The 55,364-nt window shown below is 57.0% G+C and carries 59 protein-coding genes, 1 tRNA gene and 1 pseudogene (2 of these 61 cut by a window edge); 25 read left to right on the top strand and 36 right to left on the bottom strand.

Translation table 11 applies throughout. The features are described 5' to 3' along the window. The 3 genes from K3757_RS07970 to prfA all read right to left on the bottom strand — a co-directional run. Positions 1 to 146, bottom strand: the beginning of a protein-coding gene (locus K3757_RS07970) for a DUF4167 domain-containing protein (RefSeq protein ID WP_260000853.1). It extends 445 nt beyond the left edge of the window; the window shows 146 of its 591 coding nt (coding positions 1-146); the start codon lies at positions 144 to 146; its stop codon lies off the left edge, out of view. 187 nt (positions 147 to 333) lie between these two features. After that, positions 334 to 1,149 carry a peptide chain release factor N(5)-glutamine methyltransferase gene (gene prmC / locus K3757_RS07965; RefSeq protein WP_260001215.1) on the bottom strand — a complete coding sequence of 272 codons (816 nt, stop codon included), beginning with the start codon at positions 1,147 to 1,149 and terminating at the stop codon, positions 334 to 336. Between the two features lie 17 nt (positions 1,150 to 1,166). Further along, on the bottom strand, positions 1,167 to 2,216 hold the full coding sequence (gene prfA, locus K3757_RS07960; RefSeq protein ID WP_260000851.1) for a peptide chain release factor 1: 1,050 nt from the start codon (positions 2,214 to 2,216) through the stop codon (positions 1,167 to 1,169). Positions 2,217 to 2,278: 62 nt separating this feature from the next. Here prfA and K3757_RS07955 point away from each other — a divergent pair, with 62 nt between their 5' ends. Beyond that, entirely contained in the window at positions 2,279 to 2,593 is a 315-nt protein-coding gene (locus tag K3757_RS07955) for a hypothetical protein (protein WP_260000849.1), read from the top strand. On the opposite strand, the gene K3757_RS07950 is transcribed toward K3757_RS07955, so the two are convergent. From K3757_RS07950 to K3757_RS07935, 4 genes are read right to left on the bottom strand one after another with little or no spacing between them, the layout of a single operon-like run. After that, the gene (locus K3757_RS07950) at positions 2,513 to 2,932 is read right to left on the bottom strand and encodes a DUF1499 domain-containing protein (RefSeq protein WP_260000847.1); all 420 of its coding nucleotides are present in this window, start codon (positions 2,930 to 2,932) and stop codon (positions 2,513 to 2,515) included. The genes K3757_RS07955 and K3757_RS07950 overlap by 81 nt on opposite strands. Positions 2,933 to 2,982: 50 nt before the next feature. Continuing rightward, positions 2,983 to 3,930 (bottom strand): agmatinase, encoded by a 948-nt coding sequence (speB, locus tag K3757_RS07945; protein WP_260000845.1) that lies wholly within the window; start codon positions 3,928 to 3,930, stop codon positions 2,983 to 2,985. Continuing rightward, a complete protein-coding gene (gene speB / locus K3757_RS07940; protein ID WP_260000842.1) occupies positions 3,927 to 4,892 on the bottom strand; it encodes an agmatinase in 966 nt (321 codons plus the stop codon). Before speB (K3757_RS07940) ends, speB (K3757_RS07945) begins: the two co-directional genes overlap by 4 nt. Next, on the bottom strand, positions 4,893 to 6,059 hold the full coding sequence (locus K3757_RS07935; RefSeq protein WP_260000841.1) for a M20 aminoacylase family protein: 1,167 nt from the start codon (positions 6,057 to 6,059) through the stop codon (positions 4,893 to 4,895). Between the two features lie 56 nt (positions 6,060 to 6,115). On the opposite strand from K3757_RS07935, the gene mazG reads away from it, so the two are divergent. Next, positions 6,116 to 6,949, top strand: a complete 834-nt coding sequence (mazG, locus tag K3757_RS07930) for a nucleoside triphosphate pyrophosphohydrolase (protein ID WP_260000838.1) — start codon at positions 6,116 to 6,118, stop codon at positions 6,947 to 6,949. Here mazG and K3757_RS07925 read toward each other — a convergent pair. Then, the gene (locus tag K3757_RS07925) at positions 6,946 to 7,851 is read right to left on the bottom strand and encodes a hypothetical protein (RefSeq protein WP_260000836.1); all 906 of its coding nucleotides are present in this window, start codon (positions 7,849 to 7,851) and stop codon (positions 6,946 to 6,948) included. The genes mazG and K3757_RS07925 overlap by 4 nt on opposite strands. A 93-nt stretch (positions 7,852 to 7,944) precedes the next feature. Here K3757_RS07925 and K3757_RS07920 point away from each other — a divergent pair, with 93 nt between their 5' ends. From K3757_RS07920 to K3757_RS07910, 3 genes are read left to right on the top strand one after another with little or no spacing between them, the layout of a single operon-like run. Then, on the top strand, positions 7,945 to 8,886 hold the full coding sequence (locus K3757_RS07920) for a nucleoside hydrolase (protein WP_260000834.1): 942 nt from the start codon (positions 7,945 to 7,947) through the stop codon (positions 8,884 to 8,886). Continuing rightward, positions 8,883 to 9,332, top strand: coding sequence for an N-acetyltransferase (locus K3757_RS07915; protein WP_260000832.1), 450 nt, complete (start codon positions 8,883 to 8,885; stop codon positions 9,330 to 9,332). The genes K3757_RS07920 and K3757_RS07915 overlap by 4 nt, the downstream gene beginning before the upstream one ends. Positions 9,333 to 9,344: 12 nt before the next feature. After that, positions 9,345 to 10,754 (top strand): YdiU family protein, encoded by a 1,410-nt coding sequence (locus K3757_RS07910; RefSeq protein WP_260000831.1) that lies wholly within the window; start codon positions 9,345 to 9,347, stop codon positions 10,752 to 10,754. On the opposite strand, the gene K3757_RS07905 is transcribed toward K3757_RS07910, so the two are convergent. Further along, positions 10,751 to 11,638, bottom strand: coding sequence for a DMT family transporter (locus K3757_RS07905; protein WP_260000829.1), 888 nt, complete (start codon positions 11,636 to 11,638; stop codon positions 10,751 to 10,753). The two genes, K3757_RS07910 and K3757_RS07905, sit on opposite strands and share 4 nt — an antisense overlap. Before the next feature lie 126 nt (positions 11,639 to 11,764). Between K3757_RS07905 and K3757_RS07900 the strand changes: the two genes are divergently transcribed. Further along, positions 11,765 to 12,634, top strand: coding sequence for a tellurite resistance TerB family protein (locus tag K3757_RS07900; RefSeq protein ID WP_260000827.1), 870 nt, complete (start codon positions 11,765 to 11,767; stop codon positions 12,632 to 12,634). A 77-nt stretch (positions 12,635 to 12,711) separates the two neighbouring features. Here the strand turns inward: K3757_RS07900 and K3757_RS07895 are convergent, their stop codons facing one another. After that, positions 12,712 to 14,043 carry a DEAD/DEAH box helicase gene (locus K3757_RS07895; protein ID WP_260000825.1) on the bottom strand — a complete coding sequence of 444 codons (1,332 nt, stop codon included), beginning with the start codon at positions 14,041 to 14,043 and terminating at the stop codon, positions 12,712 to 12,714. A gap of 292 nt (positions 14,044 to 14,335) precedes the next feature. On the opposite strand from K3757_RS07895, the gene K3757_RS07890 reads away from it, so the two are divergent. After that, positions 14,336 to 15,055, top strand: a complete 720-nt coding sequence (locus tag K3757_RS07890; RefSeq protein ID WP_260000823.1) for an NYN domain-containing protein — start codon at positions 14,336 to 14,338, stop codon at positions 15,053 to 15,055. Positions 15,056 to 15,058: 3 nt separating this feature from the next. On the opposite strand, the gene K3757_RS07885 is transcribed toward K3757_RS07890, so the two are convergent. Continuing rightward, positions 15,059 to 16,156, bottom strand: coding sequence for an AbrB family transcriptional regulator (locus K3757_RS07885; RefSeq protein WP_260001214.1), 1,098 nt, complete (start codon positions 16,154 to 16,156; stop codon positions 15,059 to 15,061). Between the two features lie 30 nt (positions 16,157 to 16,186). Here K3757_RS07885 and K3757_RS07880 point away from each other — a divergent pair, with 30 nt between their 5' ends. Beyond that, a complete protein-coding gene (locus K3757_RS07880) occupies positions 16,187 to 17,077 on the top strand; it encodes a DMT family transporter (RefSeq protein WP_260000822.1) in 891 nt (296 codons plus the stop codon). A 53-nt stretch (positions 17,078 to 17,130) separates the two neighbouring features. Beyond that, positions 17,131 to 18,405 carry a phosphopyruvate hydratase gene (gene eno / locus K3757_RS07875; protein WP_260000819.1) on the top strand — a complete coding sequence of 425 codons (1,275 nt, stop codon included), beginning with the start codon at positions 17,131 to 17,133 and terminating at the stop codon, positions 18,403 to 18,405. A gap of 167 nt (positions 18,406 to 18,572) precedes the next feature. On the opposite strand, the gene K3757_RS07870 is transcribed toward eno, so the two are convergent. Continuing rightward, on the bottom strand, positions 18,573 to 18,899 hold the full coding sequence (locus tag K3757_RS07870) for an RcnB family protein (protein ID WP_260000817.1): 327 nt from the start codon (positions 18,897 to 18,899) through the stop codon (positions 18,573 to 18,575). Positions 18,900 to 19,128: 229 nt separating this feature from the next. Then, positions 19,129 to 19,557, bottom strand: a complete 429-nt coding sequence (locus K3757_RS07865) for a PRC-barrel domain-containing protein (protein WP_260000816.1) — start codon at positions 19,555 to 19,557, stop codon at positions 19,129 to 19,131. A 218-nt stretch (positions 19,558 to 19,775) separates the two neighbouring features. Here K3757_RS07865 and K3757_RS07860 point away from each other — a divergent pair, with 218 nt between their 5' ends. From K3757_RS07860 to K3757_RS07850, 3 genes are read left to right on the top strand one after another with little or no spacing between them, the layout of a single operon-like run. After that, on the top strand, positions 19,776 to 20,288 hold the full coding sequence (locus K3757_RS07860; protein ID WP_260000815.1) for a GNAT family N-acetyltransferase: 513 nt from the start codon (positions 19,776 to 19,778) through the stop codon (positions 20,286 to 20,288). Further along, the gene (locus K3757_RS07855) at positions 20,285 to 20,698 is read left to right on the top strand and encodes a cupin domain-containing protein (RefSeq protein ID WP_260000814.1); all 414 of its coding nucleotides are present in this window, start codon (positions 20,285 to 20,287) and stop codon (positions 20,696 to 20,698) included. Before K3757_RS07860 ends, K3757_RS07855 begins: the two co-directional genes overlap by 4 nt. After that, positions 20,695 to 21,036 carry a hypothetical protein gene (locus tag K3757_RS07850; protein WP_260000813.1) on the top strand — a complete coding sequence of 114 codons (342 nt, stop codon included), beginning with the start codon at positions 20,695 to 20,697 and terminating at the stop codon, positions 21,034 to 21,036. The genes K3757_RS07855 and K3757_RS07850 overlap by 4 nt, the downstream gene beginning before the upstream one ends. 25 nt (positions 21,037 to 21,061) lie before the next feature. Here the strand turns inward: K3757_RS07850 and K3757_RS07845 are convergent, their stop codons facing one another. Then, the gene (locus tag K3757_RS07845; RefSeq protein WP_260000812.1) at positions 21,062 to 22,174 is read right to left on the bottom strand and encodes an anhydro-N-acetylmuramic acid kinase; all 1,113 of its coding nucleotides are present in this window, start codon (positions 22,172 to 22,174) and stop codon (positions 21,062 to 21,064) included. Positions 22,175 to 22,243: 69 nt separating this feature from the next. On the opposite strand from K3757_RS07845, the gene tyrS reads away from it, so the two are divergent. The 4 genes from tyrS to K3757_RS07825 all read left to right on the top strand — a co-directional run bounded on the left by tyrS (position 22,244) and on the right by K3757_RS07825 (position 26,040). After that, a complete protein-coding gene (tyrS, locus tag K3757_RS07840; RefSeq protein ID WP_260000811.1) occupies positions 22,244 to 23,494 on the top strand; it encodes a tyrosine--tRNA ligase in 1,251 nt (416 codons plus the stop codon). A gap of 56 nt (positions 23,495 to 23,550) precedes the next feature. Beyond that, positions 23,551 to 24,375 carry a GNAT family N-acetyltransferase gene (locus K3757_RS07835; protein WP_260000810.1) on the top strand — a complete coding sequence of 275 codons (825 nt, stop codon included), beginning with the start codon at positions 23,551 to 23,553 and terminating at the stop codon, positions 24,373 to 24,375. 35 nt (positions 24,376 to 24,410) lie between these two features. Next, positions 24,411 to 25,166 carry a 3-hydroxyacyl-CoA dehydrogenase gene (locus K3757_RS07830; RefSeq protein WP_260000809.1) on the top strand — a complete coding sequence of 252 codons (756 nt, stop codon included), beginning with the start codon at positions 24,411 to 24,413 and terminating at the stop codon, positions 25,164 to 25,166. A 388-nt stretch (positions 25,167 to 25,554) separates the two neighbouring features. Then, positions 25,555 to 26,040 carry an Hsp20/alpha crystallin family protein gene (locus K3757_RS07825; RefSeq protein WP_260000808.1) on the top strand — a complete coding sequence of 162 codons (486 nt, stop codon included), beginning with the start codon at positions 25,555 to 25,557 and terminating at the stop codon, positions 26,038 to 26,040. A 401-nt stretch (positions 26,041 to 26,441) separates the two neighbouring features. Here K3757_RS07825 and K3757_RS07820 read toward each other — a convergent pair whose 3' ends face one another. The 3 genes from K3757_RS07820 to K3757_RS07810 form a co-directional block, all read right to left on the bottom strand. Further along, positions 26,442 to 27,158 (bottom strand): LrgB family protein, encoded by a 717-nt coding sequence (locus K3757_RS07820; RefSeq protein ID WP_260000807.1) that lies wholly within the window; start codon positions 27,156 to 27,158, stop codon positions 26,442 to 26,444. Next, complete coding sequence (locus K3757_RS07815; RefSeq protein WP_260000806.1) at positions 27,155 to 27,508, bottom strand: CidA/LrgA family protein; 354 nt, start codon at positions 27,506 to 27,508, stop codon at positions 27,155 to 27,157. The genes K3757_RS07820 and K3757_RS07815 overlap by 4 nt, the downstream gene beginning before the upstream one ends. A 591-nt stretch (positions 27,509 to 28,099) precedes the next feature. Further along, a complete protein-coding gene (locus K3757_RS07810) occupies positions 28,100 to 29,497 on the bottom strand; it encodes a phenylacetate--CoA ligase family protein (RefSeq protein ID WP_260000805.1) in 1,398 nt (465 codons plus the stop codon). A 468-nt stretch (positions 29,498 to 29,965) separates the two neighbouring features. Here K3757_RS07810 and K3757_RS07805 point away from each other — a divergent pair, with 468 nt between their 5' ends. Then, positions 29,966 to 30,355, top strand: a complete 390-nt coding sequence (locus tag K3757_RS07805; RefSeq protein ID WP_260000804.1) for a hypothetical protein — start codon at positions 29,966 to 29,968, stop codon at positions 30,353 to 30,355. A gap of 92 nt (positions 30,356 to 30,447) precedes the next feature. Here K3757_RS07805 and K3757_RS07800 read toward each other — a convergent pair whose 3' ends face one another. From K3757_RS07800 to K3757_RS07755, 11 genes and pseudogenes are all read right to left on the bottom strand, one after another. After that, positions 30,448 to 31,761 (bottom strand): sorbosone dehydrogenase family protein, encoded by a 1,314-nt coding sequence (locus K3757_RS07800; RefSeq protein ID WP_260000803.1) that lies wholly within the window; start codon positions 31,759 to 31,761, stop codon positions 30,448 to 30,450. A gap of 398 nt (positions 31,762 to 32,159) precedes the next feature. Continuing rightward, positions 32,160 to 32,447, bottom strand: a pseudogene (locus tag K3757_RS19105) (transposase); the annotation flags it as partial. Positions 32,448 to 32,657: 210 nt separating this feature from the next. Further along, entirely contained in the window at positions 32,658 to 33,569 is a 912-nt protein-coding gene (locus tag K3757_RS07795) for an MBL fold metallo-hydrolase (RefSeq protein WP_260000802.1), read from the bottom strand. Further along, positions 33,566 to 33,802: a thioredoxin family protein gene (locus K3757_RS07790; protein ID WP_260000801.1), complete on the bottom strand. Its 237-nt coding sequence runs from the start codon at positions 33,800 to 33,802 to the stop codon at positions 33,566 to 33,568. The genes K3757_RS07795 and K3757_RS07790 overlap by 4 nt, the downstream gene beginning before the upstream one ends. A 41-nt stretch (positions 33,803 to 33,843) precedes the next feature. Further along, positions 33,844 to 34,902, bottom strand: a complete 1,059-nt coding sequence (locus tag K3757_RS07785) for a permease (protein WP_260000800.1) — start codon at positions 34,900 to 34,902, stop codon at positions 33,844 to 33,846. Further along, positions 34,899 to 35,180, bottom strand: a complete 282-nt coding sequence (locus K3757_RS07780; protein WP_260000799.1) for an ArsR family transcriptional regulator — start codon at positions 35,178 to 35,180, stop codon at positions 34,899 to 34,901. The genes K3757_RS07785 and K3757_RS07780 overlap by 4 nt, the downstream gene beginning before the upstream one ends. 444 nt (positions 35,181 to 35,624) lie before the next feature. Next, positions 35,625 to 38,204 carry an HWE histidine kinase domain-containing protein gene (locus K3757_RS07775; protein ID WP_260000798.1) on the bottom strand — a complete coding sequence of 860 codons (2,580 nt, stop codon included), beginning with the start codon at positions 38,202 to 38,204 and terminating at the stop codon, positions 35,625 to 35,627. After that, entirely contained in the window at positions 38,201 to 38,761 is a 561-nt protein-coding gene (locus tag K3757_RS07770; RefSeq protein ID WP_260000796.1) for a biliverdin-producing heme oxygenase, read from the bottom strand. Before K3757_RS07770 ends, K3757_RS07775 begins: the two co-directional genes overlap by 4 nt. Positions 38,762 to 39,135: 374 nt before the next feature. Next, on the bottom strand, positions 39,136 to 40,944 hold the full coding sequence (locus K3757_RS07765; protein ID WP_260000794.1) for an ABC-F family ATP-binding cassette domain-containing protein: 1,809 nt from the start codon (positions 40,942 to 40,944) through the stop codon (positions 39,136 to 39,138). A 45-nt stretch (positions 40,945 to 40,989) separates the two neighbouring features. Beyond that, positions 40,990 to 41,736 (bottom strand): GNAT family N-acetyltransferase, encoded by a 747-nt coding sequence (locus K3757_RS07760; protein ID WP_260000792.1) that lies wholly within the window; start codon positions 41,734 to 41,736, stop codon positions 40,990 to 40,992. 31 nt (positions 41,737 to 41,767) lie between these two features. Next, positions 41,768 to 42,232, bottom strand: a complete 465-nt coding sequence (locus tag K3757_RS07755) for an outer membrane protein assembly factor BamE (protein ID WP_260000790.1) — start codon at positions 42,230 to 42,232, stop codon at positions 41,768 to 41,770. 88 nt (positions 42,233 to 42,320) lie between these two features. Between K3757_RS07755 and K3757_RS07750 the strand changes: the two genes are divergently transcribed. The 8 genes from K3757_RS07750 to K3757_RS07715 all read left to right on the top strand — a co-directional run bounded on the left by K3757_RS07750 (position 42,321) and on the right by K3757_RS07715 (position 48,323). Next, complete coding sequence (locus K3757_RS07750) at positions 42,321 to 42,875, top strand: DUF177 domain-containing protein (RefSeq protein WP_260000788.1); 555 nt, start codon at positions 42,321 to 42,323, stop codon at positions 42,873 to 42,875. A 204-nt stretch (positions 42,876 to 43,079) separates the two neighbouring features. Continuing rightward, a complete protein-coding gene (rpmF, locus tag K3757_RS07745) occupies positions 43,080 to 43,286 on the top strand; it encodes a 50S ribosomal protein L32 (RefSeq protein ID WP_260000786.1) in 207 nt (68 codons plus the stop codon). Between the two features lie 44 nt (positions 43,287 to 43,330). Then, a complete protein-coding gene (gene plsX, locus K3757_RS07740) occupies positions 43,331 to 44,407 on the top strand; it encodes a phosphate acyltransferase PlsX (protein ID WP_260000784.1) in 1,077 nt (358 codons plus the stop codon). Further along, positions 44,404 to 45,375 (top strand): beta-ketoacyl-ACP synthase III, encoded by a 972-nt coding sequence (locus K3757_RS07735; protein WP_260000782.1) that lies wholly within the window; start codon positions 44,404 to 44,406, stop codon positions 45,373 to 45,375. The genes plsX and K3757_RS07735 overlap by 4 nt, the downstream gene beginning before the upstream one ends. A gap of 92 nt (positions 45,376 to 45,467) precedes the next feature. Further along, complete coding sequence (gene ihfA / locus K3757_RS07730) at positions 45,468 to 45,770, top strand: integration host factor subunit alpha (protein WP_260000780.1); 303 nt, start codon at positions 45,468 to 45,470, stop codon at positions 45,768 to 45,770. A gap of 4 nt (positions 45,771 to 45,774) precedes the next feature. Then, positions 45,775 to 47,022, top strand: a complete 1,248-nt coding sequence (locus K3757_RS07725) for a MerR family transcriptional regulator (RefSeq protein WP_260000778.1) — start codon at positions 45,775 to 45,777, stop codon at positions 47,020 to 47,022. 68 nt (positions 47,023 to 47,090) lie between these two features. Then, a tRNA-Pro gene (locus K3757_RS07720) sits at positions 47,091 to 47,167 on the top strand. Positions 47,168 to 47,246: 79 nt separating this feature from the next. After that, the gene (locus tag K3757_RS07715) at positions 47,247 to 48,323 is read left to right on the top strand and encodes a 2'-deoxycytidine 5'-triphosphate deaminase (RefSeq protein ID WP_260000775.1); all 1,077 of its coding nucleotides are present in this window, start codon (positions 47,247 to 47,249) and stop codon (positions 48,321 to 48,323) included. 90 nt (positions 48,324 to 48,413) lie between these two features. Here the strand turns inward: K3757_RS07715 and K3757_RS07710 are convergent, their stop codons facing one another. The 8 genes from K3757_RS07710 to K3757_RS07675 all read right to left on the bottom strand — a co-directional run. After that, positions 48,414 to 48,689: a hypothetical protein gene (locus K3757_RS07710; protein WP_260000773.1), complete on the bottom strand. Its 276-nt coding sequence runs from the start codon at positions 48,687 to 48,689 to the stop codon at positions 48,414 to 48,416. 61 nt (positions 48,690 to 48,750) lie between these two features. Then, on the bottom strand, positions 48,751 to 49,407 hold the full coding sequence (scpB, locus tag K3757_RS07705; protein ID WP_260000771.1) for an SMC-Scp complex subunit ScpB: 657 nt from the start codon (positions 49,405 to 49,407) through the stop codon (positions 48,751 to 48,753). Positions 49,408 to 49,411: 4 nt separating this feature from the next. After that, positions 49,412 to 50,194, bottom strand: coding sequence for a ScpA family protein (locus tag K3757_RS07700; RefSeq protein WP_260000769.1), 783 nt, complete (start codon positions 50,192 to 50,194; stop codon positions 49,412 to 49,414). Next, complete coding sequence (nagZ, locus tag K3757_RS07695) at positions 50,187 to 51,206, bottom strand: beta-N-acetylhexosaminidase (protein WP_260000767.1); 1,020 nt, start codon at positions 51,204 to 51,206, stop codon at positions 50,187 to 50,189. Before nagZ ends, K3757_RS07700 begins: the two co-directional genes overlap by 8 nt. Further along, on the bottom strand, positions 51,203 to 52,156 hold the full coding sequence (locus tag K3757_RS07690; RefSeq protein ID WP_260000765.1) for an SPOR domain-containing protein: 954 nt from the start codon (positions 52,154 to 52,156) through the stop codon (positions 51,203 to 51,205). The genes nagZ and K3757_RS07690 overlap by 4 nt, the downstream gene beginning before the upstream one ends. Before the next feature lie 73 nt (positions 52,157 to 52,229). Continuing rightward, on the bottom strand, positions 52,230 to 53,975 hold the full coding sequence (argS, locus tag K3757_RS07685; protein ID WP_260000763.1) for an arginine--tRNA ligase: 1,746 nt from the start codon (positions 53,973 to 53,975) through the stop codon (positions 52,230 to 52,232). A 58-nt stretch (positions 53,976 to 54,033) separates the two neighbouring features. Then, positions 54,034 to 54,639, bottom strand: coding sequence for an SDR family NAD(P)-dependent oxidoreductase (locus K3757_RS07680; protein WP_260000761.1), 606 nt, complete (start codon positions 54,637 to 54,639; stop codon positions 54,034 to 54,036). A gap of 3 nt (positions 54,640 to 54,642) precedes the next feature. Then, positions 54,643 to 55,364: the 3' portion of a deoxyguanosinetriphosphate triphosphohydrolase gene (locus K3757_RS07675; protein ID WP_260000759.1), read on the bottom strand. The gene runs 457 nt beyond the window's last position; 722 of the gene's 1,179 nt are visible here — the last part of the coding sequence; its start codon lies off the right edge, out of view; its stop codon occupies positions 54,643 to 54,645.

Here is a 55,364-nt window from a genome sequence, read left to right as displayed (position 1 = left end):
TTCTCGATCACCTGACTGGGAGTGCCGCGCACTTTCCCCTCGGGGCCAGAACTGTCGAACACACGGTTGACTACGTTGCCACCCTGATTCCCGGAGTTCCGGTTGCGGTTCTTGTTGTTACGCGAGCGCGATCTTTGAGGTTTCATAGGGGAAGTCAGCCTTTGGTGCTGTTATTCGGTCAAACCGTTGGCGCGCAAAGCGCACCCTGTCGGTACGGAGAGATGTTGGGCTTAACGCCGCGCGGGACTGCAAGGAGCATTCACCGCTGCAACAATCAACCCATACCCTTCTCTGGCCCCTAGGAGCAAGAGTGAAAAAGCACCAAATACGGTACTATGCAGGGTTTTGGGCGCAAACAACACGGTCCCGCCCATCCAGATCAGGAAGAATCACCACATCGGCCCAACCTGCCGCGATAAAGATTGCCTTCACGTCGGCCCCCTGTAGCCAGCCAATTTCCACCATAACCCGGCCCTGAGAGGTTAAATATCCCTGCGCGCGCTCGGCGATCAGGCGGTAAACGCTCAGCCCGTCCGCGCCATCCGTCAGGGCCATCGCCGGTTCATAGAGCGCAAGTTCAGGAGCGATATCGCGCATCTCTGCCTGTGCAAGGTATGGTGGATTGCTAACGATCAGATCGTAGCGCCCCTCAACTGCGGAAAACCAATCCGATTGCAGGACCTCGGCGCGACCGGCAACACCGTGCAACACAGCATTGGCACTGGCCTGAAGGCAGGCATTTTCTGACAGATCAACGCCGACCCCTGTGGCGGTTTGCCGTTCGGCAAGCAGCGTAACAAGAATACAGCCCGATCCTGTACCAAGGTCCAACACCCGCTCAAACGGGGCCGCCAAGGCCGCCTCGATCAAGCTTTCGGTTTCGGGGCGCGGGTCCAGCACCTCGCGGCTGATCTTGAAGCGGCGCCCGTAAAAGGCCCGCTCTCCTATCAGGTGGGATACCGGCACACGCACAACACGCAAAGAAATGAGCTGCTCATAGCGCTCAGATATTTCAGGCGCGATTTCTTCGGGGGCAATCAGCGTAATTCGCGTGGCATCCACCGATGCAGCGTGGGCCAACAGCAGCCGCGCATCGCGCGCGGGATCAGGCACACCAGCCGCCCGCAGCCGCGCCGTGGCTGTGGCCATTGCCACAGCAGCTGTGGTCACTGCCCCATCTCCGCCAGCATTTTGGCCTGCGCATCCGCTGTCAGCGCATCCACGATTTCGTCCAGATCGCCCTGCATCACGGTATCTAGTTTATATAGCGTCAGGTTGATGCGGTGATCCGTCATCCGCCCCTGCGGAAAGTTGTAGGTTCTGATCCGTTCTGAACGGTCACCGCTGCCTACTTGCGCCGCGCGACTGTCGGAGCGTTCGCTATCTATCCGCTGCCGTTCTGCATCATAGAGCCGCGTCTTTAGCACTTGCATCGCGATCTCGCGGTTGCGGTGCTGGGATTTCTCTGAGCTGGTGACGACAATGCCAGTGGGAATGTGGGTGATACGCACGGCGGAATCCGTGGTATTGACGTGCTGCCCACCCGCGCCCGAACTGCGGTAGGTATCAATGCGGATGTCATTGGGCGCGATCTGGATATCGACATCCTCGGCCTCTGGCAAAACCGCGACTGTCGCGGCGGATGTATGCACGCGGCCTTGGCTCTCGGTGCTGGGCACGCGCTGCACACGGTGCACGCCGCTTTCGTATTTCAGGCGGGCAAAGACGTTTTCGCCGGTGATATGCGCCACGACTTCCTTGATGCCGCCAAGTTCAGTGGTCTGTTGTTCGATGATCTCAAGCTTCCAGCCGCGCGCCTCGGCATAGCGGTGGTACATGCGCAGCAGGTCACCGGCAAACAACGCAGCCTCGTCGCCGCCTGTGCCTGGACGGATTTCCAACATCGCCGGCCGCGCATCGGCTGCATCCTTGGGCAAAAGCGCCAATTGCAGCTTTGCTTCTGCGGCGGGCAAAGCCTGCTCGATCTCTGCTATCTCTTCGCGGGCCAATTCTTTCATATCGGGATCGCCCAACATCTCGCGGGCACCTTCGAGATTTTCGAGCATTGTGCGGTAATCAGCGATCTCTTCCACCACCGGGCGCAAATCGCTATACTCTTTGGCCAGCTTGGAAATATCTCCGCCCGCAGTGGACATCGCCGCTTCGAGGTATTCGAAACGGGCTGTAATCTGGGCAAGGCGGTCCATGGGTATCATGGAGTTGGAAGTGACCGATCAAACCGCTTTGGTCAAGGGCTGCGCTATGCTATATTGGGCTCATGATCCGCTTTGCCCTTATCTTTGCGCTCACCCCGTTTGCCGCCCATGGCGATATCCTTACGCCGCAGGGCCGCACGATTGATTGCTATTGCACCGACAGTGACGGCGCCCGCATAGAGCTGGGCGAAACGATTTGCTTACAGGTCGACGGACGTATGTTTATGGCACAGTGCCAAATGTCACTGAACGTGCCGATGTGGCGCGAAACGCAGGAAGGCTGCGCAAGCTCGGGGTTAGGCCCCCTCCTCACCCCGTTTGGCGCGGACACGCTGCAACAGCCCGTCCAGACGTTTGCCATTCACCCCAAGGTCTGATTTCCCGAACCGAAGACGGGCATAAAGCTTGATCTGGTTGCCGTCCTGTTCGATCGTTGTGTAATCGGGAAACCCCATCATTTTAGAGCGTGTTATGTACGTCAGGCGGCCCTCGCCGACACTGCCGGCCAAAAGCTCTGTGCGGGGAAGCGCAAGCATACCCTGATGCAGATCAGACAATAGACCGGGCGTGGATGGCACCACCCGCGCGGACCAACCTTCGCCATCCGTGTTCTCGGCTTCGCCAATGGGGCGGTGCCAGCGTGAAGCATCCGAAGGGGTCAAGCGAATAAACGCGAGCCCCGCCACAATAGCCAAAAGCAAAATCACCCAAATCATCCTGCGCACCTTTTTAAAAATTCCAATGACTATCCTACCTGCGGACATCTTTACCTGTATGCAACTCCGGGCAGCACACACAACATCTCATACAGCAAATTCGCTGCCGTCAACGCCGTGTTACCTGACGTATCATAGGGCGGCGATACTTCTACCAGATCACAACCGACGATATTAAGACCTTTGAGGCCGCGGATCAGTTCCAATGCCTGCGGCGTGGTCAGGCCGCCAATCTCTGGCGTGCCGGTGCCGGGCGCATAGGCCGGATCAAGGCTGTCGATGTCGTAAGTGACATAAGTAGGCGTTTCGCCGATGTCGCGGCGTATTTCGCCGGACAGTTGCGCCAGACTGCGGTGCCATAGCTCTTCTGCGGGCCATTGCTGGAACCCCCACCCAACGGCTTCGGAGAAATCCGTGCTGTCATAGCCAGTGCCGCGGATGCCGATCTGATAGGTTTTCTCAGGGCGGATCAGTCCTTCTTCGTAGGCGCGGCGGAAAACCGTTCCGTGGGTTTCTTTTTCGCCGAACATCTCGTCGTTGACATCTGCATGGGCATCGACATGGATCAGCGCAACCGGCCCGTGGCGCTTGGCGATTGCGCGCAGGATCGGCAGGGTAATGGAATGGTCACCGCCCATCGCAACAGGCATCGCATCAGACATGAGAATCTGATCGTAACTATCTTGAATAATTTGCAAACTTTTACTCAAGGAGAACGTGTTGATCCCCAAATCACCGATGTCAGCAACCTGCAAACTGTCAAAAGGTGCCGCCCCCGTGGCAAGGTTGTAGGGCCGCAACATCGCGCTTTCGGCGCGAATTTGTTTCGGGCCGAACCGCGTGCCAGACCGCCATGATGTGCCGATGTCCATCGGGATACCCAGTACCGCCACATCCAGCCCCTTCAGATCATTGACCGAAGGCAGCCGCATAAAGGTGTTGGGGCCCGAAAACCGCGCCAGTTCATTGCCGCCTATTGGTTGGTTCTTTGAGCTCATGATTTACGCATCCTCGCGCCCAGAAGGCAGCATATTTCCGTTGCCACATGTGCGCCTGCTATGGCGGTGGCACCTGTCGTGTCAAACGGCGGAGATACCTCAACGATGTCACCGCCACGAATATTAATGCCCGCCAGATCGCGCAGCATTGCCGCTGCTTGCCAGCTGGTCAGCCCACCCCAAACAGGCGTTCCCGTGCCCGGCGCGAAAGCCGGATCAAGCGCATCGATATCGAAGGTCAGATAGACCGGATTGTCACCCAACACGCCCTTGATCTTTTCGACAGCAGCCGCTGTCCCGCGCTCGTGCACTTCACGCGCGTCAATCGTGGTCACACCCATCGTGTCTTCGTTATAGGTCCGGATACCCACCTGAACAGAGGTCGCAGGGTCCACATAGCCCAGCTTGATTGCCTTGTAGAACATCGTGCCGTGGTCGATGCGTTCCATATCGTCATCGGCCCATGTATCGCTATGGGCATCAAAATGCAGCAGACTCATCGGGCCGAATTTCTCGGCATAGGCCCTGAGGATCGGGAAGCTGATATAGTGATCCCCGCCCAACGCGACGCTGGCGACACCGGCGTCTAGTATCCCTTTGATATGGCGCGTCAGAGTCGCCGGAAACTCAGACACCCGCGCATAGTCAAAGGCAAGATCGCCATAGTCGACAATGGCCCGCTCGCTTAGCACGTCAAAGTCCCAGCCATAGGGCGGATCGTAGGGCTGCAAGCTGCTGGCCTCGCGTATCGCGCGCGGCCCCAACCGCGTGCCTGTACGGTTGGTCACAGCCTGATCGAACGGCACGCCCGTGATCGCTATATCCACGCCGCTCAGATCCTTTGTATAGCGTCGGCGCAAGAAGGAAGTTGCGCCGCCAAAGGCGTTCTCAAAGCTTGGTCCCTTCAGATCATCGCGTGTAAAAGCCTGATCTACCTGAGTTTTCGCATCCTCCAGCGCCATTCACTTTACTCCCGGCTGCATCTGTTCGACCAGCTGCACAAAGAAGGACGCCCCGATCGGAGCGACCTCATCGTTGAAATTGTATTTGGGATGATGCAGCCCTGCGCCCTCACCCGCACCAAGGAACAGATAGGCCCCCGGACGCTCTTCCAGCATGTAAGAGAAATCCTCGGCGCCGGCGACTTTGGCGAAATTCGCATCCACCTTGGCGTCCCCCACCACAGCGCGCGCAACGGAGGCGGCAAATTCTGTTTGGTCGGGCGCATTCAGCGTGGCGGGATAGCCGGTTTCATAGTCCAGCTCCGCCTCCACGCCATAGCTTGCTGCCTGTCCGGCCACGATCTCTTTCAGGCGACGGTGGATGATATCCTGTGTTTCCTTGTCAAACGTGCGTACGGTGCCGTTGATCATCGCGCTATCGGGGATGATGTTACTGGCACTGCCAGTGTGGATTTGCGTGACAGAGATCACTTTTTCCTGCGCTGAATGTGTGTTGCGGCTGACGATTGTCTGGATCGCCTGCACAATGCCACAGGCGGCAACCACCGGATCGGCAGTCTCGTGTGGCATCGCGCCATGGCCACCACGGCCCTTGATCTGAATGGTAAAGCTGTCCACTGCCGCCATGATCGGCCCGGGCGTGGTGTAAAACGCACCGAATTCCTGCCCCGGAATATTATGGATGCCATAAACTTCGGCGATGTCGAAACGATCCATCATCCCTTCCTGACACATCACCTGCGCGCCGCCGCCCTCTTCCTCGGCCGGTTGAAAGATCAATGCGACGCGGCCCGCAAAATTGCGTGTCTCAGCCAGGTAGCGCGCGGCCCCCAGCAGCATTGTCGTATGGCCGTCGTGTCCGCAGGCGTGCATCTTGCCCGGATGGGTAGAGGCATATTCAACCCCTGTCTGTTCGTCGATGGGCAGCGCATCAAAGTCAGCGCGCAGACCAACCGTCCGGCCAGCGCCTGTACCATTGATGATCGCGACGATCCCGGTCTGGGCGATGCCCTCGTGGATTTCATCCACACCGAATTCCTGCAAACGCTCTTTGATAAATGCCGCTGTTTTGGGACAGTCAAAGCTGAGCTCGGGGATCGTGTGCAGATGCTGCCGCCATGCGGTCATGTCTTCTGCGAAATCGGCAATCCGGTTGATGATCGGCATGGGTGGACTCCTGTCTATGGTTGTCCTTATCTGACACCACGCAGAGAGGACCCGCAATGCCCCCAGAGCCGAATAATGACCTGATAAATGACGAAAACGCAGGCATTGAACGCCTTCTTGAAATCATGCGCCGCTTGCGTGACCCCAAGACGGGCTGCCCATGGGACATCGAGCAGGATTTCGATACCATTGCGCCCTACACAATTGAGGAAGCCTATGAGGTCGCCGACGCGATCGAGCGGCGCGATTGGGCCGAACTTGAGGGAGAATTGGGCGATCTGCTGCTGCAATCAGTCTATCACACCGCAATGGGCGAAGAACGCGGCCTGTTTTCCTTTCAATCGGTTGTGCGCAACATTTCTAACAAGATGGTCGCGCGCCATCCGCATGTTTTCGGGGACGAACGCCGCGAAAAGTCGGCTGAACAGCAAACTGCCGACTGGGAAGCGATCAAAGCGGCAGAGCGTGCTGGCAAGGCACAAAAAGGGGCGCTGGATGGCGTGGCAGTCGCCCTGCCAGCCCTGCTACGGGCGCATAAACTGCAAAAGCGAGCAGCACGTGTTGGATTTGACTGGCCCGACACCGGCGATGTGATCGCCAAGATTAGCGAAGAAGCCGCCGAGCTTGTCGAGGCCCGCGATGAGCTGTCACCCGAAGAGCAGTTTGAGGAATTCGGCGATCTGATGTTTGTTATGGCCAATCTGGGCCGTCATCTGGGGATTGAACCCGAAGCCGCCCTGCGCGCTGCCAACGCCAAGTTCACCCGCCGCTTTGAAGGCGTTGAGGCAAAGCTGCGGGAATTAGGAAAAACGCCGAAAGAGAGCGATCTGGCTGAGATGGACGCGCTTTGGGACGCCGTCAAGATCGACGAAAAAGCCGTCAAATCCTAACGTAGCATCAGCACCGCCGGCATCGCAGCGATCTCTTCAAGATGCTCGGCATAGCGCCCCTCAAGGATCCGCGTCTGCCGCTTGGTGAATTCCGACACGCCGCGCGATTCCTTGTCATGGCGGTGCTCTGCGATAATCTGCTGCCACGCATCACGCTCCAGCTTTTCGCCGCTGTGATACCGCTCCTGCAACGCAACAAGCGCAGCATCCGTGGCAGAATGGTTCATCCGCCGCGCAGGTTCACGCAGCGGGACGGTCGCCAGTTCTGGCACCAGCATCCCCAAAATATCGACGCTCCGCCCGCGTTTGCCGTAATCAATCACCACAAGTTCCTGCACTTTGAGGTGTTTGAAGATCAGCCGTACCAGATCGGGCCAGCCGCGGTCCATGTGCAACATATTGTGACGCCCCTCCGCAAACGGGGGCGATTTGTTATCTTCGGCGCGTTTCCGGTAGGCTGAGACATAAAGCCCGGTATATTCGCGCACCACCAGCACCGCGCGCAAGACCGGTGCCTGAGCCGCAGCTGCCAGCGTTTGCAGACGCACTTCTGCAGCCGGATAGAACTGCCCTGCCGGAAAGTGGATCATCCGGCCGGGAATGTTCTCCTCAGACAAGATCATCGCATGGCTGTCTGTAGAGGAAAATCGTTGCAGCTCTGCCGTGGCGCTTGGCAAAAACTTCGTCTCCCACTGCCCCAGATTCCGTGGATCAGGGAGCTTAAGCCGCAAATCGCCCTGCGGGATATCATCACGGCCCGGATAGGCAATGTCGTAGCCCGCGTGTGCCAGTAGATCCCGGTTCTCTGCCAGCATCATCTGAAAGGACGATGTGCCAGTGCGGTGCGCGCCAAGATGCACGTAGAGGGGCTTACCTTGCTTCATGCTGACAGGCTTATCCAATCAGCGCCCCCTTGCGCAAGCGTCTGCTCACCGCTGGACAAGCCGCTTGCGCCTTGCGAGTGTGCGCAAAACACCGCTCCAAGGAATATCCCCATGCCACCGCGCAAAATTATCATTGATACAGACCCCGGACAGGACGACGCCGTGGCGATTCTACTGGCGCTCGCTAGCCCTGAAGAGATCGACCTTCTGGGTATTACTTGCGTTGCAGGCAATGTGCCTCTTGATCTGACCTCCAAAAACGCACGGATTGTGTGTGAATTGGCCGGCCGCACGGATGTCGCCATCTATGAAGGCTGCGACCGCCCATTGGGGCGCGAACTGGTCACCGCCGAGCATGTGCACGGCAAAACCGGCCTTGATGGCCCCACGCTACCAGATCCAACCATGCCCTTGGCCGAAGGTCACGCTGTGGACTTCATCATTGACCAGCTGCGCACTTATGCGCCTGGCACCGTAACCCTGTGCCCGCTTGGTCCACTGACCAACATTGCGACCGCGCTGCAAAAAGCGCCCGACATTGCCACGCGCATAGCCAAGATCGTGCTGATGGGTGGTGGCTATTTTGAAGGGGGCAACATTACACCCGCTGCTGAATTTAACATCTACGTTGACCCACAAGCTGCTGATATTGTGTTCAAATGTGGCGCACCTATTGTTGTGATGCCGCTGGATGTGACACATAAGGCGCTGGTCACGCAATCGCGCAACGATGCCTTCCGCGCGCTTGGCACGCCTGTGGGTGTCGCGGTGGCCGAGATGACCGATTTCTTTGAACGTTTCGACAAGGAGAAATACGGGTCCACCGGTGCCCCGCTGCATGACCCTTGCGTGACGGCCTACATGATCCAGCCCGATCTTTTCAAAGGTCGGCATATCAACGTCGAGGTCGAAACGACTTCGGAACTAACGATGGGGATGACCGTGGCCGATTGGTGGCGCGTTTCAGGCCGCGAGCCCAACGCAACCTTTATGGGCGATCTAGACGCTGACGGTTTTTTCACCCTGCTGACCGAAAGGTTGGCCCGCCTGTGAGCGCGGCGCTGACCCTCGCTGGCCCTGATCATCTGGACAAGGTCCTGCCATTGGTGGCTGCGTTCCATCAAGAAGCTGGCATAAAATCGACAGAAGAGTCGCGCAAGGCAGGTGTTCTCCCACTGCTTTCAGGCGTTCCGCATGGCTGCGCCTATCTGATAGGCCCGCCCCGTGCGCCTATTGGCTACATCGTCATTACCTTTGGCTGGTCTGTCGAATTCGGCGGTCTGGATGGCATTGTGGACGAACTGTATATCCGGTCCGGTGTGCGTGGACGCGGGATTGCCTCCGAGGCGCTGATCGCCCTGCCGCGCGCATTGGCGGGTGCAGGCCTGCGCGCAATCCACCTGGAAGTTGATAAAGACAACGCCGCGGCATTGAAACTTTATCGCCGCGCGGGATTTTCGCCGCGCGAGAACTATATGTTCATGTCCAAACGCCTTTGAGAAAGCCACGCCATGCACATTCCTTTCGACAACAGCTATGCTTCCCTCCCCGATGCCTTCTATACAAAGCTGTCACCGACATCTGTTAAGGCTCCCAAGCTTTTGGCATTTAACAGGGATTTGGCAAAGCTCTTAAGAATAGAGATAGATGATATCGCTGAAGTCACGCAAGCATTCAGCGGTAACTCTGTACCCCAGGGCGCGGAACCGCTGGCCCAGCTTTATGCAGGGCATCAATTCGGAAACTATAACCAGCAGCTGGGCGATGGTCGGGCGATCCTTCTTGGAGAAGTTTTAGATACCAATAACTTGCGCCGTGATATTCAACTAAAGGGTTCAGGCCGCACGCCCTATTCACGCGGCGGAGACGGCCGCGCTTGGTTGGGGCCGGTGCTGCGTGAATACGTGATTTCAGAGGCGATGCACGCACTTGGCATCCCCACCACCCGTGCATTGGCTGCCGTTGCCACAGGCGAGGATATCCTGCGTGAAGAAGGCATGTTGCCCGGTGCCGTGCTTACCCGTGTCGCCTCTAGCCACCTAAGGGTTGGCACCTTCGAGGTGTTTGCCCATCGCGGCCAGACGGCCGAGCTACAAACTTTGACAGATTACGCCATCGCCCGCCATTATCCGCAGGCGTCAGGGCCGATGGACCTGCTTCGCCATGTCTGTGCCAAACAGGCGGAACTGGTGGCGGCATGGATGTCGGTGGGATTCATCCACGGGGTCATGAACACTGACAATTGCAGCATCGCAGGCGAAACGATTGATTACGGCCCCTGTGCGTTCATGGATGAATTCCACATGGGCCGCGTGTTTTCGTCGATTGACCGGCAGGCCCGCTATGCCTACGGCAACCAGCCCAACATGCTGATGTTCAACATGGCTCAGCTTGCAACCGCGTTGATACAGTTGTTCGAGGACAAGGATGCAGCGCTTGAGGAAGCCACAGCGATTATCCACGCTATGCCAGAGCAAATCGAGGAAGCGTGGTTGAAACGCTTCGCAGCCAAGATCGGGATAGCGACGCCCAACCCCGAAGATGCCGAGCTGATCCAGTCCTTGCTGGATCTTATGCAAAAAGACGGGGCTGATTTCACCAACACCTTCCGCGCCCTGTCGGGCGATAGCGCGCAGGACCAGTTCACCGACCGCGCTGCCTTTCAGGCATGGTCTCATCAGCATGTCGCACGCATCAGCGCAGAGCATGATCCGCAAGCAGTCATGAACGCGGCCAACCCTGCCGTGATCCCGCGCAATCACCGGATGGAGCAGATGATTAAAGCAGCCGTGACAGGCGATCTGGCCCCGTTCGAACGGTTGATGACGGCACTTGCCACGCCCTACACACTGACCGATCTGGATTTAGCCACGCCTCCGGCGCTGTCGGAAATTGTACCGGCAACTTTTTGCGGGACCTAAGCAGCGCGCGGACGGCGATTGATCAGGGTGATGCCAACGGCAACCAAGAAAAGCGCGCCCCAGATTGAGGGCGCGACCTGCTCACCCAGCAGCAACCACCCCATCAAGACAGATGCCACAGGCGAGATAAAGCTGAACGATGCCACCGAATTGGCCGGATATTGCTTCATCAGCCAGAACCACGCCAGAAACCCAAGGCTTGCCACTGCGATGATCTGAAAGGCCATCCCCCACAAGTGGATCGCTTGCACATCCCGCAAAAGCGGCCCGAACAGCGGTGCCAGCAGCAAGAGAATGGGCGCAGAGACAAGAACTTGCGAGATCAACTGTTGCGCTGGCGGCACCTCGGACAGGGGCGTCACCCGCACCAACAGGGCAATCCCGCCCCAACAAAGGGCTGAAAACAACGCCAGCAGATCGCCGGTCCAGCTGACCTCTCCGCCGGTACGGTCCGAAAGCGCCAGAATGACACCGCCGAATGCCAGCACCAAACCCAATGCCTTACGACGCGTGAGCTGCTCATCCGGCAGCAATACAGTACTGGCCAATGCCAGCCACAACGGCATTGAATAGAAAATCACAGAAGACCGGCTCACCGTGGTGAGGTCCAGTGCAGTGTAAAGGCATATGAATTCGATCGCGAATAAAACGCCTGACAAAATGGCCCAAGGCAGCACAGAGCGCGGCATCCGAAAAGAGACGCCGCGCAAGTACATCCATAGTAACAGAACAAGAACGGCACCCGCCGACCGCACGCCAGCCGCGAATACGGGGCTGAACCCGCCACCTGTGACTTTGATCACCACCTGATTGAATGCCAGATGCACAGCAAAGGCTGTCAGGGCCACCGCGCCAAAGGCGTCCATATGGGATTTACGTTGCATCCTGCCAACAGCGCCGACAGGCGAAGAATTGTCAATGCGTACCGCTACGGTCTTTTCCCCGCACACCGCACCCCGAAAATATGCAAGGGTGAGACACGAATGATTCACTGAAGGGAGGTCTCACAGATGAGCCTTATGAAAACATTGGCGAAAGTGGCCGTAGGCGTTGCTGTTGCAAAAGGCGCAAGCGCCATGATGAAAAACGGCCAGCGTGGCAGTACAAGCCAAGCTGGTGGTCTGGGCGGACTTCTGGGTGGCCTGACCGGTGGCAGCGCTGGTGGTGCCGGCGGCTTGGGCGGCATGCTTGGTGGCCTCACAGGTGGTAGTGCCGGTGGTGCGGGCGGTTTGCAGGATATGCTGGGCGGCCTTTTGGGCGGCGGTGCCGCAGGCGGCAGCACAGGTAGCGGCGGCTTGGGCGGCCTGCTCGAGAGCCTCGGCGGCGCGCAAGGCGGTGCCGGCTCTCAGGGTGGTTTGGGCGGATTGCTGGGCGGTCTGGCCGGGGCCGCAGGTGCCGGTGGTCTGCTGGGCGGTCTGGGTGGTGCTGTGGCCAAGGCCCCTGCACAAAACGACCAGAGCTTTGGCGCTGTGCTGAACTCACAGTTTGACCAAACACCAGAGGCGCCAATCGAGCCGTCTCAAGATCAGGAAGCCGCTGCCGCGCTGATGCTGTCTGCAATGATTCAAGCCGCCAAATCAGATGGCACGTTCGACGATGCAGAAAAGGAAAAGCTGCTGGGCCAGTTGGGGGATGTTGACGCAGAAGAAGCCGCATTCGTTCAGGCACAGTTGAGCGCACCTATCGACATCGACGGTCTGGTTGCGAACACGCCTGACGGCATGGGCCAGCAAGTTTATGCGATGAGCGTTGTTGCCATTGATCTGGATACACAGGACGAAGCGCAATACCTGCACAAGCTGGCCAGCGCGTTCGGTCTCCAGCCTGCTAAGGTGAATGATATCCATGCACAGCTCGGTGTCGCGTCACTTTACACCTAAGACAACGCGCGCAAACCATTCACGCAAAACAAAAAAGGCGCCCCTTGGGGCGCCTTTTCCAATTCTAGATGGTGTTATCAAGCAGCAGAACTGCCGCCACCACCACCGCTGCGCCGTCTACGACGTGCGCCGCCGGGCTTTGCCCCTGCAGCAGGCTTGGCACCGCCGCCACCAGCCCCCTGAGGACGACCCCCACCTTGCGGGCGCCCGCCGCCACCGCCGCCACGACCGCGTCCACCGCGCCCCTGCTGCTTTGGTTTGGCGGGGATTTCATGGCTTTCCCACACGCGGCCGGAAGCCACCGGAATTCGGATGCCCATCGTCTTCTGGATATCAATCAGTTCACCCATTTCATCGGGTGCGCAAAAAGCGATCGCAGCGCCGTCTTTGCCGGCACGTGCTGTCCGGCCAATGCGGTGAACGTAGTTGTCCGGCACATTTGGCAGCTCATAGTTATAAACGTGCTTCACGTCAGGGATATCAAGGCCGCGCGCCGCCACATCGGTGGCCACAAGCACGGTGATTTCACCCTTTTTGAACGCCTCAATGGCGCGATCGCGCTGACCTTGGGATTTGTTGCCGTGGATCGAGGCGGCGTTAAAGCCCGCCTTGACCAGATCCTTCATCAGCTTTTCACAGCCATGCTTGGTGCGGCCGAAAACCAGCGCGCGTTCGTCCATATGTTTGGACAGCAGCTCTACCAGCAGGTTCTTTTTCTCTGCTTTAGCGATGAAGTGCACCTCTTGTGTCACCTTGTCCGCCGCCTTGCCCGGAGGCGAGACTTCGATACGGATCGGGCTTTGCAGATAGCTGTTGGCAATCTCGTTCATCAACTTTGGCATGGTCGCCGAGAAAAGGAACGTCTGGCGCTCTTTCGGGAGCACTTGGGAAATCTTGCGCAGATCATGGATAAAGCCCATGTCCAGCATCTGGTCGGCCTCATCAAGCACCAGAAAGCGCGCTTCGTCCAAGCGCACTGCGCGACGGTCCATCAGGTCAAGCAGACGGCCGGGTGTCGCCACCAGAATGTCTACGCCCGGGTGCAGGCGTTTGATCTGCGTGTTGATGTTCTGTCCACCAACAACCATCGCCACCTTGATCGCAGTGCCTTCGGAAAAGCTGCGCAGGTTGACGCTGATCTGGGTGGCCAGCTCACGTGTGGGGGCAAGCACAAGACCGCGCACGGACTTAGGGTTCGGGCGCCCTTCCATTTGCAGCATCTGTGCTATCAGCGGAATGCCAAATGCAGCTGTTTTACCAGTACCCGTTTGGGCAAGACCCATCACATCACGGCCATTCAACCCGTGTGGGATCGCCTGTTTCTGGATCGGTGTAGGCTCGTTGAGACCCATCGCCGCAAGCCGCTTTGTCAGCGTCTTTGGCAGGTCCATCATGTCGAAATCGCTCATCTATATCTCTTTTTCCGCGCTGCGGGCCCTGCCCGCGCGCTTATCATCGTGGTGCGCATGACCGGATCACAGGTGCGGGCCAAATGCCCAGCCCCTGTCCGGATGCGTCTGCCCCACGCGTGATTTTGGGAACAAAGGGCGACCTTGCGTATGCGGATCAAATCCACAGCCTGCTCACGCGGCAGAAGGCTCGCCTTGAGCATCACATGGGGCTTTGCGCTGGATAAGTCAACGGCCATGGCCAACTGCGACGCGGCGTCCTATGTAAACTGTAACACCGAAAGGACCCCCGATGCCCCTACGCGAAGACCGAGATCGCCCACTGCTTGCTGTTTTGATTGACGCCGATAATGTGCCAGCGAAACATGCAGCCAACATCATGCGCGAGGTTGCCACGATCGGTGAACCTGCCCTGCGCCGCGTCTATGGTGACTGGTCCAATCCCCACATCAAAGGCTGGAAAGAACCCATTCACGAACTTGGGCTTGTCGCGCATCAGGAAACCTCGAACTCTACCGGCAAGAACGCCACAGACATCGGCCTTGTTATTCACGCGATGGATATTCTTCATTCAGGGAAATTCGACGCCTTCGTCATCGTATCGTCAGACAGTGATTTTACAGCGCTGGTCAATCGCCTGCGCGAAGATGGCCTCACAGTTATCGGGATCGGCGAGGAAAAGACCAACCCGGCCCTGCGCAACGTCTACAATCGGTTTATTTTTGTCGAAAACCTGAAAGACCAAAACGAGTCAGGCGAAGCCTCAGCACCGTCGAATGCCAAAGTTGACATGAACCGCGCCTACCAGTTGGTGCGCAACGCGATTGACCGCTGCGATACGGAGGAAGAGTGGGTTTCGCTTGCCGCTATTGGCTTGGCGTTGCGCGCGGCCCATCCCGATTTTGATACACGCACCTATGGCCACGCAAAGCTTAGTGGGCTGGTGAAAGCAATGCCGCGTCTGGAGTTCACGAATAGGGATCATGATCCCCGCGTGAGGGTACGCGACTAAGGCCTAGCGGCGCGCGGAACGGTCGCGCGCCATCACTGGCAGAAGCACGCTGAGCACCATCAGACGGGTAATGTGGCACGCAGCCACAAACCCCGGCGCAACACCAAGAACCACGCCCATGGCGATCATTGTCTCTAGCCCTCCTGGCGCAAAGGCCAGCAGCACATGGCTGGCGGGCATCCCTAGCGCAGCGGCAACCGCCACAGCCGCAATGCCCGCGACCACCACCGCAACCGCCGATATTGCCAGCCCTGCGGCCAAGTTGCGCAGCAAATCATCGGCCGTTATACCAGAGAACCGCGTACCGATAAGCGCCCCCAGCGCCACATAGGCAGGAAGCGCCAGCCATAGCGGCATCACCCCTTCGGATACACCGCCAAGCTGCCATGCCCCGGTGACCAGCATCGCGCCGATCAGTAGTGGCGCAGGCACCCGCCAGCGGTTCAGCAGCCGCGATGCAATCACAGCCAGACCGGCCAGAATGACCAGCACCCACAGCGGCCAAGCTGTGCCTTGGGGTGTGACCGCCCCGCTCAGATCCACGCCCATGGCCAACGCAACAAACGGCACCACCAGTGTCAGCAGCAGCAGCCGCACTGATTGCGTAACAGAAATGCGCACCACGTCACGCCCGCTGCTTTCAGCCATTGCGATCACAAAGCTCAGATGCCCGGGCGCGCCAGCCAGAAGCGCCGTATCACGGGCAAAGCCAAAGCCGCGCTCCAGCACCGCACGACAGGTGAGCATTGTGACCCACGTCAGCAGTGAAATAACACCAAAAGCCAGCGGCCAGCGCACCATCGTCGCCAGTGCCTCGGCGCTGAATCCCGCGCCGACCGTTAACCCGAGCACCACAAAACAGACATCACGAAACCGCGGATCAATCTCAACCCGCAGTCCGCCAAGCCCTGCAAGACTTACCGCCATGGCAGGACCGGTCAGCATGTAGACGGGGACGTTCAGCCAATAGGCCAGCACCGCCCCAGCCGCCGCAACGACAAGCGTGATCAGGGTTCGCCCGATCGGCGAGCTGTCGAAAAAGCTGTTCATCATCAAATCGCTATCACCCTGCCCCTTGCACAGCCAGCCTGAAAGGCGCATCACCAACGCGAAACTTGGGGATGAGGTTGCATGGATAATCTGCGCGGAGCAGTCCTGATGGTGCTAGCCATGCTTGGCTTTGCGATTGAGGACAGTTTTATCAAATTGATGGGCGACGCCTTGCCAGTGGGTCAAATCCTGACCCTGCTGGGAATTGGTGGCGCTGCGGTTTTTGCGGTCATCGTGATCGCGCAGGGGCTTCCGTTGTTTGAGCGCGCGATGCTGGCCGGTCCCGTGGTGCTACGCGGCGCCGGAGAGATCATCGGCACCATCTGTTTCATTTCTGCCATCGTCTTCACGCCGCTCTCTACTGCATCGGCCATTCTTCAGGCGACACCGCTTGTCGTCACACTGGGTGCCGCGCTGTTTCTAGGTGAAACTGTCGGCTGGCGCAGATGGGCGGCGATCAGCGTTGGCTTTATGGGTGTTTTGATGATCATCCGCCCGGGGCTTGAGGGTTTCTCTCCCTTGTCGCTATTCGCCGTTGGCGGGGTCTTGGGCCTTGCATTACGCGACATTGCGACACGCAAAACCTCGGCCAACCTCACCACAATGCAGCTTAGCTTTTTGGGGTTCCTCGTTTTGGTCCCTGCTGGTCTGGTTCTGCTTTTTGTGACAGGCCAACAATTTGCACCGCTCAATGGGCGACTGGTGCTTCTTATGATTGCCTCGATCAGCATCGGGGTATTTGCCTATTACGGCATTGTCGCGGCCATGCGCGTGGGCGAGGTCAGCTTTGTCAGCCCCTTCCGGTATTCGCGCCTGATCTTCGCAATGATCATTGGTGTGGGCTTCTTTAACGAACGGCCAGACAGCTTCACCCTGTTGGGCGGTGCGATTATTGTCGGCTCGGGCATCTATACAGTTCTACGTGAGCGCAAACAGCGACGCAAAGCGGCGGCAAAGCCTTCCCAAGCCTGAACGCGCGGGGTAAGACGGGCGCAAATTCACTGATAGCCTCAAGGAATGCCCATATGAGCACCATCATCGACATCCACGCCCGCGAAATTCTTGATAGCCGGGGCAACCCGACTGTTGAAGTAGACGTGATCCTTGAGGATGGCACAATGGGCCGTGCGGCCGTGCCGTCGGGTGCGTCCACCGGCGCGCATGAAGCTGTTGAAAAGCGCGATGGCGATGCTGCGCGCTACTTTGGCAAGGGTGTCCTTGAAGCCTGTGCAGCCGTGAATGGCGAAATCGCCGAAGCGCTTGTTGGTATGGACGCGACAGAACAGGTCGAACTTGATGAGGCCATGATCGAGCTTGACGGCACGCCTAACAAATCGCGCCTTGGTGCCAACGCTATTCTTGGCGTATCGCTGGCCGCAGCCAAGGCAGCAGCCGATTTCTGCACACAACCACTTTACCGCTATGTGGGCGGCACCTCTGCCCGCGTCTTGCCTGTACCGATGATGAACATCATTAACGGTGGCGAACATGCAGACAACCCAATCGACATTCAGGAATTCATGATCATGCCCGTTGCGGCAGAGAACATCCGTGATGCTATTCGCATGGGGGCCGAAGTATTCCATACCCTGAAAAAAGAACTTTCCGCTGCTGGGCTTGCGACAGGCGTGGGCGACGAAGGCGGCTTTGCCCCCAACATCGGCTCCACGCGTGACGCGCTTGATTTCATTATGAAATCCATCGAGAAAGCTGGCTACAAACCCGGTGAGGAGATCTACCTCGCGCTCGATTGTGCGGCGACAGAGTACTACAAGGACGGCTCTTATGTGTTTGCTGGCGAAGGCAAAACACTGACATCCGAAGAAAACGTCGCGTACCTCAAGGCGCTGGTAGATGATTACCCCATCATCAGCATCGAAGATGGCATGTCAGAGGATGACTGGGACGGTTGGATCGCCCTGACGGCGGCACTTGGCGACCGTGTTCAGCTGGTCGGGGATGATCTGTTCGTCACAAACCCTGCGCGCCTTGCCGATGGCATCAGCCGCAAGGCAGCCAACTCTATGCTGGTAAAAGTGAACCAGATCGGCAGCTTGACTGAGACACTTAAGGCTGTGGACATGGCGCACCGCGCGGGCTTCACCAATGTGATGTCACACCGCTCCGGTGAAACCGAAGACGCGACCATTGCCGATCTCGCTGTGGCGACAAACTGTGGCCAGATCAAAACCGGCAGCCTTGCGCGCTCTGACAGACTGGCGAAATACAACCAGCTGATCCGCATCGAAGAAGCCTTGGGTGAAAGCGCGCAGTATGCAGGCCGCAGCATCCTGAAGTAATTCTGCGCCCTGCCTTTAAGGCACTTGGGCAGGTTAGGATTTGACAAAATGAACGCCCCCGCAAGATTTTGCGCGGGCGTTTTTTGTGAGGCTCCACGGCAAACCGTTACGCCTGGATCATTGCCAGACGATCCACTGCATAGTGGCAGCAAAGCCGTTGTCGCGGATCAATTCATCAGCGCCTTTATGACAAGCGTTGCGGCTGTCGCGAGGTAAATATCGTCGCGGTCTACGACGTAAATCTCGTTGCGGCCCGGACGCGGCAGCCCTCTTTCACGCCAATTACTTATGATCACAACATCTTTCTTGTTAAATCGATGGCCAACCGAGTGATGCTTTTGGTGTCCACGTCCTCGTTCCGATTTTACCTGATGCCCTAAAGCGAGGCCGCGGTTGTTGCCGTTCTTATCAGCCATTGCCTGTGTAGCAAAAAGGGGTGTCATTGGCACAGCAAGTGCTGCGATGAGAAGGCTCGATTTGATTAGATTTTGCATTGTAACTCTCTGTGCAGTTGCGGCTTCATATATCTTTAACGTTGGTTGGCAGAATAACCGTCGCTGCTGATGCTGATTTATGTTGAAGGTATAAATCGCAAAGGGGGGCGGTGGTTCCGAAGCCCTGAAAAATCAGGGCAAAACGTTATCAGTCACGCACTGTATAGTTACGTTCCGGAACCATAGGCCGCTTGCTTTTCCAGCCTTTCGCTGTCGGCCGCGGACTGAATCAATCCCAGATGCCACTGTCAACTTCGGGTAGTTTTTCCAGCTCTTCCTTGGTCAGGTTGGTCACATAGTTGTAGGTGTTATCGTCACCTTTGGCGAAGCGGACATTTTCGAGCGGCAGGATCACATCGCGATCACCAACACCTAAAAAGCCTCCTATCCCAACCAGAACTGCGATCATCTGACCGTTTTTATCCAGTAAAACATCAGATATTTCTCCGATTTTGTTCCAGTTTGCGTCAATCTCAGTGTAACCCTCGCCATTCGCCCAAACCGTGTCATCGGGCGTAAGCTCCAGCCGGTAAACAGAGCCGTCTTCGATCCGGCCCGAAGAAGTCAGGTTTTCGGCAAGCGAGGTTTGATCAGCAGTCTCAGCGTTATTTGTACCGGCTGCGACCAACGCGGCAAGTGTCCGGACATCCGATTTCATTGCCTCAGCTCCTCATTGTTTCATGATACAAACGCCCCACCTAGCCGCAGAGTTCGCCTAAATCTCATGTTTTCACCGCACTTGCGTCTTTGAGTTATCCGCGCGCATCTAGCCGCCACTCACCGGAACGCCCTCATCCCCTTGCATCCGAACGCAAAATGCAATTTGCCGGTGCATGAGATGACAGACAAAGACGTATCACCGCCCCGGAGCACCGCATGACCGACATCCTGATCCGCCCAGCAACCTCGCCAGATGACATGTCAGCCATCCGACAGCTTTGCTGGGATTACCGTGGCCACCTTTCACAGGTATCCGACATAGATGCGCAGCTGACCGAGACCTTCTACCCTGTTCCGAAATATGCCGCGCTGATGGAGACGCTGGAGACGTTGCATGCCCGTCCGCAAGGCATCATCCTTCTGGCCCTGCTGGACGGCGAAACAGTTGGCTGCGGCATGAGCCATGCCCTTTTCCCTGACACCTCAGAGATCAAGCGCCTTTATGTGGCTCCACACGCGCGCGGACACGGCCTTGCGCGCCAACTTGTGTCCGCGCTTGTTGACCAAGCCCGTGCAGATGGCTTTAGTCGGGTTGTTCTGGACACATCGGTCAACTTGGGCCCTGCCCGCGCGCTTTACGCGTCGATGGGTTTTTCCGATCGTGGCCCCTATCAAGACATCCCCGCAGAGGCCTTGCCGCATCTGCTATTCTTTGAGGCTAAGCTATGACAGCGGATCAGATCATCAACCGGCTCAACCTTGTTCCACATCCAGAAGGTGGGCATTACCGCCAGACATGGGTGGCGCAAAATGATGGTCGGCCAACAGGCACCTGCATCTACTTTTTGCTGAAATCAGGAGAGCGCAGCGATTGGCACCGTGTGGATGCGACCGAAATCTGGCTGTATCACGCAGGGGCGCCCTTGATCCTTGGCATGGCAGAGACAAAGGCCGGTCCGGCCCGTGATCACCTGCTTACGCCGGATTTGGCCAAAGGCGAACCACAAATCATCGTGCCCGAACATCACTGGCAACGCGCCCACAGCACGGGCGACTTTACACTGGTAAGTTGCACCGTTTCCCCCGGATTCACATTCGAGGGGTTCACCCTTGACCCGACCTTGGAGATCCCCACATGAACCGCAAACGCACAATTGCCGTCGCTGGTGTCGCTATTCTCGCGGTTCTCGCGCTGATCGAAAGGGCCACCAACAGTGTTGAAGTGGTGCCGGCAAATGTGGTTTCGGTCGCCCCCGTAATCCCCGACAAAGGACCGGACCTATGGCGCGTGACGTTAGAGTTGTCCGACCGGAACACATATACAGCCGAGCCGGTGGGCATTCGCCCGACCTATGGCAAGGGCGATCCAATCTGTGTCCGCGTTCACAAACGCAGCTGGGCCAAGACGAAATATCAACCTATGGCGGGCCAAAGCTGTTGGGATGGCGCAATAACGCCGCTGCGCGCACCGGATTAAACATGTCTTGCGCGTCAGCGCTCCGTTAGATCACGCTTGGCACGCTGACTGACCCGCCGCCTACAGCTGCGCGCACACCCGTTGTGCCTGAACAACTGGTTGGTAGTCCCCGCGCCACGCGCACCGCGAGATAGGCAAAGGCCTGTGCCTCCAGCATATCACCGTCCAGTCCGACCTTCTCTACCGGCACCACTGGACAATCCAGCGACACCGCAAGCATCTGCATCAGCACAGGGTTCTGCCGCCCGCCTCCGGTGACCAACACCCGTGATGGCGGGCTTGGGCAATGCTGCATCGCTTCGGCCACGCCTGCTGCGCACATCGCGGTCAGTGTGGCCGCAGCGTCAGCATCCGACAACTCGCGCACCAGCGCGACCATCTCGGCAAAATCGTTCCGGTCCAGGGATTTGGGAGGGATGCGCGCAAAGTATGGCTCTGCCAGAAAAAGCTCAAGCGCGCCTGTTTCTACTGTGCCGCCGCGCGCAACTGCGCCATCCTTGTCAAAGGGCAGCCCCAGCCGTTCTTGCATCAAATCGTTGACCGGCGCGTTGGCAGGTCCCGTATCAAACGCGAGCAAAGCACCTTCGTGGTGCGGTTCCGCCACGGCGGGGTTTACCCACGTCAGGTTGCCAACACCGCCCAGATTAAGAAAAGCCACAGGCTCTTTCGCGCCAAAGTAGCGCGCGCAGGCGTGGTGAAAGAATGGCGCCAAAGGCGCGCCCTCGCCACCCAGTTCAACATCGGCAGTGCGGAAATCCCAGACCACCGGCACGCCAAGTCGCTCGGCTAACATCGCGCCGTCACCCACCTGCAACGTCCCCTGCGCACGCGGCGCATGAGCCAGTGTTTGACCGTGAAAACCGATCAGATCGACATCCGTATAGTCCCCCAGAATTTCCAGGTGCGCGGCCTCGATCACTTTTGCAGCAGCATCAACATTCGGCCCGTGCCACTGGCCAAAGCCAGCCGCGATCACCGACCGCTCTTGCGGTGAATAACTCCGGTAGGAACTGCGCCCGAATGCAGTGATACTGTGCCCGTCTGTGCGCAGTACCGCCACATCGACCCCGTCAAGCGAAGTGCCCGACATCGCCCCTGCCGCCGTCACAACGCCTGTCTTTGCGATGGCTTTGCTCATTTTCTTGCCTTTTCCTTTGGCCTTGCCCGCCCTATAGATGCCCTGCAATCAAACCCGAGGGCAAGCGCCATGACATACCATCCCAAATCCGAATTCATCACCGTCATGATGGAGCGTGGCTATCTTGCCGATTGCACAGACTATCAAGGTCTGGATGAGGCGCTGCTCAAAGGCGCCCAGCCTGCTTATATCGGTTACGACGCGACAGCAAAATCGCTGCATGTCGGGCATCTGCTGAACATCATGATGCTGCGCTGGCTGCAAAAATCAGGGAATAAACCGATCACCTTGATGGGCGGCGGCACAACCAAGGTCGGTGACCCTTCCTTCCGTGCGGACGAACGCCCCCTGCTGTCACCTGAACAGATCGATGACAACATCGAGGGCATGAAGCAAGTATTCGCGAAATACCTGACTTACGGTGATGGCCCCTCAGATGCCATCATGCTAAACAACGCTGAATGGCTGGATCATCTGAACTATCTTGATTTCCTGCGCGACATCGGGCGACATTTCAGTATCAACCGGATGCTGTCCTTTGAATCCGTCAAGTCGCGTCTGGATCGCGAGCAATCGCTCAGCTTCCTTGAATTCAACTACATGATCCTGCAAGCCTATGACTTCATGGAGCTTCACCGCCGCTACGGCTGCATCCTGCAAATGGGTGGTAGCGATCAGTGGGGTAATATCGTCAACGGGATCGACCTTACCCGCCGCGTGATCGATGGAGAGGTCTACGGCCTTACCTCGCCGCTCCTGACAACGTCAGACGGCAAGAAAATGGGCAAATCCCAAGGTGGCGCAATCTGGCTGAACGGCGATATGCTGTCACCCTACGAATTCTGGCAGTTCTGGCGCAACACCACCGATGCTGACGTGGGCCGCTTCTTGAAGCTCTACACAGAGCTGCCCGTGGATGAATGTGACCGTCTTGGCGCGCTGGAAGGCGCTGAGATCAACGAAGCCAAGATCCGTCTGGCAAACGAAGTCACAAGTCTTTTGCACGGCGCTGAAGCCGCCGCAGCAGCAGAAGCCACAGCGCGTGAAGTTTTTGAGAAAGGTGGCGTAGGAGATGACCTGCCGACGCTCACGTTGTCTGCCGCCGACGTGGGTGACGGGATTTCGGTCGTTCAACTGCTGGTCAAATCCGGCCTTGCCGGGTCCGGCAAAGAAGCCAAGCGCCTGATTTCCGAGAACGGCGCACGTCTGGACGACGCACCTCTGACAGATGCGGGCATGATACTGGACGCCGCTGCGCTTGCATCGCCCGTCAAGCTATCGGCAGGTAAGAAACGCCACGCGCTTGTCCAACTGGGCTAATCAACAAGGTTAAGGGGGTTAAGCCCCCCTTAACCATCCCCTGCCCATGATCGGGCATGTTTGACACCAGCCCGCCTCTCTCCGATCATCCCCTGATGCAAGACCGCGCCTTTGCCGACGCTCTTCGTCTGTGCGGGAAAGTACCTGTTGTGCTGCCTTCCGGCCTGATGCTGTTAAGCCGCCGCTTGATGGGTATGCCGGTTCTTATGCTACCGCGTGCAGCGCCGCCGCGTGATTTAGGCACCCAACTGGCGCAAGCAGGCCTGCACAGACACCCCGTGATCCTGTCGCCTGAAACGCAGTGCAAGATGCCTCGGGCCCTCCCCCTAAGCCCTGTGCGCAGTTTGCTAGAGGTTAATCTGTCACAGCCATCACCCGTCCGCCGTGCGGCGCTGCACCAGAAGTGGCGTCATCAACTGGGTCAGGCCGAGGCCGGAGCGCTACGCATCTTGCACCGCCCCCTAGCCCCGGATCATCATCTGTTGGAGATTGAAGCCAAGCAAGCACGCGCGCGCCGCTACCAGAACTGGCCAAGCCCCCTCACAGCCGCCTTTGCGCAGGCTGCACCTGAACAGACCCATCTGTTCACCGCGCTGCTTCGCGGTCATCCGGTGGCACATATGTTGTTCCTGACCCACGGCATCCGCGCGACATACCATATCGGACATAATTCCGATGCAGGACGCGCGGCGCAGGCACATAACCTGCTGCTGTGGCAGGCAATGCAGACGCTTTCGCGCTGCGGCATAACCCGTCTTGACCTTGGCCCCGAAACGACACCCCAAATTGACCGTTTCAAGCATCGTGCGGGTGCCCGCCCCCGATCAACAGGCGGCACATGGCTGCGCTGGACACCTCTTGCACGCCGCCGACAGCCGTGATTATCTGAACGCATGTTCAAATAGGGAGCGTTGCCATGCAAATGTCCACAACCGCCGCGATCGTCACCGGAGGCGCATCCGGTCTGGGCGAAGCCACCGCCCGCCACTTTGCCGCCCAAGGCGCAAAAGTCACCCTTCTCGACCGTGATACAGAGCGCGGTAAAGCGGTCGCAGCAGAAATTGGCGGACATTTCGTCGAAACAGACGTGACGGATGAGGCATCCGTAGAGGCAGCGATCGCTCGGGCCCAAGAGCTGATGGGCGCGCTGAATGTCGCGGTGAATTGCGCGGGAATCGCGCTGGGGATAAAGACCACGGGCCGCGACGGGCCGCACCCCCTATCCGCCTTTCAAAAGACCATCGATATTAACCTGACCGGCAGCTTCAATATTGCCCGCCTTGCCGCCACCGCCATGGCAAAGAATGAACCTGAGGCCGATGGTGCGCGCGGTGTCATCATCAACACCGCCTCTATCGCTGCCTTTGACGGGCAAAAAGGACAGGTCGCCTATGCCGCGTCCAAGGGCGGTATTGTCGGCATGACCCTGCCCATGGCGCGCGATCTGGCGCAATCGGGCATCCGGGTGATGACCATCGCACCAGGAATTTTCGGCACACCCATGCTCAAGGGATTACCGCAAGAAGTCCAAGACAGCCTTGCCGCCGAAGTGCCGAACCCTGCCCGCTTGGGTGATCCGAACGAATACGCCCGCATGGCCGCGTTCATTGTCGAAATGGGGTATCTGAACGGCGAAGTCATTCGCTTGGACGGCGCTTTACGTATGCGGTAACAGAATTCATCTTACAAATTTGTCCCAGACCGTACCTAGAGTGCGGTCTGGGATAAGGTCAGCGGCGCGGACCTTTCCGGCTTTCGTTGCACTTGCGAAATTGGATTGGTTTGTAAAACAGATCCAAAACCAATTGCGGGTTCCAGACATTGCTCTGCGCGAGCAACCAGCCCTGTTGCTGTGTTGTAAGCGGGCTTTCAAAACGCTTGAAGAAGGGGCTTTTCTCTGGGCTGCCGCGAGGGGGCTCCGGCCCCAATGCCGACGCCTTGGGCTAGCCATGCAAGTCTTGTTGCTGCCAATTCTCCGTGAAATTGATTTACGTCACTGCGGGAGTCCCATTTTGCATGAAAGTTCCAATTACTAAGGCATTCAAATTGGAGGAATAGAGATGGCAAACAGTGATTGGTTACCTACAGCTTGGCTCGGCAAAAAGGTCGATGCCGATGGCCCGTTTGGCGCGCTTCGCAAACAGATCGACACTTTGATGGATGATTTCGACACTGGCATAGGGTCGAAAACTGATGGCTTTTATGTGCGTTCAAATCTCAGCGAAACCGACAAGGAAATCTGCATCACCGCTGAACTGCCCGGCATCGAGATGAAAGACATCGATGTCGAAATCACCGGCAACCGGATTTCTATCAAGGGCGAGAAAAAGTCAGAGAACGAAGAGAAAGGCGGAGATGAAGGGCGCGAATTCCACCGTATTGAACGCCGCTCCGGTTCATTCCACCGCTCTATGACGCTACCCTTTGATATTGACCCCGATAAGGTGCAGGCATCGGTGAAAGCGGGCGTTCTTGCCGTCACAATCCCCAAGCCGCCAGAGGCTGTGACCAAGGCCAAAAAGGTCGAAATTAAATCCGGCGACTGAAGTTGCAGATTTGAATGATGTGATGCCGGGCAGGTGCCGAGCGTCTGCCCGAACCGAGCGAGTTGGAACGGAGTGATCATCCCCTCAAAGCGATGGGTGTGGCCTGAGGACGTGTTTGAAGCTACCGTCCGTGTCGTAGGAATAGTGCTTGGAGACACGTCTTCTTCGCGCTTGCGGCGCAAGGTGACCAAGTACGAAATCCTATGATTAAATAGTCAAAGCGCTGCGCGATACACGAATGACAGTAAAGCGAAAGCTGCGGCGCTGCGACGAAACGATGGACGAGTTCCCCCTTTGGGCCGGAAGCGCTCCTGATAAGTGCGGCTCTCCAGATAGCAGCGGCTTGCCAATCACCCTGACGCCAAGCCCCCACTCCTATCAGGTACCTCGTTGAAGCGCTGTCAAACCAGCCAGCGCACCAACAGCGGTACGATCAGGCTTGTCAGCAAAGCGTTTAGTGCCATGGCGATGCCAGCATAGGCGCCCGCCACAGGGTGTACCTGAAATGCGCGGGCCGTTCCAATGCCATGTGCGGCAACACCGACGGCAAAACCGCGGGCCTGCCAATCGGTAATCCGCAGCAAATTCATCAAAGGCGTTACTGTCACTGCCCCGATGATGCCCGTCAGAATGACCAACACCGCAGTCAGCGCGGGAACCCCTCCAATTGCTTCAGAGATGCCGAGAGCCACTGGCGCGGTCGTAGATTTTGGCGCCAACGATAGCAGGACCTCCATCGGCAGACCAAAGGCACGCGCCAGCAAAATGGCCGATCCTGCCGCGACGATTGAGCCTGCAAGCAAAGCAAGCACAATCGGCACGACCGAGGACCGGATTGTGTCTCGATTGTCCCAGAGCGGTACAGCCAAGGCCACGGTCGCGGGACCGAGCAGGAAATGGATGAATTGGGCACCCTCGAAATAGGTCGTGTAGTCTGTCTGGGTCAGCCAGAGCAGCGGTGCAATCAACAGGACAGACAAAAGCACCGGATTGGCCCAGGGAGGGTTACTTAATTGCCGCGCGCCCCCATCTGCGACCAGATAGGCGATTATCGTTGCGGTAAGCCAGATCAGCGGTGTGGATGTCAAATAGCTCCAAAGGGTTGCAACGTCTGTCATTTTGCCCAGCGTTCCGTTGCGCGCCGAACGCCAATGAACGTTCCGACAGCAGCCAGCATAGAGAGCACCGTCGACAAGGTCAGTATAACCAGCAGTGCAAACCCGTCTTCCGAAAAAACCTGGAAGCTACCAATCACGCCAACACCTGCCGGCACGAACAGGAAAGACAGGTTCGCCAAAATGACAGCGGTTGTCGGCCTGAGCTGTTCTGCGAGGGAAGGCAATGCGGCAAGGATCAGCACAAGCAGGATCAGACCCAGAACCGGGCCCGGCATTGCCAAGCCAAAGCCCTGCACTGTAATTTCTCCCAGCAATTGGCAGCTTAAAAGGAGGCCGAGTGTCTGGAGCATTGGTTTTCTCTCTTTAAATGGTAGTCCAACGCATTCTGGCACCAAACACTTTTCAGAACCAATAGAATAATCTGCTCTGAGGCAGTGCGAGAATGACGCGGCTTCGCAAGATTTACCCGACACCATCATTCCCACGGTTGCAGCGGCCTCGAACTACATCGCTGAAAGTCATTCCGAATGACTGCATTGAAGAAGCTGCGCGGCGGATCAGATGGGAGGACCAAGGACAGCTTTGAGCGGCTCGCGTTGATAAGCCCAAGCGCTTAGGTTTCGTTGGCCTCCAAAATAGCCAAGGTCCCGGTGGTTCTCGGCAAACTCAAGCCCGACCCTTAATCGCGCGGATGTATTTGGGCGTCAGCGATCGTTTCTGACCAACGATGCCTCCCTTGTTTCAAACAGGGGCACGCGCGCGAATGGCAGGTGAGTTAAACCCGACGTTGACAGATACCCCCATCATGAAATGCTCCGGGTTCTGCTTGGAGACCAAAGTGCCGGACGCTGGGATTTACACAAAGCTCGGCTTCGGAGAAGTAAACAGCCCCATGGAGCACGGAGGCGTGGGTTACAAACCTACTGTTATCGAACGCCAGATCAGGTCACTTCTTGTGAAGCGGCACTTTGCAAAGGCACAACTTCATGGAACTTCCCGCTGGCGGTGAATTCGGGCAAAGCGTGGCTTTCTCTGACCGCAACGTTCTCCAGACCGTTATTGCGAAACACCTGTTTCACCGCCTCGGTAACTTCTTGAAATACGGACCCTGCCGACGCCTCGTCGGACAGTTGTATTCGCACTTCGAATTCCCTTTCGCCGGTCTGGACCAGCTGAATCCGCTGGGCATGGTCGTGCTCGAGATTGAAGACGAGCGGTGACAGTACCACCTCCCCCACACGAACGAGCGTCGCCTGACGCCCCTCGACTTGAAAACTGCGGAACGGCGACCCACAGGGGCAGGAATCCTCGTAGAAACGAACACAGTCACCCAGATCGTATCGGATAAAGGGTTGAACCTCGTTGGCCAACACCGTCAGCAGCACAGTATCGGACAAGCTGCCATCTGGCACCGGCTGCATCGCCTCATCGACCGCTTCAAGGATCACCCAGTCTTCATTCAGATGCTTGCGTCTGTGGCTGCATTCGAATGATAGCGCCAGACACTCTGTGGATCCGTAAGGGTCGGAGATGCCGTATTTCAGCGAAGGAAAAGCCCGCCCGACACGCGCGCGCAGATCATCCGTGAGCGTCTCTCCCCCACAGGTGAAAAGCGCAGGCTCGATTTGCAGCCGCCCTGCCTCCTTTTCTCTGACGAGGATAGCCAGCATGCTGGGATAGGTCACGATCCAGGCAACGTTCGACATCGCATTGAGTTTTTCAACAAGCCGATGAACTGGCTGTTCTGCCTCGATGAAGGTCAAACCCAACCCCCTCGCCAGAGCCGGATAGAGCCTTTGCACCAATTTGTTGAATCCGTTTCCGGCGAAATGACCGTTCCCACCAGTGATCGTCACCCTCACGCCGAGCTTGCGGACATCCCGAATGAGCTTCCAATGGTACCGTTCGAAGCGCGCCATCATGATGCCATAGGCATATTCCACGAAAGATGAGGACAGGACGATGACCGCGGGTTCACCAGACGTCCCGGAGGTCTGAAAAACGGCAACACCTTCGAGAGGCACACCGACCTTGCTGATGTCCTGGAGATGTTTACGGGCTCTTTCGAGGGGAAGACTACGGATTGTCAGCCAGTCGTCGAATTCCCGCATCAGATCGGGCTTGTGAGTCACCGGCAAGTCGCGCAGTTCGATCTCGCCTGATGGTGGCAAATCCGCGTAGAGCCTGCGAAACAGGGGGGAATCGCACCGTGCCTTTTCCACGAGCCGCCGTAGATTGCGGAGTTGATTAGCTTCAATGCGCTTCCGTCCGCCCCAGTCTGTCCAGAGCCCACCAACCAAATAGCACAATGCATTACGAAGGCTGAAACGCATATCCATTGGCGATGCTCTTTCTAAGATTCCGACGTCGAAAAATTCGTTAATTGGAAACTACACAAAGCAGCCCCGCGTCCATTGACCTTTGTCAGATCGCGATATCGCGCTGGCTAAAGTCGTGCGGCGCGCAGGGCCGTATTGCCCACTATGCCGAACAGCAGCTTTGTCCGCGATGCAGTCATGCAGCTAGTAGATGATTGCCCTGCCGCAGCGATTGCCCCGTTAGGCAAGCCTCACCGCAGCATTTCGCTGTAGGTGCGCAAATGGCTGTTTTGGCAAGTTGAGTGCTTTCAACGACGGTCGTTTCCGGTTTTGCTAAAAAGGTATGAATGTTGACCGGTTCTGAGGATGCGCATTCGGCTGTTGGCGTCGATTTCATAGTTTTCGATTGTACCTTTGACCGGAAACAGAGTCGTCCTTAGGCTGCAGTTGAGCTGAAATTCAACATTTGGCTGCGAGGAGGACGTTGAAATGAATACGCCGATCTTGGTTGGGATATGTGCTGCCCTTTCCCTTGGGGCAGCGGAGGCGTCCGCAGATCAACAAGTCATTTCACCGAGCTCTTCGGTTGATAACAACACGCCGACATCGATTTCCTGTGCTCAGGAACGTGGAGCGCCGCTTGGCAAATGCAGCTACCGCATCAAACGGGATGAGAATGGACAAACCACGGTGACAGTAGTCTTCGCGAATGGTTTCAAAAGGGGGCTCTTCTTCATGGATGGTAGGTTTCTGAAGGCAAGCGTGACGATGTCCGGTGTCGGCACTGATACGGATTGGAGCCTGAAAGACGGAACCCATATTATCCGTGTTGACGGTCAGCGCTATGAGGTCCCCGACATCTTGATTGCGGGCGATTGATTTAAGCACCATATCACGGTGTCGTTTCGTAAGTTTAATTCAACAAGTCACCCGCGCCACTTTCGTAGCGCGGGTGTTTTTTTTCTGAAAGCCTACTTCATGCTTTCTGCTGTTACTTTGTAGATGGTGCCCGAATCCGTAGCAACGTAAAGGGCGTTATCCGGTCCCATGACAAGTCCACGGAATCTGTCGGAAAATCCGAGAGGCATCCGCGTGATGCCGTTGATACCCAAGCCGTCAGGCGTAAGGCTGATCAGGTCAATTCTCGAACCTTCTGGTGTGTCACCGAACGAGATACCCATGATGCCGACGGCCAGGCGGCCTTCGTAGATGCCCCAATTCTCACCTTTGAGGAAGGCGGCAGAACCGGTGCCTTGAGAAAACCCATTGTTGTTCCATGACGCTGGCATCAGGTCTTCGAATCGCGTGTCACTCATCGGCGTGTAGGCCGCACGAATCGCCGGGTCTACTGCTTCCTGCTGGTTCGGCTCGTAGCCACAGTATTGATCCGGACACTCACCTCGGCCACCTGTGTTCTGTGCTGGGTCCCATCCGGCATTACCACCGTTTACCAGTGCAGTGATTTCGTCGTTATGCCATGGACCATGTTCTGCGGTGAAAGCCCTGCCGTCGCTTGGGCGGAAATCGATACCTTGAACGTTTCTGTGCCCATAAGTGTAGATTCGCTTGTCAAAACCTTCGGGGGGATTGTTGTCTGAGTGAGCATTTCCGTCCCCATCGATCCGCAGGACTTTGCCACAAAGAAGTGATCCATCTTGTGGACAAATACCTCTGTGACGATCGCCCCCGGTTACCCAGAGATAGCCGTCAGGCCCGATGCGGATTCTGCCGCCGTTGTGGGCCCCTGGTCCACCAAAAGGCTGATCGGAATCGAACGGCTTATATTGAATATCTTTAACAATATCAGTTCTGTCAGACACGCTCTTAAGGTCATCGCTGACCTTGAACTTCATGACGATGTTGCCGTCGCACCTTTCGAAATTGGTCTTGCAGCCATCGCCGTGATATTTGGATGAGGTCGAGTAGACATATAGGGTGCGGTTATTCTCGAAATCGCTATCTGGTACGACGCCAAGCATCCCGGCTTGTCCTTCGCAGAACAGGTCACTCCCGGCATCCGCGAAGCCCTCTGTCTCCTTCATTCCATACAGCGCATTCACGGCGCCGTCCGGCATTCTTACAGAAAGACCATCGCATTTTTCCGTGAAAAACATTGTGCCGTCCGGCAAAAAGGCCATGTCCCAAGGGGCGTCCAGGCCGTCCAAGACTTGCGTTGCAGTGATTTTAGGTACGTCCATCGCGCCTTGATGTCCGTCTGACCACCCGGCGGATGCCGTAGTCATCACGCTTAGTGCCACGACAGCAGGTAAGATCTGCATATTCATAGTATCCTCCCATTTCATTCTCGATTTTCGCCTTATGCGTGTCCTATGGTCGGACTAATGCAGCTTAAGCGTCAAGGAAAAGCTTACTTGTTTCGAAAAAGATCATCGCAGAACGTACGATGGATATGGTCAAATGGGGGGATGAAGTCATGGTCGAATTGATAACGGTTCGGCGGGTGTTGAACAGAATTCACCGTCTGCCGTGAAGCCATTCTACGATATCTGGATCGAAAATCGACCAAACACTAACGGCCAATTTAGTCCTTATTCCTTCGAACATTGCATATCCTTTCCGACGGCCCTTTGAAGCAGGAGCCGGATCTGCTCAACGACCGGAATCGGTTGTCATATCGCCATTGATTTCTCTCGAAGCTTTCCTGACTTGGTAGTCCATTGGGTCACGATCTCTTTGACGGATTCCCGATGGTTCCATCGCCATACGTTTCATTTAGGTATCGCTGAAGGTGCTGCCGACCGAGATTGTGATATACGCCGACCAACGCTCGTTGAATCTGGCAGAACACGGCTTCGGCCATGGTGACATGGGCACCAGTCTCGGGGTTCGCATATTCGTCATTGCTATGGATGACGCTTTGATGGGATGCCATCGTCATTCCAATACCGGGGTAACTTTTGCCGCCGTCCGTCATCCGCGTCGTGCCGCTGTTGGCAAGCGCATGCAGAAAGGGTCTGCTTGCCGACCTTTGTAGAAACTGCCCCTAGCGGTCCGGAACAGCCATTCATTAGGCAAGCTACGAATGACCGCATCCTGTCCTCACATCATACATCCCCGACTACACGTTCGGCGACCGCGGTTGCTGTTTGCGCTTTCCGAATAACATTTGACCTATAGAAAGACTGTGGTTTTAGAAATCAATAGATCAGTGGCATCTACGCTATTCCCACTCCATCTGTTGGTAAGCGGTCTGGGCGTTTCGGCCGGCAAGGGCCTCGAATTGTTCAAGATACCCGAATGCCGACTGGTCAACTTTTGGCGCATCCATGATGTCCCTGTCCGTATCGATCAGTGTTCCAATCTTGCTCCGGAGGTTCATCAAGTAGTCATAGGTATCGGCCCGTGCCTGCTGCATCGTTGTCGCTTGGCCATGGCCTGGAACCACATTTGCTGCACCGGTCGATTCAATCGCCTCGAATGCTGCGGGCCAATGTGCGATGGAACTTTGATCACCAATCCCGAGGATGCGTTCGACATAAACGATATCACCCGTGAACACCGTGTCGTATGACGGCACCCAGACAAAGCTGTCGCCTGGCGTGTGTGCTGGGCCAGGATGCTTGATTTCGATTGTCAGATCGCCGAATTCAAGGATGTATTCGTCGGCAAAGGTGACATCGGCATAGGACGGTTCGGTGCCTTCAAGCGCGTCGCCAAGCAGACTACTCAGAGCCGTCAACTGAAGCGAGCCTCGGGTGCGCTGATCATCAACTGCGGCTTCAGAGGCGATCACCGTGGCACCTTGCGCTTGCCAATAGCTGTTCCCGAGCCAGCGGTGATCCTGCCCACCGGAGTTGATGACATAGATCACAGGCTGGTCAGTTACTGTTCTGATCGCCGCCTGAAGGGCTTCTGCGCCTTTCCACGACCCGCCCGGATCAATCAGAACAGCGCCCTGCGACGTCAAGACAAGACCAAAGGTTGCATTGTTGGCGAGGTTCTCAGGGTTGCGCTGCTCTTTCTCTCCCACGATGGCCCAAACATTATTGGTCACAGGCTGGACCTCAAGCGCCTGTGCATGTGCAAACGCGGGAACGGCAAAGGCAGCAGCGGTGAAGATAAAGCGGATCATGCTTTGAGCCACCCTTCCAGCTTGGCCGCTTCCGGTAGACCGCCAGTATGGACAAGCTTGCCATCCACCGCCAAGCCGGGCGTCGACATCACGCCAGCCAGTGCGATGGATTTCGCATCAGCGACTTTTTCGAGGTCAACTTGAACACCCAGTTTATCGGCTGCGTCTCTGACCATTTTTTCAATTGCGTCACAACGTTTGCATCCGGGGCCGTAAACCTTGACAGTTTTCATGGAAATCTCCTTCGAATTGACGGCATGCTCTCTGAGCGCTGTCACATGATTATGTTGAACAGGAAGCCGGTGGCGAGAATCCCCGCGGCAACCACGGCGAGGAAGATGGCAATCAGGCGGTAGGTTAGCACTTGCTTCAGGATGATCATCTCAGGCAATGAAAGCGCAATGACCGACATCATGAAGGCCAGTGTCGTGCCAAGGGCTGCACCTTTGCCCAGCAGAGCTTCGACAATGGGAATGACGCCCGCTGCATTGGTGTACATAGGCACGCCCAAAACCACGGCGGCAGGTACCGACCACCAGGCTTCACCCCCCATGATCCGCAGCATCATCTCTTCGGGGACATAACCGTGGATCGCAGCGCCGATGCCGATACCGATCAACACCCATATCCAGACTTTACCGACAATTTCACGCACTTGCTCAATCCCGATTTTGATCCGGTCGACCAAAGTAAGCTTTTCTTCAGGTAGATCGCCCACCGGCCCTGCGTTTAAATCACGCACCCAGTCCTGTAGATACCTCTCCAGCCCCATGCGGCCCAGAACGAAGCCCGCAACCGTGGCGATGGCGAAGCCAAAGACAAGGTAAAGCGTAGCGATCTGCCAACCGACGAGGCCATAAAGCAGCCCCAGACCGACCGGCCCCACCATCGGCCCCGCGATGAGAAATGAAAAAGTCACCCCCAGTGGAATGCCCGCCGACACAAACCCGATAAACAGCGGTACGGACGAGCAGGAACAGAACGGTGTGAAAACGCCCAGAAGTGCTGCCAACGGGTAACCTACGATCTCTCGTTTGCCAGCGAGGATCGCACGTGTCTTTTCGGGGCTGAACCAACTGCGCAAGACGCCCGTGACAAAGACAACCGCCGACAGCAACAACAGAACTTTGGGCACGTCGTAAACAAAGAAGGCGATGGCCTCGCCCGTATGGCTGTGGCGCGCAACCGGGACCAGTGACGTGATCCATTCCGAAAACGGAATAAGCTGGTTGTAGACCACCCACCAGATTACGGCGACGACAGCCGTGCCTGCATACCAGACCCAATCCGGCAACTGGTGCGGCAGATGCTGCTCTTGTGAATTGGCGGTCATGCGACTTCCTTTTCAGACTGCTTTTTAGATGTCAGCACAGCACCGATGACCGCGTCGATTTCAGGTTCAGCTTTCGGATTGCAGCGATAGCGCCGCCATTGCGCATCCCGACGATCCAGCACCAGCCTCGTCTTGCGCAGCACCTTCATGTGCTTCGATATACCGATCTGGCTCGCGTCGAGGTGCGCCATAAGTTCACGCACGCGATGTGCCTGCCCGTTCCCCACAAGGGCGAGTAGCGGGCGGCGGTCTGACGGTGCGTTAAACATGACATGCATAGAAAAATGCATATGCGCTGAAACGTGTCTGCGCATTGATCTGCATCAAGGGCCTTACATCCGACGCAGACAGCCCTGCTCAGATTGTGCGAAAGCTGCCGTTCATCAAAACCGCAGCGAACACCGGCAATCCGCGCAGGCTGAAATCGCAGTTAAAGCAAAGCGGTCATTGGTTTCGCAGTGCCCTAAGTCGGTTTGATTCTGCACAGCCGACTTAGACACCAAAGATTTCTGCGACTTTAACAAATCGCGTTCTGGGGCGGATTTCAGCCCCTCGCAGTGTTTTGCATGGACGCCCGCCGTGCGAGACAAAAACGCCTTCGCTGCAGTGAAATCAATGACCGCTTTTCAAAGCCAGATGATGGGCAGCGATCTATTAAGAACAAGCTGCTACCTCACGGCTTTCGCAAGACTGTGATCAACAGTGGTCAGCGGCCGCTGGCTCTAATTATCCGGACTTGAGAGAGCGGAACTGATCGCTTTGACAATACTTTCGGCAGTGAAAGGTTTTTTAGCGATGACCGCCGGAGGATAGCTCGCCGTTATACTCTCGGCGTCTCCATAACCAGTCGCAAGCACAAAAGGGATACTGCGGTCAGCCAAAACTTGCGCGATAGGAAGAGATGTCTGATCACCCAAATTCACATCAAGCAGTGCAAATGTGATTGTGTTGGCCTCAAGAACAGCGAGCGCATCAGCGACAGAGCCTGACATGTGAACATCGTCCGCTCCATTATCTTTGAGAATATCGGAAGCATCCAGCGCGATCAGCATATTGTCCTCAACTATCAAGACGTCGCCACTCAGTTTTATGGAACGCTTTTCCTTGTTGTCCGCGACGCTCATCGTTTTGTCTGCAACAACCTCTTGAGTATCAGAGACGGCAGTGGATGGGATCATGATGTCTGCTTCAAATCCGGTCACAAGGTAACGCGTTTTGACCGTGCCCTTAAGCTCGTAAGGTATCGTTTTTTCTATGATTGTGGTTCCAAAGCCCTGACGTGACGGCGCCTGTACAGGTGGGCCACCAATCTCGCGCCATTCGATCTGCAACGCTCCGTCGTCCTGAATGCGAAGGTTGAGCAAGATTTTCCCGGAATGGTCCGTCAACGCGCCGTACTTGGCGGCGTTTGTCACCATTTCGTGGATCACCAATGCCATGGTTGAGAATGCCTCAGGCATCAGCTTGGGAGCATCCCCCGTGATCGAAATGCGATCCTTTGCGTCCGTCAGAAATGCGTTCACCTCGACTTCGATCAGCTGTCTTAATGAACTCGGTGACCACTCTTGCCGCGTGAGTTGATCGTGCGCCCGCGCCAGCGCCTGCACACGTCCGTCCAGCACCTTGGTATAAGTTGCAACGTCTTTCGCACCAGTACGGCTTTGAGAGACCAACCCCTGGATCAGATTAAGAATATTCCGGACACGGTGATTAAGCTCAGCGATCAAAAGCTCTTGTTTGTCAGCCGCTTTCTGGCGGGTTTCATTCGACTCGTCAGTCAGTTTCAACACGATCTCGATCAGCGACAGCCGCAACGACTCGCCTGTCTGGACCTCACTACCGGTCCAGTGCGCTGACGTGTTCCTGACCAGTTCCGACCATGTATCGAAACTTTTCCGAGGTGTTAGGCGTGTCCCGTTCGGGCCTACTTCGACCGGTTTGTTCGGGTTACCTGCCCATTTAACCGACTGGGCAACTTCACGTCGGAAAAATACGATGTAGTCCCGTGGCGTACGAGAGATCGGAACCGCCAGGACACCTGCAATATCAGCAGAGAAATCCGAAGCCTCCGGATACAGGGCGGGAAGCCTGTGCGTAGCAAAGACCTGACCTGTCGGAGCCGTATTCAGGAATCTAACGAGCTTCTTGAACTCTATCTCGTCAGGCGCGTCCCCAAGACACGCATAGCGCCCGTCCGAGTAAACCGCGACGCCATCGTTTGCTATGAGGCCACGCAACTCATCCGCGATAATCTCAAACCCATTGATGAGATTTGTCCCACCGGACAGTTGGATCATGAGATTGTCGTGCAACTTTCGCGCTTCGCTGCTCTGAACGCGCGACGCGATGTCGATCTTCTGAACCAGCTCATACGAGAAGAACTGCGCGAACAACTCGATTGCAGTGCGCCGCTCAAAATCGATGTGGCGCGGCGTTTCATGGTGGCAGGCGAACAAACCCCAAAGCTTTCCATCTTTGATGATCGAAACTGACATAGACGCTGAAACGCCCATATTTCGCAGGTATTCCAGATGGATGGGCGACACCGCGCGCATGACAGACATCGACAAGTCCATTGGTATGCCCTGCACATTCGTAGGCGGCACGATCGGTGACACCACCCCGTCGACATCAGAAATAAGTCGTAGCGTGCTGCGCAGATACAGGGCGCGCGCTTGCTTCGGGATGTCACTGGCGGGATAGCGAAGCCCAAGAAAGGGTTCCATGCTCGACTTACGCTTTTCCGCGATGACCTCACCGGTGCCGTCTTCGTCAAATTGGTATACCATTACACGGTCAAAGCCGGACATAACTTGAACGGCCATCGCTGCCTGATCACACGCAGCCTTGATGTCTTTTGCGCGTCTTACCCGCGCGACCAAGGGCTGAACCAAACTCATTTCGTCGCGATTTTCAGTGTCAATCTTGGGTTCAAATTCGAAAACGTATGTTTGATCCAACGTGTGCACCGACACGTCGAACAACCGGCCATCGCCCAAAACGTCATATCCAAACAGCCGAGATGAACTTGTCTCTACGTTCAGAATTTGCAGTTTGGTACGTAGATCGTGAACTGTCCGTTCGGGCAGCAAATCAATCAACCGTCCACCGATCGCATCTTCTGCCGAAAAATGCAGAATGTCCTGCACATTTTGGGAGACGTGTTTAACCATGAAATCCGAAGACGTTGCAATCAGACATCCATACCCTTGCACACCGCCCAGCAAGTGGATTGGTTCTCGGTCACAATTGGTAAGATCAACCGCTTCGTCTGGTCTGATATAATTTTGTTCTTCAGTCATGAGAGGGTGTCCTCGGCTGTGACTATCTTGGCGAATGCCGCCGCAAAAAGCTGGAATTGTATTTTTGTGTCTTCTACGATGATATCAGCACGTTCGCTACCTGATGGCACGGCCGAGAGCGCACGACATGTTTCGGACCAAAGTTTCGGATCGCTTGTCTGACCAAAATAGGTATTCGCGCGTTGGACACATGGATGCGTCGATGCGCTCCATCGTTTGTATAGTATTTTGGAACCCAGCCTCGACCCCGCCACCATATAGTCGATTGATAAGGGGTCCAGCGCGGATGGGATCGGCAGGTCAATCTCCGATTGATTGCAGGATACAATGTTAAGATCCATGGCAAGGCCGTCGATCATGCTTGAAAGTGGCGCCGTCGAAAGCCCCTGATCCAGCGACCGTGACTGCATCACCAAAAAGCAGCAATGGTGTATCTGCAAAAACACTCTGAAATCATGCAATTGCGCAATATCAAGCGTCGTGATCATTCGATCCAACAAATCGTGATCTGTACGCGTTCGTTCCCGAAGCGCATGTCGAAAATCTGTTTTCATCATGACCCGACTTCCCAATAGCGAAGACCTATTGAGGTAATTATTAAAATTTGGCGCAAAGCTACTAAAGCGAAAGTTCTTTGTCATTAATATATGACATAAGTACCGCCTCTTTTTGGATAAGAAGCCTTTTGGCTAACCAAAGGTGCCCTATCCCGAGAGGCTCAATTCCAGCCAATTCGTGATCCCTGAGGTTGCTCCCTGCCAGAAGCGGCAGCTCAATACTCAGCAAAGCTGAAGTAGGTGCAGCTTGCAGCACCGGTTGATTTGGGCTCAAAGCAGATTGTCGCTGCTGGGTGATAGACTTCTTCGCTCCGACCTCACATTTGGATCACAGCCATGACTAAAAACCAGAGTTTCTTAGGCTGGGACGTGCCTCAGCTGCCTGCTTTTTCTTCGAGCAACAGCCATTCTTCCTCGGCATCGGCCAGTTTTTCGTGACGCTGCACCAGCGCATCGCTGGCTTTCTGGAACTTGGCTGGCTGTTCGGTGAAAAGCGCAGGATCGCCCAACAATTCCTCAAGCTTGGCAATTTCTGCCGTTATCCGCTCTATCTCGGCGGGCAAGGCTTCCAAACGGTGCTTTTCGGTAAAGCTGAGACCTGTTTGCGTCTTGGTCTTTTGCTGGGCCTTTGGCGCTGAGCCCTTGGACTTCACAACACTTTCAGAGAAGTCTTCCATTCCGCGCTGCGCGATATAATCGCTCCAGCCGCCCGCATAAACGGTCGCTTTTCCGTCACCTTCCATGGCGATGGTGGTCGCCGCCACACGGTCAAGGAAGTCACGGTCGTGGCTCACCAGTATGACCGTGCCGTCATAGCTGCCCAACAGCTCTTGCATCAGGTCCAGCGTTTCCACATCCAGATCATTTGTCGGTTCATCGAGCACCAGCAGATTGCTTTCGCGCGCCATTAGCTTGGCCAGCAACAGCCGCGCCTTTTCCCCGCCAGACAGGGAGCGGACAGGTGCGCGCGCTTGCGCTTCGTCGAACAGGAATTCTTTAAGGTAGCCAACAACGTGTTTGGGGTTGCCGCGGACCAAGATTTGGTCAGCCTTGCCGCTCACCCGCATCTCGGGGTCGCCCGTCAGGCTGTCCCACAGGGTCATGTCGCCGTCCAGTTGCGCGCGCGCCTGATCAAATAGAGCCAGCGCCAGATTGGTCCCGATTTTGACCTCGCCGCTGTCGGGCTGTTCTTTGCCGATCAGCATATTCAGCAGGGTCGTTTTACCGACGCCGTTCGGGCCAACCAGCGCGATGCGATCCCCACGGTTCACTGTCAGTGAGAAATCATGCAAAATGACTTTATTGCCGAAAACCTTTGTAATGCCGACCGCTTCCATGACCTTACGGCCGGATTTGGGGCCCGCTTCCAGCGCCATAGCCGCTGTCCCTTGGCGTTTGATCTGACCTGCCCGTTCGGCACGCAGCTCTTGCAGCGCGCGTACGCGGCCCTGGTTGCGCTTACGCCGCGCAGAAATGCCTTCGACCGCCCAACGCGCCTCGGATTTGATCTTCCGGTTCAGCTTGTGGCGCTGCATGTCCTCTTCTTCCCAGATCTGGTCACGCCATGCTTCAAATCCCTGAAAGCCGATCTCTTGCCGACGCACGGCACCGCGATCAATCCAAAGGGTTGCACGTGTGAGCGCATTCAAAAACGCACGGTCGTGGGAAATAATGACATAGGCCGCGCGGGTGGACTTCAGCTCGTCCTCCAGCCATGCGATAGCCTCGATGTCCAAATGGTTCGTCGGTTCATCCAGCAGCATCAATTCAGGCTCAAGCGCCATCAAACGCGCAAGGGCTGCGCGCCGCCGCTCGCCTCCGGATGCTGTGGCCACAGGGCGCTCCGGATCAAACTTGAGCCCCTCGCCCGCACGCTCGACCTTGTAAAGTTCACCGGGTTCAAGCCCGTGTGAGGCAAAATCACCCAATGTCTCAAAACCCGTCAGATCAGGGTCCTGCTCCATGTAGCCAACGCTGACGCCGGGTCCTGCGGTCACTTCGCCGCTATCCGCCTCGACCAGCCCCGCCATGACTTTCATCAAGGTGGACTTGCCCGAACCGTTGCGCCCGACCAGCGCCAGACGGTCGCCGGATTGAACCACCAGCGACAGGTCATCAAATACAGGATCGCCGCCAAATGTGAGGGCGATATCGGAGAGTTGGAGAAGGGGTGCACGTGCCATGCACGCCGCCTACTGTGTGGCCGCGAAAACGTCAATCAGACAATATCAGATCAACGCCCTAAGCAGCGTTTTCCGCGCGGGTGGAATGGCCTCGATCTCAAGGCCCGTGAACACATGCAGCGTGCCCATCGTGTGATCTACAACCGCGTGGTCGCTGACCCACCCGCCCATCATAAGGTAGGTCCGCAACAACGGGGGCATCGCCGCATTGGCACGTTTGATATCTGGGGCGTGATCCAGTCGGGCGGCATAGCGGAACACGTCCGGCGCTTTCACGGCGGGTGCCCAACGCTTTGGCGCAAGATAACGTGCCTTTAGCAGGGCAAAAGCATCCAGATAGTCGGCCGGATCCGTGCCCGCAAATGAAGAACAGCCAAAAAGCAGGCGCACCCCAGTGGCGTCCACATAAGACGTCAACGCCGCCCACGCGATGCGCAGAATGTCAGGATCATGGAAAGCGGGGTCGATGCAGAACCTGCCCAATTCAAGCATCGGACCGTCAAACGCTGTCAGCTTGGCTAAATCGTAATACTGCGCGGCATAACTCTCATCGATCTGCGCACCGGTCAGAAGGGACATGCGAAACGTGGCCACCGCCTTGCCGCTGTCTTGGGCCAGCACCAGCACATGTTGCGCGCTGTCGTCAAAACGGTCTGAAGCCCCGCCTACCGCACCGAAAGCGCGCGCGCGCAACGCCAGTGAGGCGGTCAGATCCGCAGCACTCTGCGCAGGGCGCACAGTGTAGCGCCCTTTTTGCAAAGGCATCATTATCGCTGTTGAACCTACCGGCATTCAGTCCACCAAACGGGACAAGAGGCTGGGATCAGCCGCTCAGACCTGCGGGATTGAACCGTCCGATGTTACCCAAAAGCTGTCGCAGGAAGCCGCTGTCACGCACACCCGGTGTGGTCACGCGCCGCGCCAAAGGCACAACTTGCCCGCGCTCAAGCCCGAAGCGTTCGATGTTGGTAACCACACCTGCTTCGTTGAAGCTGATGGCAAGCACCTGCCGGTCTATTTCTTTGGGGGCCAACGCGCCGATTGTGCGGCGCTGGCTGCGAACGTAATAAAATCCGCTTTCATTCACCACACCGGCAGTCGAAGGGGTGCCAATGCTTTCCTCGACTGATGCGCGCGTATCGACACCGACCACAATCTGGTCAAGGTCTTCTGCAGGCGGCATATATCCGTGGTTCTGGTATTGAGGCGTACAGGCTGCAAGCCCGCCAGCCAGAGCGACACCGAGCAGCAAGCGCCGCACAATCACCGTGTTGTCGAAGATACCCATGGTACTGCCCCTTGCCCTTAACCTGTCCGGCTTTTATCTCGCATATACCAAATGCGCCCCATGGTTCAAGAAACGAAAGCACAAGCTCATGTCTCCCACATCCCCAAGTGCAACCAGTTTGCGCGTTGCCAACCTGTCACAAACCACGCCAACCCCCTTCTCCTTACGTCCAGATGCGGCCTCTCTGGCAGCTTTGGCACAAATGATGGAACTGAGCGGATTGCGCAAATTGTCCTTTGAGGGTGCCCTACACCCGTTGGGTGATCGTGACTGGCAATTGCGCGGACGTCTGGGCGCCACTGTAACGCAGCCTTGCGTGGTCACGCTTGAGCCGGTCACGACCCGGATTGATACGGATGTTCTGCGCACCTTCGTACGCGATTACGTCGATATCGATGCACCAGAAGTCGAGATGCCCGAAGATGACAGCGTAGAGCCGTTGGGCGCGTGGATAGACCCCGCAATCGTCATGCAAGAAGAGCTGGCCCTAGCCCTGCCCCAGTATCCGCGCAAAGTCGAAACAGAATCCGCACCTATCCGGGTCACGGAACCCGGCAAAAAACCAATGACCGATGAAGAAGCGCGCCCCTTTGCCGGATTGGCCGCCCTCAAGCAGCAGCTGGAGGACGACAAAGACAGCTGATCCAGCGCGCGCGCCTTGCAAGTGGCAAAAACCGGCTTGCAAAGGACCCTTTTCACAGTATTTTGCGCCGCTCGAATGAAATAGCGTTGGACAAGCGACCGCCACTTGCCTAAACGCACCACACGCCCGTATGGGAGTTGATCCGAAACACGGCCCGCCGCAGCCGATCTGCGCATTATGGCCCCGAATACAAAGGCACCAGACATGGCTGTCCAGCAGAATAAAGTATCCAAATCGCGCCGCAACAACCGCCGCTCCCACGATTCGTTGACAGCAGCGAATCCTAACGAGTGCACCAACTGCGGTGAGCTGAAGCGCCCACACCATGTTTGCGCCTCCTGCGGCCACTATGCCGACAAAGAAGTTGTGGCTCAGTTCGACGAGATTGATCTCGAAGACGACGCGGCGTAAGCTGCACGCCTGAACAATTGGCAATTCAAAGGCATTCGCAGCAAATGACGGCCCCGACCGATCAGACAACCGCGAACGCCCGCACCCTCATCTCGGTCGATGCGATGGGGGGTGATCAGGGGCCGGCAGCTGTGGTTGCCGGTTGCCTTAAGTCGGCCACCGAAAATCCTGACATTTCCTTTGTTTTACACGGCCCCGAAGCGGAATTGCGTGCCTTGGTTGCAAAGCATCCCGCCCTTGAGGGCCGGACAGTGATCCGCGATGCCGTTGGCGTTGTTACAATGGAAGACAAGCCAAGCCATGTTGTGCGCTCTGGCAAGGATACGTCGATGTGGTCAGCCATCGAATCCGTGCGCACCGGCGAAGCCAGCGTGGCCGTCTCTTGTGGGAACACAGGCGCGCTGATGGCGCTGTCGATGATCCGCTTGCGCAAGCTACCCGGTGTGAACCGGCCTGCTATCGCCGTGCTATATCCCTCGTCCAACGCGCAAGGGTTCAATGTGATGCTGGATGTCGGGGCAGATATTCGTGCGGATGCGGATGACTTGCTGCGCTTTGCGCTTATGGGAATGTCCTATGCGCGCAACGGCCTCAACCTGCCAACCCCCCGTATCGGGCTGCTGAACGTCGGCACCGAAGAACATAAAGGTCGGACAGAGCTGAAAGAAGCGCATGATCTGATTCGTGACCATCAGTCCGAAGCAGGGTACGAATTTGTCGGTTTTGTCGAAGGCGGCGATATTTCAGGTGATCGGGCTGATGTTGTTGTCACCGATGGATTTACCGGCAACATCGCCATCAAGACAGGTGAAGGTACCGCCAGCCTGATCGGTGTCCGTCTGCGCGAAGCTTTCAAATATTCAATCCTGTCTCGGCTTGCCTCGCTTTTGGCCTATACCTCTTTGATGCGTCTGCGCGAAAAGATTGATCCGCGCCGCGTGAACGGCGGAGTGTTTCTGGGCCTGAACGGTACTGTGGTGAAGTCTCATGGTTCTGCTGACGCGACAGGCATAGCAGCAGCTATCAGATTGGCCGCGCAACTGGTCGAGAACGGCTTTAACGACAAGTTGGCGGCACGGGTTGCTGCCGCACTGCCAACAGAGGAGCCCTCCCCCGAATGATGATGCGCGCTGTTGTAAAAGGTATCGGGCATTATCTGCCTGAACGGATTGTCGAGAACGCCGAGTTCGAGGCCACGCTGGACACAAATGATGAATGGATTCGCTCCCGCTCAGGTATCGAGCGGCGCCATTTCGCAGGCGAAGGCGAGACAACATCGACCATGGCCACCGCAGCCGCGAAGAAAGCTCTTGCGATGGCAGGCCTTGAGGCTGACGATATCGACGCGGTCATTGTCGCAACCTCTACTGCCGACCTGACCTTCCCCTCTGCCGCGACAATGGTTCAGGCGCAGCTGGGTATGAAATCCGGATTTGCCTTTGATATCCAAGCAGTATGCGCCGGATTTATCTTTGCGTTGAGCAATGCAAACGCCCTGATACTGTCAGGTCAAGCGCGCCGTGTATTGGTGATCGGCGCAGAAACATTCAGCCGCATCATGGATTGGACAGACCGCAGCACATGCGTCCTGTTCGGCGATGGCGCGGGTGCATTGGTACTGGAAGCCGATGAAGGCAACGGCACGTCCGACGACCGTGGCATTCTTTCTACCGACCTGAACTCGGACGGCACCCACCGCGATCTTCTTTATGTAGACGGGGGCAGTTCTACTGGCACCACAGGCTATCTGCGGATGCAGGGCAATCAGGTGTTCCGTCACGCCGTCGAGAAGCTGAGCAAGACCGCAACCACTGCCATGGAAACCGCAGGTATCAGCAGCGAGGATGTCGATTGGATCGTGCCCCATCAGGCCAATATCCGCATCATTCAGGGGACCGCCAAGAAACTGGGCCTGAGCATGGACAAAGTCGTGGTCACGGTTCAGGACCACGGCAATACGTCAGCGGCCTCCATTCCACTGGCGCTTTCTGTCGGCGTCGAGCGCGGCCAGATCAAACCCGGCGATTTGGTGGTAACAGAAGCCATCGGTGGTGGCCTTGCATGGGGCGCAGTTGTTCTGCGCTGGTAAGGACGCGCGCGGCGGGTGATCGCGCAATTAAGCCTAAGATATTGACTTGAGAGCGTAAGCTGGCCAAAGTCTTAGGAAAACTGGGGAACAACATGACAAGCAATACATTGACGCGGATGGATCTTAGCGAAGCTGTTTTTCGTGAGGTGGGCCTGTCGCGCAACGAAAGTGCGCAATTGGTCGAAACAGTTCTGGAAGAAATGTCCGACGCGCTGGTGCGCGGCGAACAGGTCAAAATCTCTTCCTTCGGCACATTCTCTGTACGCGATAAATCAGCACGTATCGGTCGCAACCCAAAAACCGGCGAAGAGGTCCCGATCAACCCACGCCGCGTTCTGACGTTCCGCCCATCACATCTGATGAAAGATCGTGTCGCTGACGGGAACAAGTCCTGAACTGATGCCCAAATCGCCTGACGCTTTCCGTACAATCTCTGAGGTTGCAGAGTGGCTTGGGATTCAAGCCCACGTGCTGCGCTTTTGGGAGAGCAAATTCACCCAAGTAAAGCCGATCAAACGTGCGGGTGGCAGACGCTACTATCGGCCCGCAGATATGCTGTTGCTGGGTGGTATCAAGCGTCTGTTGCACGATGACGGATTGACGATCAAAGGTGTGCAGAAAATCCTGCGGGAAGAAGGGATGAGCCACGTTGCCGCCCTGTCGGTTCCGCTGGATGATGCCGACGTCGAGGTTCAGAGCGCTGCCAAGCCGGAACCAAAGCAGACGCCAGAGCAAGAGCCCGAGGCCGTGGTACTGCCTTTTGAAGCCCCGAAAGAAGTAGAACCAGAGACTTTGCAGGAAACCGCAGAAGAAGACACCGCTCAAGCACAGGTGGAAACAGCTGAACAGGCCAGCTCCGAGCCTGAAGAAACAGGCGACGAACCGGACGCACCTAAAGTCGAAGACCAGCCGGAGCTGTTTGCGACAGATGAAGCAGCGGACGAAGAAGCCTCATCACAGCTTTCAGTTGAAGAGCCGACAGAAGCCCCGGCAGAGATAGAAGTGCGCACTGAAGAGACGCCTGCTCAGCCGGAAGATGCGTCTGCGCCGATAGAAGAGATTGCAGCAGCCGACAAAGACGAAGCAGATGATGCGACGCCAGAGGTTGGCGAAGTTGATGACATGAAACCAGTCGTAGCCGAAGATTCTGCACCAGATGAAGATACGCTGGCGGCAGGCGACGCTGAAATGGCTGAAACGATTTCTGATGATACTTCCGATCGCCAAGAGACAGCAGAAAATACCCCCGAAGCGGAGGCTAAAGAACAGACTTTGACCGCCGCATCCGAGGAAGCAGAAGCTGACGAAACCGTAGAGACGCTATCGTCGTCTCAAGACACATCAGAAGCGGCTGACCCTTCGACACCCGCAGAAGAGACAGCAGAAAACGACGAAACAGATCCTGCCACGTCGAAGGCTGACGAAGCCACGCAAACGCCCGCGCGCCCCAAGCCACGCGATATTGGCATGCCCGAAATAACGGCGGAGCAGGACATTTACGCTGATGTCTCAACCCTCACCCGTGTCGGTCGCATCCCGTCTTTGGACAAGGCAACAGCGCAAAAGATGATACCACTGCTGGCGGAGCTTTCTTCCCTGCGCGACCGCATGGCTGCGCGTCGGGGCAGCGCGCCGTCAAAATCCTGACGGTGACGCCGAATGGGTGCGATTGCCTCTTGCACCGCCCTGTTTATGCGGTATGAACACCTCCATGTCGGGCTATGGCGCAGCCTGGTAGCGCGTCCGTCTGGGGGACGGAAGGTCGCAGGTTCGAGTCCTGCTAGCCCGACCACGACATACGCAAAACGCTCGCATCCCATCGGTTGCGGGCGTTTTGTGCATCTAGAGACTGCTGACCAAAAGGACGCTTCATGCCCGGCGTAATCCCAAACCAACAGCTTGAAACGATGATTGCGCAAGGCGTGATCGCTGCCGAACCGTCCGTGGATTCTGCACAAATACAACCTGCCAGCCTTGATCTGCGCCTTGGCACCGTGGCCTACCGCGTGCGCGCCTCGTTTTTGGCCGGGCACGGCGCAAAGGTCGCGGACCGCTTGCAAGAGTTCGAGATGCACCGCGTGGATCTCACTCAAGGCGCTGTGTTGGAAAAAGGTGCGGTCTATGTCGTGCCGCTGATGGAGCATCTGGCCCTGCCCGACAATGTCAGCGCTGTGGCAAACGCCAAAAGCTCAACTGGCAGGCTTGATCTGCTGACCCGTACGATCACCGATGGCGGAACTGAATTCGACCGGATTGCGGCCGGCTATCATGGCCCGCTTTACGCTGAAATATGTCCGCGGTCCTTTTCCGTGCTGGTGCGTCCGGGTATGCGCCTAAATCAAATCCGCTTTGGTACAGGTGATGCCGTACTCAGCGATGATGATTTGCGGACACTGCACGCGCAAACCCCGCTTGTGGATGGCGATGCTGTCATTGATGATGGGTTAGGCTTTTCCGTCGATCTGCGGCTCAAGGATACCACCCTGGTAGGCTACCGCGCCAAACCACACACGGGCGTCATTGATCTGGATAAAATCGGACATTACGCGCCTGCCGATTATTGGGAAGAGGTCCACAGCTCAAATGGTCAGATTATTCTGGATCCGGGGGCATTCTATATCCTCGTTAGCCGCGAGGCGGTAACCATCCCCCCTGATTATGCCGCCGAAATGGCCCCATACCTTGCGATGGTGGGCGAATTCCGTGTGCATTACGCGGGTTTCTTCGACCCCGGATTTGGTCACGATGCTGCTGGCGGTGCGGGGTCGCGCGGCGTGCTGGAAGTGCGCTGTCACGAAGCGCCCTTTGTGCTGGAGCACGGTCAGGTCGTCGGGCGGCTGGTTTACGAACGGATGAGCGAAGCACCAACGCAACTGTATGGCGCGGGTATCGCCTCCAACTATCAAGGTCAGGGCCTGAAGCTGTCAAAGCACTTCAAACTGCCCTGAATACCTTGGCCAGAGGGGGCCAGCCCCCATCGGTGCAAGCACCGATTCCCCCGGGATACTTGCGGCCAAAAGAAATGGTGGGTTGGCTGATTACAGTTTACCTGCGCGGCGGATCATTTTCATGGCTTGTTTAGCCTGACGTGGACCCTGCCCGCCGCCCTGACGTTTTGCGCGGCGTGCCGCGCGCACCTCTTCTTGGGTTGGGTTACCCTTCACAGGATTGCCATAGTCATCGATTGCGCCTTGCTGCTGCGCCTCTGCGCGGCCGTTGCGAAGTGACGCTGCTTTGTTAAAGCTGGCATCAATACCCTTGTTGAGCAATTTACGCGTCAACTGACGGATGACCATGTTGATGATCTGATTCATTCTGCTCTCCTTTGCAGGTCGTTTGTTGCCATTATAGCGACAATTGCGGCAATTTTGCGTATCAATCTTCGAATAGTTCGCTCTGGCCTTCGGTGCTTTCGGGCTCGTCATCTTCTTCGCCAACCTTTGGCATCAGGCTCACGCCCGGACGGCTTTCTAGCAAACCGGCAGAGCGCAGTTCTTTGAGGCCCGGGAGGTCGCGGGCGTTCTCCAGTCCGAAGTGATCGAGGAAGCCTTCCGTCACAACGAACGTAACTGGGCGGCCAGGTGTCATCTTGCGTCTACCAAAGCGGATCCATTCGAGCTCCAGCAGTTGGTCCACCGTCCCACGAGAAACTGACACGCCACGAATTTCTTCGATCTCGGCACGGGTGACCGGCTGATGGTATGCGATGATGGCCAAAGTTTCGATCGCGGCGCGACTAAGCTTGCGCACCTCGACAGTTTCTTTTTGCATCAGGTAGCCAAGATCGGCAGCCGTGCGAAGCGCATATGAATCACCGATTTTCATCACATGCACGCCGCGTCCTTCATAGCGACGGCGCACATAAACCATCGCTTCGGCGGCATCACAACCATGTGGCATCCGCGCCTCTAGTTCGCGCAAGGTCACCGGCTCTGCACTCGCGAAAAGGATCGCCTCTATCATGCGTTCCTGTTCTGCCATAGGCGGGGCGTCAAAAAGGCTTTCTTCTTCGATTTCAGGCTCTTGTGACATATATCTAATCTTTCTTGCGAAGCTGGATTGGTGCGAAGCTTTCGCTTTGGCGGATTTCCAGATGCCCTTCTTTTACCAACTCAAGCGAGGCGGCAAAAGTGGCCGCCGTGGCTGAGCGGCGCTTGACCGGATCGCTTTCCCAGCCTTCGGGCAGATAGCTCATGAGATCGCCCCAATCGCCTGCATAGCCGATGAGGCCCCTCATCCGCTCCAACGCTTGCTCCATCGTGAAGACACTGTCGCGGTCCATGACAAACGGGCGGAAATCATCGCGGGTTCGGATGCGCGCATAGCCCTGCATCAAATCCAGCAGCGTCGCGGTATAGGTCACGCGGCGCACACGTTCGACCATCTGCGTCTGGCCGCGCGCGAAAAAGTCACGGCCAAGCTGGTCACGTGCCATAAGCCGCGCAGCCACATCGCGCATTGCAGCCAGTCGTTCCAGCTGAAACGCCAGATGTGCCGCCAGTTCCTCTCCCGAAGGGCCTTCTTCGCTAGGATCCGGGGGCAGTAGCAAACGGGATTTAAGAAAAGCCAGCCATGCTGCCATCACAAGATAGTCAGCGGCCAGTTCAAGCCGCAACGCCTTGGCCTTTTCAACAAACGCAAGGTACTGGCGCGCCAACTGCAACACAGAGACTTTGCGCAGGTCCACCTTCTGGGTCCGGCTGAGGGTCAACAATAGATCAAGCGGGCCTTCAAACCCGTCCACATCCACAATCAACGCCTCGGCCGCCAGCCGTTCCGCTACGGTTGTGCTGTCTTCCTCGAAAAGGTTTTCAGCCATGCAATTCCTCGCCCACAAGCGCCTTAAGCTGCGCATCGAGAGCGGGAATGTCAATATCGTCGGGGGTCTGGCGATAGCTAAGGGCGCGCAGGGCACGGCGCTGTGCAGCATCCGTCATCTCACCTGCTGCTTGGGCCACCTCGGATCGCTCTGCCAGCGTACCGTTGCAGTGCAGAATTATATCACAGCCCGCAGCCAGCGCATCGCGGCTGAGATCCCCCAGCGAGCCGCTGAGCGCCTTCATCGAGATGTCATCTGTCATGATCAGGTTGTCAAAACCGATGTCTTCGCGGATCACTTGCATCATCCGCGCACTCAGCGTCGCGGGCGCAGGATCAACCGCCTCATAAACCACATGGGCAGTCATACCCATCGGCGTGTCACGCAGCGCCTTGAAGGGGGCGAAATCAACGCGGTCAAGCTCTTCCAGGCTGGCAGCAACGCGGGGCAATTCGAAATGGCTGTCAGCCGTGGCAAGCCCGTGTCCGGGGATGTGTTTGATCACGGGCAACACGCCGCCCGCCAGCATCCCGTCATTGGCCGCCTGTCCCATCAATGCGATATTGCGCGCATCAAGGCCATAGCAGCGGTTGTACAGGAATTCATGAGTATTGAACCGGGGCACATCCACCATGGGCGCGCAGTTACTGTCGATGCCCAGCTCAAAAAGCTCATGCGCGATCAAGCGGAACCTGATGTACATCGCCTCGGCGGCGTTTTGACCAGCGGCCTGAACGAAATTCATCGGCGGCAGCCATTCGCGCCAACGCGGCGCCCGCAGGCGCTGTACGCGGCCGCCCTCTTGGTCGATGGTGATTGGCGCGTTATGGCAGACGGCCTCACGGAAATCATCACACAGGGCGCGGATTTGATCAGGCGTGTCGATGTTGCGGGCAAAAAGAATGAACCCGAAAGGGTTCACATCGCGAAACAACGCCTTTTCCTCGGCAGTCAGCCGCAGGCCTTCTGCATCAAGGATCGTTGCCCCAAAGCGGGCGGTTGCTCCGCTCACCGTGTCACCACAGGGATGCAATCCACGCTTTCCGCAACAAGAGCCGAACAGAAGCGGCGGGCATCGCCGATATCTTCAAAGCCGTGTGCCCGCAAACGGTAGAACGTGCGGCCGCCGGATTTGGCCTCCATCACGATCCGCTGTTTCCCTTCCATGAAGGGTGCAAACCTTGCGTTGAGCTTGCCCCACTGGGCGCGCGCGATTTCAGGGGAATCGAATGCACCCAGCTGGACCAGCCGTGTGCCGGCAGACAGGCTGCCCGCTTCCAGCTCGACGGCTGAGCTGGAGATCGCTGTCGCTGCGACTGGCGTGGCGGCGACGGTGCGGCTGGCACGCTTGGGCCGCAAGGATGGACGCAAAGAAACCCGCATTCCGCGTACAGAATCAGGCACAGCCTGCACATCAGCCGAAGCCAGAACCGGAACGTTTTCCGCTTCTAGCGCATCCATGGGCGTAACCCCTTGGGTCAATTGCGCGACAAGGTCCTCGACCGAACCGCTTTCAAGTGCGGCGATGATATTCCCATCTACAGGCGCGTCGGCCCCGGGCGTTTCTACCATGGCGGCATCTTCAATCTCGGGCATTGGCTGGTCTTCCTCTGCCAGCACGGTCGGCTCTGGCGCAAGGCGCAGCTGTTCGGCGCGTTCCTCGGTGGAACCGATCGCCGCAATCGTATTTACAGACAGCCCCTGATGTTGCGCAAAATCACCGCCCGGCTCTTCGGGGCGCACGCGCATCTCACCCGCGGCGGCGCGAACCACAGGGATGCCGCTTACGTCACGCACCAAAAGCTTGTAGCCCCAAACACCAACACCAACGACCAGCGCCAGCGATACAGCCGCACCAGTCAGATTTGTCAGTTTGCCTATCGAAGACGTCTGAGCCACTGCATACTCGGGATGCACATGTGGCGCATAGCCCCCCTGAGGGGTCTGTGTGTAATCTGCCATCTTTGCCTCTCTGCCCGCGCAGTACATTGCCGCACGGATCTGATGTTCGTTGCCTGTAGCCTGAGGTGAACGCTTAGCGCATTTCTTCCGCAGGAGTTACGCCGAGGATACCCAAGCCGGCTGCAATTACAATCGCTACTGCCCGCGCAAGGGCAATTTTCGCTTGTGATGTTGCAGGATCGTCCTCCTGAATAAAGCGCAAGCCTGTCTCGGCGTTACCCAAATTCCAGAACCCGTGCAAATCCCCTGCAAGTTCATAGAGATAGAAGGCAACGCGGTGTGGCTCGTTGCTGCGCGCGGCAGTTTCGATCAGGCGCGGCCATTCTGCAACTTTGCGCAGCAGCGCCAGCTCGGCCGGATGGTCAAGCTTGCTAAGGTCGGCGGCCTTCAGGGCTGTATCGCTGACGTCGATGCCTGCCTCCGTGGCTTTGCGCATAACGCTGGCCACCCGCGCGTGGGCGTATTGCACATAGAACACAGGGTTCTCGCGCGATTGCTCCATCACTTTGGAGAAATCGAAATCAAGCGGCGCGTCGTTCTTGCGGGTCAGCATCACAAAGCGCGTCACGTCGCTGCCGACTTCGTCAATCAGGTCGCGCAAGGTGACAAAGTTCCCTGCCCGCTTGGACATCTTGAACTCTTCGCCATTCTTGAACAACTTCACCAACTGCGTCAGCTTGATATCCAACGGCACCTTGCCGCCCGACAGTGCATGCACAGCTGCCTTCATCCGTTTGACATAGCCACCATGATCCGCGCCAAAGACGTTGATCAGCGCGTCGTAGCCACGTTCGACCTTGTCGTTATGATACGCAATGTCAGGCGCGAAATAGGTCCATGCGCCATCGTTCTTTTTGATGGGGCGATCCTGATCGTCACCGAACTCGGTGGATTTGAAAAGTGTCTGCTCACGCGCTTCCCAGTCATCAGGCAGTTTGCCCTTTGGCGGCTCAAGCGTTCCGGTATAGATCAGCCCCATATCATCCAGCTTTTGCAGGCAGGCTTCGATCTTGCCGGTGTTGTACAAGGATTTCTCCGAGAAGAACCTGTCCATCTTCACGCCAAGCAGGGCCAGATCCTCGCGGATCAGTTCCATCATCTCGTCCGTGGCAAAGTTGCGGATCGGGTCAAGCCAGAGTTCCTCAGGCTGGTCGATATATTTGTCGCCAACTTCCGCTTTCAGCTTTTCACCGACGGGGATCAGATAGTCACCGGGGTAAGTGCCATCGGGAAATGCAACCTCTTGGCCGTGTGCCTCAAGATAGCGCAGATAAACCGACCGCGCGAGCGCGTCGATCTGGTTGCCGCCGTCGTTGATGACATATTCGCGCGTGACATCCCAACCGGCATAGGCCAGCAAGCTGGCAAGCGCGTCGCCAAAGACCGCACCGCGCGTGTGGCCCACGTGCAGCGGTCCCGTAGGGTTCGCAGAGACGTATTCGACATTCACGCTTTTGCCGGCACCCAGCGTGCCACGGCCATAATCTGTGCCGTTCTCAAGCACGTCCTTTGCAACGCCTTGCCAGACAGAGGGCGCAAGCCGCAGGTTCAGAAATCCGGGTCCAGCCACGTCGGCACTTGTGATGCGCGGATCAGCTGCCAGCAAGGCCGCCAGCTTTTCGGCAATGTCACGTGGCTTCATGCCCGCAGGCTTGGCCAGCACCATCGCCGCGTTGGTCGCCATATCGCCGTGCGCTGCGTCTCGCGGTGGCTCTGCCGTGACATTATCGGTGGACAGACCAGCGGGCAAATCGCCCGCGGTAACCATCGCGTCAAGCGCGCTCACTACAAGGGTACGGATATCGGCAAAAAGGTTCATTTCAGTGCTCTCAGGGTAATCGTCGGGTTCCATGTACCACTTGAGCGCCCCGCGTCAATCAAAGCCGCAGTTCTGATCCACTCACAGGGCCCAGCGATCCGGACAAAAGGCCCACCACAGCCGTGCGGGCGGGCCGCACGGCGTTCTCTCCGACGTTGATCATATTCAAACGGATGCCATCACGGCGCAGCGCATGGGCAAATGCCGCCTGAGCGCTCAGCAGCGCTGGCGCCATCGCACCTGTGGCGACATCCAGTGATTGCTCGGGCCGGGCGACAACGCTGACGATCTGGCCATCCCGTGCGCCCAGCGCAGGCATAAATCCTTGTACAAGGCCCTGCAGCACCGAGATGTTGAGATCGATCTTATCGGAGTGGCGCAGCGGCATCAGGTTCAGCACTGCATCCAGACGCGCCTCTGCCCATGTGCGGCCAATGCGGCGCAGCGCCTCGTCGGGGGCGCCTTTCAACGTGATCGGCACAATGCCTTTAATCTGTTTGAGGCCGTCGGTATCGCTGTCAGCAGCCACCACCTGAGCACCTGAGGCCGCAAGCGCACGCGCCATGCTGCGACCAAACCCACAGCACGCCCCCAAGACAAGTATCCGCTTGCCCTGCAAAATCTTCGCAGGCTTTTTCACAATCTGTGTTTCAGTATCCAGCATTCTCTATCCCCTCATCGTCGGGTGGCCACCCGCACGCGGCGTATCACCAATCAGTCGTTCATGTTCCTGCAGCGCAAAGCGGTCTGTCATACCGGCAATGTAATCAGCCACGATCCGTGCCAGCATTGTACGGTCTGTACCGGCAGCGGCAATAGAATTTGCCCAATCGGCGGGCATCAGCGCAGGCTGATCCAGAAACAGCCGGAACAGGCCTTCGACCACGCCTGTCACCTCGGCGCGTATCTTCATGACTGCGGGTGCACGGTACATGCGCGTGAATAGAAACTGGCGGATTTCGCCCAGTTGTAGCCACATAGTGTCCGAAAAACGGATCACGGGTCGGCCCAACATCCGAATTTCCTGAGCGTCTTTGGCGTCAGCAAGGACAAGCGCATGGCGGGACGTATCAATCACATCCGCGACCATAACTCCAAAAACACGGCGCAGCGCCTCATGGCGGCGGCGATAAGGGTCCAAACCGGGATAAAGCCCGTCAACCTCTGTGAACGCAGGCCCCACCAGTGGAAGGTCGGCAATGTCCTCATCAGTAAACAGGCCCGCCCGCAAGCCATCATGCAAATCATGGTTGTTATAGGCAATATCATCCGCAAGCGCCGCCACCTGCGCCTCTGCGCTGGCATGGGTTTCCAGTTCCAGATCATGCAGCGCGTCATAATCAGCCAAAGCATGCGGCAATGCGCCAACCACGGGGCCGTTGTGTTTGG

This window comes from Sulfitobacter sp. S223 (genome assembly GCF_025143825.1).
In the GTDB taxonomy this organism is placed as follows: Bacteria; Pseudomonadota; Alphaproteobacteria; order Rhodobacterales; family Rhodobacteraceae; genus Sulfitobacter.
This window is presented reverse-complemented; position numbering and strand designations above follow the sequence as displayed.

Bases quoted from the DNA above. Each gene is read 5' to 3' on its own strand.
- prmC (WP_260001215.1), bottom strand. From the start codon at position 1,149: ATGGCCACAGCCACGGCGCGGCTGCGGGCGGCTGGTGTGCCTGATCCC.
- prfA (WP_260000851.1), bottom strand. From the start codon at position 2,216: ATGATACCCATGGACCGCCTTGCCCAGATTACAGCCCGTTTCGAATAC.
- K3757_RS07955 (WP_260000849.1), top strand. From the start codon at position 2,279: ATGATCCGCTTTGCCCTTATCTTTGCGCTCACCCCGTTTGCCGCCCAT.
- K3757_RS07950 (WP_260000847.1), bottom strand. From the start codon at position 2,932: ATGATTTGGGTGATTTTGCTTTTGGCTATTGTGGCGGGGCTCGCGTTT.
- speB (WP_260000845.1), bottom strand. From the start codon at position 3,930: ATGAGCTCAAAGAACCAACCAATAGGCGGCAATGAACTGGCGCGGTTT.
- speB (WP_260000842.1), bottom strand. From the start codon at position 4,892: ATGGCGCTGGAGGATGCGAAAACTCAGGTAGATCAGGCTTTTACACGC.
- K3757_RS07935 (WP_260000841.1), bottom strand. From the start codon at position 6,059: ATGCCGATCATCAACCGGATTGCCGATTTCGCAGAAGACATGACCGCA.
- mazG (WP_260000838.1), top strand. From the start codon at position 6,116: ATGCCCCCAGAGCCGAATAATGACCTGATAAATGACGAAAACGCAGGC.
- K3757_RS07920 (WP_260000834.1), top strand. From the start codon at position 7,945: ATGCCACCGCGCAAAATTATCATTGATACAGACCCCGGACAGGACGAC.
- K3757_RS07910 (WP_260000831.1), top strand. From the start codon at position 9,345: ATGCACATTCCTTTCGACAACAGCTATGCTTCCCTCCCCGATGCCTTC.
- K3757_RS07905 (WP_260000829.1), bottom strand. From the start codon at position 11,638: ATGCAACGTAAATCCCATATGGACGCCTTTGGCGCGGTGGCCCTGACA.
- K3757_RS07900 (WP_260000827.1), top strand. From the start codon at position 11,765: ATGAGCCTTATGAAAACATTGGCGAAAGTGGCCGTAGGCGTTGCTGTT.
- K3757_RS07895 (WP_260000825.1), bottom strand. From the start codon at position 14,043: ATGAGCGATTTCGACATGATGGACCTGCCAAAGACGCTGACAAAGCGG.
- K3757_RS07890 (WP_260000823.1), top strand. From the start codon at position 14,336: ATGCCCCTACGCGAAGACCGAGATCGCCCACTGCTTGCTGTTTTGATT.
- K3757_RS07885 (WP_260001214.1), bottom strand. From the start codon at position 16,156: ATGCGCCTTTCAGGCTGGCTGTGCAAGGGGCAGGGTGATAGCGATTTG.
- K3757_RS07880 (WP_260000822.1), top strand. From the start codon at position 16,187: ATGGATAATCTGCGCGGAGCAGTCCTGATGGTGCTAGCCATGCTTGGC.
- eno (WP_260000819.1), top strand. From the start codon at position 17,131: ATGAGCACCATCATCGACATCCACGCCCGCGAAATTCTTGATAGCCGG.
- K3757_RS07870 (WP_260000817.1), bottom strand. From the start codon at position 18,899: ATGCAAAATCTAATCAAATCGAGCCTTCTCATCGCAGCACTTGCTGTG.
- K3757_RS07865 (WP_260000816.1), bottom strand. From the start codon at position 19,557: ATGAAATCGGATGTCCGGACACTTGCCGCGTTGGTCGCAGCCGGTACA.
- K3757_RS07860 (WP_260000815.1), top strand. From the start codon at position 19,776: ATGACCGACATCCTGATCCGCCCAGCAACCTCGCCAGATGACATGTCA.
- K3757_RS07855 (WP_260000814.1), top strand. From the start codon at position 20,285: ATGACAGCGGATCAGATCATCAACCGGCTCAACCTTGTTCCACATCCA.
- K3757_RS07850 (WP_260000813.1), top strand. From the start codon at position 20,695: ATGAACCGCAAACGCACAATTGCCGTCGCTGGTGTCGCTATTCTCGCG.
- K3757_RS07845 (WP_260000812.1), bottom strand. From the start codon at position 22,174: ATGAGCAAAGCCATCGCAAAGACAGGCGTTGTGACGGCGGCAGGGGCG.
- tyrS (WP_260000811.1), top strand. From the start codon at position 22,244: ATGACATACCATCCCAAATCCGAATTCATCACCGTCATGATGGAGCGT.
- K3757_RS07835 (WP_260000810.1), top strand. From the start codon at position 23,551: ATGTTTGACACCAGCCCGCCTCTCTCCGATCATCCCCTGATGCAAGAC.
- K3757_RS07830 (WP_260000809.1), top strand. From the start codon at position 24,411: ATGCAAATGTCCACAACCGCCGCGATCGTCACCGGAGGCGCATCCGGT.
- K3757_RS07825 (WP_260000808.1), top strand. From the start codon at position 25,555: ATGGCAAACAGTGATTGGTTACCTACAGCTTGGCTCGGCAAAAAGGTC.
- K3757_RS07820 (WP_260000807.1), bottom strand. From the start codon at position 27,158: ATGACAGACGTTGCAACCCTTTGGAGCTATTTGACATCCACACCGCTG.
- K3757_RS07815 (WP_260000806.1), bottom strand. From the start codon at position 27,508: ATGCTCCAGACACTCGGCCTCCTTTTAAGCTGCCAATTGCTGGGAGAA.
- K3757_RS07810 (WP_260000805.1), bottom strand. From the start codon at position 29,497: ATGGATATGCGTTTCAGCCTTCGTAATGCATTGTGCTATTTGGTTGGT.
- K3757_RS07805 (WP_260000804.1), top strand. From the start codon at position 29,966: ATGAATACGCCGATCTTGGTTGGGATATGTGCTGCCCTTTCCCTTGGG.
- K3757_RS07800 (WP_260000803.1), bottom strand. From the start codon at position 31,761: ATGAATATGCAGATCTTACCTGCTGTCGTGGCACTAAGCGTGATGACT.
- K3757_RS07795 (WP_260000802.1), bottom strand. From the start codon at position 33,569: ATGATCCGCTTTATCTTCACCGCTGCTGCCTTTGCCGTTCCCGCGTTT.
- K3757_RS07790 (WP_260000801.1), bottom strand. From the start codon at position 33,802: ATGAAAACTGTCAAGGTTTACGGCCCCGGATGCAAACGTTGTGACGCA.
- K3757_RS07785 (WP_260000800.1), bottom strand. From the start codon at position 34,902: ATGACCGCCAATTCACAAGAGCAGCATCTGCCGCACCAGTTGCCGGAT.
- K3757_RS07780 (WP_260000799.1), bottom strand. From the start codon at position 35,180: ATGCATGTCATGTTTAACGCACCGTCAGACCGCCGCCCGCTACTCGCC.
- K3757_RS07775 (WP_260000798.1), bottom strand. From the start codon at position 38,204: ATGACTGAAGAACAAAATTATATCAGACCAGACGAAGCGGTTGATCTT.
- K3757_RS07770 (WP_260000796.1), bottom strand. From the start codon at position 38,761: ATGATGAAAACAGATTTTCGACATGCGCTTCGGGAACGAACGCGTACA.
- K3757_RS07765 (WP_260000794.1), bottom strand. From the start codon at position 40,944: ATGGCACGTGCACCCCTTCTCCAACTCTCCGATATCGCCCTCACATTT.
- K3757_RS07760 (WP_260000792.1), bottom strand. From the start codon at position 41,736: ATGCCGGTAGGTTCAACAGCGATAATGATGCCTTTGCAAAAAGGGCGC.
- K3757_RS07755 (WP_260000790.1), bottom strand. From the start codon at position 42,232: ATGGGTATCTTCGACAACACGGTGATTGTGCGGCGCTTGCTGCTCGGT.
- K3757_RS07750 (WP_260000788.1), top strand. From the start codon at position 42,321: ATGTCTCCCACATCCCCAAGTGCAACCAGTTTGCGCGTTGCCAACCTG.
- rpmF (WP_260000786.1), top strand. From the start codon at position 43,080: ATGGCTGTCCAGCAGAATAAAGTATCCAAATCGCGCCGCAACAACCGC.
- plsX (WP_260000784.1), top strand. From the start codon at position 43,331: ATGACGGCCCCGACCGATCAGACAACCGCGAACGCCCGCACCCTCATC.
- K3757_RS07735 (WP_260000782.1), top strand. From the start codon at position 44,404: ATGATGATGCGCGCTGTTGTAAAAGGTATCGGGCATTATCTGCCTGAA.
- ihfA (WP_260000780.1), top strand. From the start codon at position 45,468: ATGACAAGCAATACATTGACGCGGATGGATCTTAGCGAAGCTGTTTTT.
- K3757_RS07725 (WP_260000778.1), top strand. From the start codon at position 45,775: ATGCCCAAATCGCCTGACGCTTTCCGTACAATCTCTGAGGTTGCAGAG.
- K3757_RS07715 (WP_260000775.1), top strand. From the start codon at position 47,247: ATGCCCGGCGTAATCCCAAACCAACAGCTTGAAACGATGATTGCGCAA.
- K3757_RS07710 (WP_260000773.1), bottom strand. From the start codon at position 48,689: ATGAATCAGATCATCAACATGGTCATCCGTCAGTTGACGCGTAAATTG.
- scpB (WP_260000771.1), bottom strand. From the start codon at position 49,407: ATGTCACAAGAGCCTGAAATCGAAGAAGAAAGCCTTTTTGACGCCCCG.
- K3757_RS07700 (WP_260000769.1), bottom strand. From the start codon at position 50,194: ATGGCTGAAAACCTTTTCGAGGAAGACAGCACAACCGTAGCGGAACGG.
- K3757_RS07690 (WP_260000765.1), bottom strand. From the start codon at position 52,156: ATGGCAGATTACACACAGACCCCTCAGGGGGGCTATGCGCCACATGTG.
- argS (WP_260000763.1), bottom strand. From the start codon at position 53,975: ATGAACCTTTTTGCCGATATCCGTACCCTTGTAGTGAGCGCGCTTGAC.
- K3757_RS07680 (WP_260000761.1), bottom strand. From the start codon at position 54,639: ATGCTGGATACTGAAACACAGATTGTGAAAAAGCCTGCGAAGATTTTG.